Origin of the sequence: Streptomyces sp. NPDC001843, from assembly GCF_042891955.1 — a bacterium.
Taxonomy (GTDB): Bacteria; Actinomycetota; Actinomycetes; order Streptomycetales; family Streptomycetaceae; genus Streptomyces.
Genome location: NZ_JBIATQ010000026.1, coordinates 1 through 54,520 on the forward strand (window position 1 = coordinate 1; position 54,520 = coordinate 54,520).

The window sequence follows — 54,520 nt, forward strand, 5'->3', positions numbered from 1 at the left end:
AGCCGGTGGCCGTTCGCCTATGCGGGGACCATCCCGATGCCGGAGCAAACCCCCGGATCAGGGCGAACCCGTACACCACTTCCCTGGACGCAACCGGACAACGCGCGTCTTCGACCTCCTGGGCAGGAACGGTTGGCCGAGTAGGTGAGGGACTGGGGTATCAGCACTGCTGAACCTAGTCGCCGGACAAAAGCGTGAGGGCTCCCGACCACAGCACGCCCGGGTTGATGCACTCGGGGTGGAAACCCGTCATCCCCTCAAGGAACTCCATCGTTGTGGTGGAGTTCTTCAGTTGCCGGTCCGCAGCGTCGAGGTAGCGCCTCGTGCGGCCGATGTGGGCCGCGTCGTCCGGGCGGGCCGGGTCTTGGTGGCCGGCCACCACGAACTCCACTCCGAGCGCCTTCACTTGGCGGGGTGCCCTTCGCGCGTCGCGGCCACCACCCTCGGACTCCGCGAGCGAGAGGTGCACGCCGTTGTAGACGACGTTCCCCCTCGACGGGGACGAGCGCGTGCCCCTCCAGACTCAGTCTGCCGACCGGCGCACTTTTCGTGGAGCCCGGTCGCCCAACCCTCCGAGCCCACCACACAAACCGCTCGGCGAACGTGGTGACGAACCTGCCGGGAACGAACACCTCGATCACGGTCAGCGACTCGGGTGTTGCCCCATGCTCGACCCAATTGACGCATGGCCTACGAACAGGGCGCCCCCTGCCCACCACAACGAGTCCGCCGGAGACCGCCGGATGGCATACGGCCCGGCAAGCCGACTTCGCCAGAACCGGGGCATAGCGCTATACCCCGGGGCGATCCCCTAGAGCCGTTAAGCCCGTTTCCCACCGTTCTGCTCCCGGACGGTGTCGAACAGGGAGGTCAGAGTTGGACTTGCCGCGAGACTGCCCAGCAGGACGTGAAGCGACTGCCGTTCCGTGGCACCCAGGTCTGCGAGGATTTCGGCGTCGAGATCGACGAGCGTGCGGTTGAGGCGGGCCAGGACCTTGCGCCCTTCGGCGGTGATGTCCACGGCGTAGCGGCGACGATCCTGCGGATCTCGTGTCCGCTCCGCGTATCCGGCGCGCTCCAGGTCGTCGAGACTCGTCACCATCGTCGCGGGGTCGATGCGCAGGAACGAGCCAAGTGCCAGTTGCGGCATCGCACCGTTGTCCGCCAAAGCCTGCAGGACGCTGTAATGCCGCACCCGCAGGCCGGTCCCGCCGATGCCGTCCTCGGCGATCCTGAACGCCACCTGCCCGAGTTTGACCAGCAGGCAGATGGTGTGTTCGGCCACTGTCCCCGGAACCAGCGGAGCCTCGGACATCGTTTATCCCGCCCATGGTTAGTCGTACGTATGGTCCTGTCCATCGTACGAGAAGGTCCGAGGCACCAGGACCGCTGCAGGCCGGCGAGATTCCCCACCTTCCGTCGGCTTACGGCCGGTGCGTCCTGGGTGCTCAGCCGACGATGGCCCGACCGAAGATCTGCCGGGCTATGACCCACTTCTGGATCTCGTTGGTGCCCTCATAGATCTCGCCGATCTTGCTGTCCCGGTAGATCGCCTCGACGGGGCCGGGGCTGCCGTCGGCACCCAGTTCGCGCGCGAAGCCGAGGCCTCCGAAGGCCTGGACGGCGTCGCGCGCCATGTCCACCGACAGCTTGGTGGCGTAGTACTTCGCCATCGCGGCCTCGGGCTCCGGGGACGGGTTGCCCGCGTCCAGGCGCAGGGCGGCCTTGGTGTAGAGGGTGCGGGCGTTCTCGATCTCGGTGGCCCGTTCGGCGAGCAGGAACTGCCAGTGCTGGTTGGCGGCCACCGGCTTGCCGAAGGCGTGTCGCGTCGACAGGTGGGCCACGGTGTGGTCGAAGGCGGCCTGCGCCATGCCGACCCCGGCAGCCGCGATGCCGATCCGGCCGTAGGTCAGAGTGGACAGCGCATGGCGCAGTCCGTGTCCCTCGGCGCCACCGAGGAGATCGTCGTCGGTCAGGTGCACATCCGTGAAGCGGACGTCCGCGGTGAGCTGGCCGCGGTTGCCCATCTTGCGGTCGGGAAGGCCGACCTCCACTCCGGGAAGCGCCGTGTCGACGATGAACATGCTCAGCCGGGTGCCGGTGCGGGCGAGAACCACCACGACCCCGGCGACGGGCGAGTTGGAGATCCACCGCTTGTGGCCGTTCAGCACCCAGCCGGCCTCGGTGCGTATCGCCTCGGTCTGAACCGCCTGCGGGGACAGGTCACTTGAGGCATCCGGCTCGGTGGTGGCGAACGCGCCGACCACTGAGCCCTCCGCGACCTTTCGCAGCCATCGCTGCTGCTGCTCCTCGGTGCCCTGCCGCAGGGCGTTGCCCGCCAGGATGCAGTGCACATCGAAGACGGCCGCGACGCTGCTGGAGTAGTAGGCCAGTTCCTCGATGGCCGCGGCGGTGGCGCTCGCCGGGTGGGTCAGACCGTCGCCGCCGACCTCGCTGGGGAAGGGGATCCGGAAGACCCCCGCCGACGCAAGCCCGTCAAACACCTGCCGGGGGAAGCCGTCCGTGCGCTCGTCGCCGCCCGCGATCGCCACGGCGTGCGGAGCCACTTCGTGCTCTGCGATCCGGCGCACGGCAGCGCGAACGGACTGTGTCTCTTTGGGGGCCAGGAGCTCGTGGTAGAGCCGGTCGATCTGGCGTGCGGGAGTGGAAGTCATACGCGGAAGATACCATTAGCATCGCGTATGATTAGCTCGGCAATCTATTTTGGAGGTTCGACCATGACACAGACGCTGGCCGACAAGACCATCCTGATGTCGGGAGGCAGCCGCGGCATCGGACTCGCCATCGCCCTGCGCGCGGCCCGCGACGGTGCGAACGTGGTGATGCTCGCCAAGACCGCCGTGCCGCATCCGAAGCTCGAAGGCACGGTCCACACCGCCGTTGACGAGATCGAGCGCGCGGGCGGCAAGGGGCTGGCCGTCGTCGGTGACGTCCGCAACGAGGACGATGTGCGCACCGCTGTCGACGCGGCGGTCAGCGCCTTCGGTGGCATCGACATCGTGGTGAACAACGCCAGCGCGATCGACCTGTCGTCGTCGGAGCAGCTGGAGATGAAGCGGTACGACCTGATGCAGGACATCAACACGCGTGGCACGTTCCTGCTGAGCAAGGCCGCTGTCCCGCACCTGCGCAAGGCGGGCAACCCGCACATCCTCACGCTCTCCCCGCCGTTGAATCTCGCGCCGCACTGGGTGGGGAAGCACCTCGGTTACACGCTGTCGAAGTACGGCATGAGTCTGTGCACCATCGGGCTCGCCGAGGAGCTCGCCGCCGACGGCATCGCCGCCAACTCGTTGTGGCCGCGGACCCTGATCGACACAGCCGCCGTGCGCAACGTGGTCGGCGGCGCCGGACAAGCCCGTAGTCCGCGGATCATGGCTGACGCCGCGTACGCCATCCTCACGCGTGACGCGCGGAAGTGCACCGCCAACCTGTTCATCGACGACGAGGTCCTGTCGGACGAGGGCGTCACCGACCTGTCTGTCTACAGCCCTGCCGACTTCGAAGGTGATCTCGCGCTCGACATATTCGTCGATCCGGCCTGATCCCACACTGCTCAGTCGATGAACGCGAGAGCGTTCTCGATGCCCTTCTCAATGCCCTTCTCAATGCCCTTCTCGAGGACCTCATCGGCGAGCTTCGAGTCGAAGGCGGCGCGGGACAGCTGCAGCGACCTGGGCCTTCGCAGCGGTCGAACTAGTCGAGCAGGGCCCGGAGGGACATCCGAGGCCGCACTGGCCCCGGTGCTCGGGCGACAGATAGCCGAGAACGAGATCCTCGAGTCCCGGGCAGCCGGGCCGCAGAGTGCCGTACCGCGCCGCCTGCATGCGTAGCTCCTCTACGACGACGTTGGCGACGAGGTCGGCCCCTTGATGCCACAGGATCCTCTGACGCCACAGGATCCTCCGTTCATTCCGCAGGGCCATTGCCTTGCACGTCATCCCGAGCCTATGGTCTGTCGAATGTAATGCTATGACTCACATTTGATGGCGCCGTCAGAGTCAGAGATGAGGCATGCCGTGAGTGAGGTCTTCTTCCAGCCCGCAGTGGAGCAGTCACGCGCGCTGGCCGCGGGTGAGATCTCGAGCCGAGAACTCGTCGAGCTCTATCTTGAGCGGATCGCCACCCATAACACCGCGTTGAACGCGGTGGTGACCCTTGACCCCGAGCGGGCCCGTCGCGAGGCCGGGGAAGCGGACGCCGCGCGGGCGGCCGGGCGAGACCTCGGTCCTCTGCACGGTGTGCCGATCACGGTCAAGGACAGCTTCGAGACAGCCGGGATGCGCACCGTCTGCGGGCGAACAGACCTCAAGGACTACGTGCCCGACCAGGACGCCGAGGCGGTCAAGCGGCTGCGTTCGGCCGGTGCCGTGATCATGGGGAAGAGCAACATGCCTCCGGGTAACCAGGACGTCCAGGCCGACAACCCGGTGTTCGGTCCTTCATCGAACCCGTGGGACACGACCCGTACCTCGGGCGGATCCGCCGGGGGCGGCGCCGTCGCCACCGCCGCGGGCCTAACGGCGTTCGACTTCGGCTCGGAAATCGGCGGATCGACCAGGATCCCGTCCCACTTCAACGGCCTGTACGGGCACAAGTCGACCTGGCGGTCCATACCCCTCATCGGGCATGTGCCCTACGGCCCGGGCCCGGGACGATGGACCGAGGCCGACATGGGCTGCGGCGGCGCGCAGGTCCGCGACGCCCGTGACCTCGTCCCGATCTTGCGGGCAACGGTCGGGCCCGCCGACTACGACGGCGGTTTCAGCTACACACTCGCACCGCCGCGCGCGACCAAGCTCGCCGACTTCCGGGTCGCCGTCTGGAGTGAGGATCCCGCGTGTCCCGTCGACAGCGACGTCGCGGCAGCCGTGGACGATGCAGTCACTGTGCTGCGGGCGGCCGGCGCGAAGATCACGGTCCAGCCCGCCGGCCTCCCTGTCGACATCGCGACGAATCACGAGAAGGCCTTCCAGCCCCTGCTCTTCGGCGCGGGCGACCGCACCGGCCTCGCTCCTGCCTCCAGCGCCGCGGTGCTGGCCCGGTTCGTCCAGCACCCGCGGGGTGACGCCGGTCCCGCCCTGCTCGGAACCTTCCAGTCCCACTATCACTGGCTGCAGGCCCACATGGTGCGCAATGAGATCCGGCAACGATGGTTCGAGTTCTTCCAGGACTTCGACATCGTGCTCATGCCGGTCACCCCGACGGCCGCCCCCGCCCACCACAACAAGCTGATCGACTGGTTCGGGCGGCCATTCGAAGTCGAAGGTGTGCGACGCCCTTACTGGGACCAGGTCAAGTGGAGCGCCGTCGCCAACGTCTCCGGGGGGCCGGCGACGACCATCCCGGTGCGCCGAGGCAGGAGCGGACTGCCCATCGGTCTGCAGGCCATGGGCCCGAGCGGGGGCGATCTCACCACCATCGAGTTCGCCGCCCTGCTGGGCCGGGAAGTAGACGGCTTCGTGCCGCCTCCGGCCTTCGTCCAGACCCCCACCACTGGACCCTGACCACCCGCCCGAAGACCCCGAAGAACGACGATGCACGGCTTGAGCCGCAACGCGTCACGACTGCTGACGGATTCCGCGTCCCGCTACCCGGAACGCACCGCGATCGTCTTCGGCGACGACCGCATCACGTACGAGGCCCTCGACGCCGCGGCCAACCGGGGGGCGAACCTGCTCGTCTCGCGCGGGATCCAGCCCGGGGACAAGGTCGCGCTGTCCTGCCCCGATTCTCCGGCATCTACTTCGGCACCCTCAAGGCCGGCACCGCGGTCGTGCCGCTGAACGCGCTGTTGCAGGGCCGCGAGGTCGCCTACCACCTCACCGACTCCGACGCGAAGGGCGTACTTCGCCTTCGAGGGCACCCCGGAGCTGCCGATCGGAAAGGCCGCCTGGAAGGGATTCCGCGAGAGGGCGGACTGCACCGAGTTCTTCCTGATCGAGAGCGGCGGCGCGCCGTAGTCCGGGAACGAGACGCCGGAGTCCTACACCTCGGTCGTAGCCGAGCAGCCCGTGACGTTCCGGACGGTCGAACGCGACGAAGACGACACAGCGGTGGTCCCCTACACGTCCGGCACCACCGGCCACCCCAAGCGCAGAGCTGCGTCACCGCAACGTGTATGACAACGCGCTCGCCGGCATCGACCTGTTCGTTTTGAGGGGGCAGCGCCCTGTTACATGTTGATCATGTGGCCCGCGAGGCCGTGGACGGCTTCCTTGACCGCCTCGCCCAGGGTGGGGTGGGCGTGGACGTTGCGGGCGACCTCATGGACGGTGAGGTCCCACTGCTGGGCCAGGGTCAGCTCGGGAAGGAGTTCGGTGACGTCGGGGCCGATGAGGTGGCCGCCGAGGAGTTCGCCGTACTTGCCGTCGCTGATCAGCTTCACGAAGCCGCCCGCGTCGCCCAGGCCGTGGGCCTTGGCGTTCGCGGTGAACGGGAACTTGGCGACCTGGACGTCGTACCCCTTCTCCCTCGCCTGCGCCTCGGTGTAGCCGAAGCTGGCGATCTGCGGCTGGCAGAAGGTGGATCGCGGGATCATCACGTAGTCCAGCTCCATGGTCTCCGCGTCCGCGATCGTCTCGGCGGCGACCACGCCCATCGCCTCGGCGGCGTGCGCGAGCATCAGCTTCGCGGTGACGTCGCCGATGGCGTAGATGTGCGGTACGGAGGTGCGGCAGCGGCCGTCCACGTCGATCGCGCCGCGCTCGGTGACGCGGACGCCGGTGTTCTCCAGGCCGTATCCGGTGACGTTCGGGGCGAAGCCGATGGCCTGCAGGACCTTGTCGGCCTCCAGCACCTGCTGGGTGCCGTCCTTGCCGGTGACGGTGACTCGGACCTGCGGGCCGGACTCGTCAATCGACTCGACGCGGGTCGAGCTGAGCACGTCGATGCCCAACTTCCGGTACTGCTTGGCCAGTTCGGCGGAGACCTCGGCGTCCTCCAGCGGGGCGATACGGTCCAGGAACTCGACGACAGTGACCTTGACGCCGTAGTTGTGCAGCACATAGGCGAACTCGACGCCGATGGCCCCGGCGCCGGCGATCACGATCGACTGCGGCAGGTCCTCGGCGAGGATCTGCTCCTCGTACGTCACCACGCGCGCGCTGCGCTTGGTGCCGGGCAGCAGCTTGGGGGTCGCCCCGGTTGCGATGATGCAGTTCTCGAAGCCGATGGTGCGGGTGTTGCCGTCGTAGTCGGCCACCTGGAGTGTGTGCGGGTCGAGGAACGAGCCGCGTCCGCTGATTTCGGTGATCTTGTTCTTCTTCATCAGGTAGTGGACGCCCTTGACCCGGCCGTCCGCGACCTTCCGACTACGGCGGAATGCCTCCCCGTAGTCGAAGGAGACCTCACCATCGACCTTGATGCCAAAGGTCTCCGCCTCGCGCGTGAAGACATGCGCCAGTTCGGCGTTGCGCAGCAGGGCCTTGGTGGGGATGCAGCCCACGTTCAGGCATACGCCGCCCCAGTACCTCTCCTCGACGACCGCTACGCGCTTGCCCAGTTGGGCGGCCCTGACGGCGGCTACGTACCCGCCCGGGCCCGCGCCGAGTACGACGACGTCGAAGTGCTCACCCTGCTCGTCCATGGACCATTCCTTTCCACTGGGACGGTCGACTCCACGTCGGTGGCCGACTCGCTCCCGATCGCACAACCTGTTCGTCAACTCAGTCGCTGTGGTTCAACGCCCCGATGCCGTGATCCATGCCCGCGCAGCGATCACCGACGTGCCGAGGCCCCGTCGACTTCGTGTACTCCCGCCTCGGCGGCGCCGAGCCTGAGGGTGTCGAGCCCGAAGGCCGCGACCGGACCGTGCACACCGGGCTTCAGGACGGCATCCGGCGCCGCCGCATGGACTGCACCCCACGCCAGGAGGGAGCCCGTCATCTCGTAGGGATCGGGTCCGGTGAGGGCCGTCGTGGCCAGGGGACGACCGTGGCCGTCGCGGGCGACCGCGATCACCAGGGAACGGCCGTCGGTGTCCGGCTCACGATGTGCTCCCGGGAGCCTCCCGGACCACCGCGTCAGAGCAGCCCGCACCTTCGCCGACCTCAGCAAGGGCGCCTGGAGCATGGCGGCGATCTGTACCGGACGCGTCCACCGCCCGAGCCAGCCCATCCCCACCTCGACGCTCTCCAGCCGAGGGAAGACCTCGGGCAGGCCGAGATGCTCCGTGCCCGGGACGGTCATGGCCGGGCGTCGCACACCGGCGTAGCGGAAGGTGAGGACACGCTTGGCGGCCCGCTCGTCGACCAGTCGGGAAGAGGCTCCAGGACCTGGGGAGCGGTAGGCGAACCCGTCCTCGGCCACCGCGGCGACCAGCGTCTGGCGCGTGCCACCCGTGGTCAGGTCCCAGGAGTCGCGCAGGGTGCTCCGGTAATGCAGCTCACTCCCGCGCCCCGAACGGGTGATGAAGTAGCCGATCTCGACATGGCATGCGCGCTCGCCCGCCTGTTCCAGGGCCAGGGCGCCGGCGAGGTTGCCGGGCACGTAGTCGTAGCCGAACGCGGGCACGAGAGTCGCTCCCCGGGCGGCCGCGACGGAGTCCAGTTCAAGGAGGACCCGGCGGGCGAAGGGGCCCTCCCCCGTGGAGTCGAAGTAGCGCGCTCCCGCCCGCGCGGCGGCCGTGACCGTGGCCATGCCCAGTTGCATGAACGGCCCGACCGTGGAGACGACCACATCGCTGGGGCCCAGAAGGCGCGTGAGGCGGGCGGAAGAGGTGACGTCCACTTCCGCCACCGGCAGTTCCGCCTCGAAGCGGTCGGCCAGGGTCAGCATCTTCGTTCGGCTTCGCCCGACCAAGGTCGGCTTCTCACCTCGTGCGAGCAGTTCCCTGAGAACTCGCCGCCCGGTGTACCCCGTCGCACCCAGCAACAGGATTCTGCGCTTTTCCACGGCTACGTCTGCCTTCCGGAGGGCACTGTCACGACGACCACTGACCGACCACGAGTCATTCACTGACTTCAGGTCATTGAATATACGATGGTCAACATGAGAGGGCCAAACCGACGACAGCTGTATGCGGAGCAGACCCGGGCGGACCTGGTGGCGGCCGCGCGCAAACTCTTCGTCGACAACGGGTTCGCGGACACGTCGGTGGAGGCCATCACCGCGGCGGCGCAAGTGAGCAAGGGCACCTTCTACCACCACTTCCCGGACAAGAAGGCGATGTTCGCCGAGCTCTACACGCAGTTGCTCCAGCCGGTCGGAGCGCTCGCCGACGCGGCGTCCGAGGCGATCCGTGCGACACCGGGCAAGCCTGCCTTGACCGCCGTGTCGAACCTCACGCACGCCTTCTTGCGGCGGACCATCGACGATCCCCTGCATCGAGAGCTCATGGCCCAGGCGCCCTCGGTGCTGGTGGAGCAGTACCGGCACATCAACGACACGGTGGCCCAGCCGCCGATCGAGCGGCTCTTGACTGTCCTGGCCGAACGCGGTGACGTGGAATCGGATGTTCCGGTCGCCACCGTCGCCCGCCTGCTGTTGGCCGTCCTGTGCGAGGGTAACCAGATCATCGCCGCCGCGGCGGACCGGGAGGACGCCCTGGCCAGGACGTTCCACACGATCACCCTGCTAATGTCGGGCCTGGCGGCGGACGGCGTCAGCGCGCACGGTTGACGTCGACCAACGCCTGCAACAGCACTCCTCGACCGCACCCGGCCGTGCCGCTACCGTGCCGCCTCGTTCTCGATGTCACGGACCAGGTCGATGGCCCGGCCGATAGTGGTGAGCCGAGCGTCGAGGGTCTCTCCGGCCGGATAGAAACGTACGGTGTCCACACCGGCGTCGCGCCACACGCGCAGCCGTTGGCGCACCATGCCCTCGGTTCCGATCAGAGTGGTCGCCAGCACCATTTCGTCGGTGACCAGGCCGGCCGCGCCGTCCCGGTCACCGGCCTGCCAACGTGTGCGGACTTCGGCCGCCACTTCGGCCCAACCCTGGCGGCTGTAGGCGTTGTTGTAGTAGTTCGTGGTCGCGGAACCCATGCCGCCGAGGCTGAAGGCAAGTTCCTTCTTGCGTCCGGCCACCATCGCGCTCAGCGCGTCCTCGTCGTCCGCGAAGGCGACCTCGGCGCCTTGGCAGATGTCGAGGTCGGCACGGGCGCGACCGGCGGCGGCAAGGCCCTGGTCCAGGTGGTCGAAGTACGCCTCCTTGGCGCCCTCGGGCACGAAACTGGTGCCCAGCCACCCATCGGCGATCTCACCGGTCAGGTGCAGCATCTTCGGCGAGAGAGTGGCGAGGTAGACCGGAATGTCATGCTCGGCACGCATCGACAGACGCATGGGCTTCGCCTGCCCGCCCGGCAGCGGAATCCGGAACTCCTTTCCTGAGTAGGAGACTTTGCCGCCCGCGGCGGCCTCCCGCACGATCTCGACGGTCTCCCGCATCCGCACCAGCGGCCGGGCGAAGGACACGCCGTGCAGCCCCTCGATCACCTGCGGCCCGGAGGGGCCCAGGCCGAGAAGGAAGCGCCCCTCGGAGATCTGCGACAGTGTGATCGCGGCGCGGGCGATGGCCATCGGCGTGCGGGTGCCGAGTTGGATGATTCCGGATCCGAGGAGCATGCGCTCGGTCTTCGCCGCGAGGTAGCCCAACGGCGAGGGGGCCTCGGAGCCCCACGCCTCCGCCACCCAGCAGATGTCGAGACCGAGCTTCTCCGCCTCGGTGACATAGGCGACGATCTCCCGCCAGTCGCCCCCGGAAGCCTCGATCGTGGTGGAGGTACGCATCAGAGCCTCGCCTCGCCCGCGGGCCGGGCCCTCTCGGCCAGCTTCTTGATCTCTTCGAGGGTGATGGTCATGTTGGCCTCGAACTCCCGCATGCGCACGAAGACGATCTTCTGCTCCTTCTCCGGCATGCGATCGATGGCGAAGGAGAGGCCCGAACGGGCCGGCCCCATCTGCATCCATTCGCTCAGCAGAGTGCCACCGCCCTGCGGCTCCAACGTGAACCGCCAGATCGCCGTCGGGTTCTGCGGATTCTCGACGGCCCAGGCAAGCAGCCTCGGCGGCTCGCACTCGACGATGTGGGAGGTGGTGGCCCACTCCCCGAGTGCCTCGTGCTTGCTCCGGCCGATGAACCGGGCTCCCAGGGCAGGGGCGGTCCTGCCGTCCAGCCATTCGACGGACTGCAGTTCGGAGCTCATACGCGGCATCAACTCGATGTCGGACACGAGCGTCCACACCTGTTCGGGCGGAGCAGCGATCCAGGTGCGGACCTCCACCGTCGGCTTGTCCGCATAGCGCGCGCCTGTCCACTCCATGTTTCCTGCAGCCTCCATGCCGATCCGAGAACTCCCATGACCAGATGTGACCAGTAAAGTTGCGTAGATGGACTCACCTGTCAAGGGAAAGCGCAGCCCCAGCAGAGCCGCTGAGTCAGCCGGCGAAACGCTCCCGCACATCCGGCCGTTCGGCCAGGCGTGGCGGATAGCCGGGGCCCATCCGAGGACTGGTGTTCTCCGCGGTCATCTGCTCACCACAGGAAGAACACACCACCTCGGCGTGGGCTTCCTGTCCGCAGGCCTCGTGCCGCATGACTACCGGCGGGCCCTGTTCACCGGACAGCCAGCGGTCCCCCCACCGGTTCATCACCAGCAGCACACCGTAGAAGTCGCGCCCCTTCTCCGTGAGCACGTAGTCGTACCGAACCGGCTCCGTCTGGTACGGCCGTTTCTCCAGCAGCCCCTCGTCCACCAGCCGACGCAACCGGTCCGTCAATGTGTTGCGCGCGATCCCCAGTGACACCTGGAACGCGTCGAACCGCCGGATCCCGTAGAACGCCTCACGCAGCACCAACGGCGTCCACCAGTCCCCGAGCAGGTCCATGGTGCGCGCGATCGAACAGGGCCAGTGCGCAAAGGATGTCCGCCTCATGACCGTCAGCATAGGTTCGTCCAGTCGTAAGACCCAGCAGGTGGAGCGGTGACAATTCATCCGCGCGACATCTTGCGCTCAATAAATAACGAAGTTATGTTGCGGCCATGAAACGTGACTTGCTGGGCAGAAAACTGGTTGTCACCGGAGCGGCGCGCGGCATCGGCGAGAAGGTGGCCCGCCTGGCCATCGCCCGAGGCGCTCAGGTGGCCTTGATCGGACTGGAACCCGATCGGCTCCGTGACCTCGCCCGCGAGCTGGGCCCCGCCGCTTCCTGGCGTGAGGCCGATGTGCGCGACGGCACCGTCCTGCGGTCAGCGATCGACGAGGCCGCGGGGGTCATGGGCGGCATCGATCTGGTCGTCGCCAATGCCGGGGTCGTGGCGTACGGGACCGTGCGACAGACGGACGAGGCGTCGTTCGAGCGGGTCCTGGACATCAATCTGAACGGTGTCTTCCGGACCCTCAAGTACGTGACGCCCCATCTGGAGCGCAGCCGGGGACACGTACTGGTCGTGGCGTCCGCGCTGTCCTTCATGCCGCTGGCGGCGATGGCCTCCTACGGCGCCAGCAAGGCCGCGGCCGAGCTGCTCGCCCTGACCTACCGCCAGGAGGTGGCGCACCTCGGCGTCACGGTCGGCCTGGTGCACCCCTCCTGGATCGACACGGATCTCGTCCGGGGCGCCGAGGCGGACCTTCCCTCGTTCCAGGGCCTGCGCAACCGGCTTCCCTACCCGGGCAATGTCACCACGAGTGCCGACCGGGCGGCTGCCGCGATCGTCGACGGGCTCGTCCGCCGCCGCAGCCGCGTGTACGTCCCCCGCGCGGTCGTCGTGGCCAACTGGGCCAAGGCAGCACTGAATTCGCCACTGGCCTGGCCATGGGCGAGGCGCTTCGCGGCCCGTGCCGTTCCGTCCCTCGAACGTGAGGTCGCGGCGCTGGGGAGGCATGACCAGCTCACGCCGGGCACCGGTACCTCTGCCGCGGAGACCAAGTCGCCCTAGCCGCACATAAGCAGTCCCGCGCGGGACCGCGACCTGACCTGCCCTGCCGACTCTCACCGACCTTGAACGATCGAGTCGTAAAGGCGCGCGCCCGCCTCGTGCGAGGCTTCGGCCCGTTCCCGCTCGTCGCCCAGACCGACAGAGAAGTTCACGCCCATCGGCCGCATCACCTGCGCCACGGGGTCCTCGAACTCGCCGAAGTGCTCGGCCAGCTCAAGGGTGATGTACCCGTGGACCAGACTCCACAACTGGGCGGCTATGACTTCAGGTTTCTGCCGCTCGGCCCTGCCCGAGTCCACGAGCCGTTGACATGCCGCGGCGATATGGACGTGGGCATCCCTGAAGGCCGGCGAATGGCCGCTCAAGCGAAGGTCCGCGTCCGACAGCGGCCGGTACGTCGCACGAGTGGACAGGCCGAACATCAGGTCATACAGGTGAGGGTTCTCGTGGGCCACTCGGCGGCAGGTCAAAGCCATGGCGAAGAGATCCGCGATCGGATCATCCGTCACCGGCACCTGGGCGAACGCCCCGGCGAGCTCCCTGAAGCCGTGGTCGGCGACGGCGCGCATCAGCTCGGGGATCCCACCGAAGTGGCCGTAGACGACCATCGTCGACAGCCCGCTCGCGGACGCCACCGTACGCGCCTTGATGGCCGACGGCCCCTGTTCGGCCAGCAGACCGACAGCGGCTCGCACCAGCCGCTCCGGTGCGTCATCGAGCTTCGGCCGCCCTGCCATGCCTCTCGCGCCTCCACCATTGACACTCTTGAAATAACTTGGTTATGTAACTCGTCACGGCAATAGTACACATCTCGAGCGACGTGCCGTTTCGGACACGGGGCGCGCCTCCCCGGACGGGCTTTCACGCACTGTCCCAGATTCCTGGCGCCGGCAGCCCCTCCCTCACTCGCTTTGCACTCCCCCATGAACCCAGCACGGGAGCAGAATCCATGCCATACAAAGACAAGGGTCATCTGGAGATCGAGGACCGCGGAGCCGTCCTTGTCGTCCGGGTCGACGGCGGCCCGCACCAGTTGTTCGGCCTCGACATCGCCCGGCAGCTGGACAAGCTGGTGACCCGGGTCGACCGCGATCCGAGCGTCCGTGCCGTCGTCTTCACCGGGGCACATCCCGAGCGGTTCGTCAGCCATGCCGCGGTCCAGTGGCTGCAGGAAGAGGGCGCCGCGAGCCCTACGGTCGGCCGGCGCGGTGCCGCCGCCGTCGTACGCATGGCCAAGCACGTGGACCGGTCCCGTCTCCTCGGGCCCGTGATGCGCAGGACCCCGATGCGCGGAGCCCTCCAGCTGGAGCGCCTGCACACGACCTTCCTCCGGATGAACGCCAGCGGTGTCCTCTTCGTCGCCGCGCTCAACGGTTCGGCTCTCGGCCTCGGCGCCGAGTTCGCCTGGGCCTGCGATCTGCGGGTCATGGCCGACGGGGACTTCTTCATCGGCCAGCCCGAAATCCTCCTCGGCATCATCCCGGGCGGAGGCGGCACCCAGCGGCTGACCCGCCTGATCGGCACCCACCGGTCCCTGGCCGCGATCCTCGAAGGCAAGCCGTTCACGCCCGCGGAGGCGCTCGCCAACGGGGCGGTCGACAAGGTCGTACCCCAGGACAAGGTCGTCGCGCAGGCGGTCGAGCTCGCAGAGCACTTCGGCCGGCGGTCGAAGGGGTCGGTCGCGGCCGCCAAGAGGTCGGTATACCTCGGCGGCTCGATGCCCCTGGAGGACGGACTCCACGTCGAACGCGCCGAGTTCTTCACCCGAGTCATGTCGAAGGACGGCCAGGAACTGATGCTCGACTACATGAAGACGACGGACGTCACCGGCGAGCTCCCGCTCTACAACCCGGACACCTACGCCCAGGCGCTCGCCTCGGGCAGCGTGCCCGGGCACCGCTCGACGAAGACGACGCGGCGGTGAGCCGACGATGACCACTGCGCACCCCGTCACCCGCCACGACATCACCTTCCCCTCCGGCGACAGCACCTGTGCCGGATGGCTCTACCTCCCGACCGGCGTCACCTCCCCGCCCGTCGTCATCCTCGGGCACGGCCTCGGCGCCACCCGCGAGATGCGCCTGGACGCCTTCGCCGAGCGTTTCGCCCAGGCCGGCATCGCCGCCGTGGCCTTCACCTACCGGCACTTCGGCGACAGCGGCGGCCACCCGCGCCAGCTCCTGTCGATCAAGCGTCAGCTCGCCGACTGGGACTCCGCCATCGCCTACGTCAAGGCCCGCCCTGACATCGACCGCTCCCGCATCGCGGTGTGGGGCAGCTCCTTCGGCGGAGGCCACGCCATCACCGTCGCCTCTCGGCATCCCGAACTGCGCGCGGCCGTGTCCCAGTGCCCGTTCACCGATGGCCTCGCCTCCGCGCTCGCACTCGGCCCGGTCGCCTCGCTCAGGATGACCCCCGTGCTCGCCCGGGACATGGCGGCCAGACTGCGCGGCAAGGCACCCGCGATGGTTCCCATCGCCTCCGCCCCCGGTTCGCCGGCCCTCATGAACGCTCCGGACGCCCTGCCCGGATATCAGGCGCTGCAACCGCCGGGGACGACGTTCCGCAACGAGGTGGCGGCACGGGTCATTCCGACCATCGCCACCTACCGGCCCGGGCGTGCGGCGAAGAAGGTCGCCATGCCGATCCTCTTCTGCGTCAGCAACACCGACTCCGTCACGCCTCCCGCCCAGACCCTCAGGTACGCGCGCACCGCACCCCGGGGAGAGATCAAGAGGTACGACGCCGGCCACTTCGACTTCTACACCGGCGAGACCTTCGAGGCCCTGGTCCGCGACCAGATCGAGTTCCTCACCCGGCAGCTGCGCCCCGCGCCGGCATCGACTCCTTGACCGGATCGCACAACACCGAGACAGGTACGCCCGCCATGAACTTCGCTTCACTGCCCGACCGCCGCGCCGCTCACGACCCCGATGGGGCAGCGGTCTCGGACGGGCGCCAGTCACTCACCAACACCCAGTTGCTGGACCGCGTCCGTGCCGCAGCGCTTCAGCTCCAGGACCTCGGCATCGGTCCCGGCGATGTCGTGGCCCTCAAGCTGACGAACCGCATCGAGTTCGTGCTGCTGTTGTTCGCCGCCTGGCGGATCGGCGCCACCATCACGCCGGTCAACCCGAGCATGACCGACGTCGAGGTGGACCGACAGGTCAAGGACTCCGGTGCGCGTCTGCTGGTGGTCGAAGACCGCGAGGCGCCCGTCACGGACGGTACTGCCGTACTCGCCGTCGGCGCACTGCACAAGGAAGGGGCGAGTTCGGATCACGCACCGCATGTGGACCCGTCCGCGCTGGCTCTCCTCATATACACCAGCGGCACCACCGGGACGCCCAAGGGCGTGATGCTGGACCACGCCAACATCGACGCCATGACGGAGATGGGCCGCCTGTCCCTGGACATCGGGCCCGCCGACCGGTGCCTGCTGATCCTGCCGCTCTTCCACGTCAACGGCATCGTGGTCAGCATTCTCACGCCTCTTCTCGCGGGGGCGAGCGTCGTCATCGCGGGCGGCCGGTTCGACCCACACAGCTTCTTCGACCTCGTCGAGCAGGAGCGCCCCACCTTCTTCAGCGCCGTGCCGACGATCTACGGCATGCTCGCTGCACTCCCGGACGACGTGCGGCCCGACACATCGTCGCTGAGGTTCGGAGTCTGTGGCGCCGCACCTGCCTCCGCCGAGCTGCTGAACCGGTTCGAAGCCCGCTACGGGTTCCCTCTTGTCGAGGGGTACGGCCTGTCCGAAGGAACCTGCGGGTCCACCGTCAACCCCGTCGCGGGCCCGCGACGTGCCGGCACCGTGGGACTTCCCTTCCCCGGCCAGCAGATTCGGATCGTCGACGCCGAAGGTACCGAGGTGGGGCCGGGCACGGACGGTGAGGTCCTCGTGAAGGGCCCCAACGTCATGCGTGGCTACCTCGGCCGCCCCGAGGAAACGGCCAGAGTCATCGTCGACGGCTGGTTGCACACGGGCGATGTGGGTCACCTCGACGCCGAGGGCTACCTGACCCTGGTCGGGCGCTCGAAAGACATGATCATCCGTGGCGGGGAGAACATCTACCCCAAGGAAATCGAGGACGTCCTCACAGGCGACCCATCGGTGCTCGAAGCCGCCGTGATCGGCGTACCCGACGAGAAGTGGGGAGAGGTGGTCGTGGCCTACATACAGCCGCGACCAGGCCTGACCGTCGATCTGACGGCGCTGCGGGAGCTCTGTGCGCGCAACCTCACCGGCTTCAAGCGTCCGACCGAGTTCTTCGTGGTGGAGGCCATAGCGAAGAACGCGGTCGGGAAGATCGACAAGGCCTCCTTGCGCGCTGCCCACGTCGCGGTTTCCTGAGCTTCACCGCGCGCCGAACCTGGACGCCCAGGCAGCGCATATCCGACAGCGCGGCCGTGGGGGACGCTTCGGCGGGTGTCCCGGTCTCGGCCCGGATCTGACTGCGTGGCGGCCCAACCGGAAGCAACTGGGCCGCCCCTCGGTCCGGGAGGCGGCTCGGACGACTTGCCCCGGCCGGCCAGTGAGACTGTGGACCCGCAGGGGCGCCGCTCTCGTCGTGGTGGCTGGGTCACCGACTCGCCTCGTGGGCCAGGAACGACCGCAAATGGCCCAGCAGTGCATCCGGTTGCTCTTCCGGGATGAAGTGGCCGCACTCCGGGATTTCTGCTCCGGTGACGTCGTCCGCGTAGGCGCGCCAGATCTCCAGCGTCGGCAGGCGGGAGGGCAGCCCTGCGGAACCCCAGAGCGCCAGTACCGGCATGGTGAGGCGGCGGCCCTCAGCGGCGTCGATGTCGTCGAGGGCGACGTCCTGCTCCATGGCGCGGTAGTCGTCGAAACTCGCGCGCATGGCACCAGGGCGGGAGAAGGCTCGGACATATCTGTCGACCGCTTCGGGTGTCAGCCCGTGCCGGTTATAGGTCCACCGCTCGAAGAAGTACTCGAGATACCCGCGTACGTCGTGCCCCACGAGCCGCTCGGGAAGGTCGGGCTGCATCTGGAACAGCCAGTGCCAGTACCCGGAGGCGAGTGAGGCGTCCAGCCGGCGGAACATCTCCCGGGTCGGCACGATGTCGAGCACAGCCAGCCGTTCCACCTGATCGGGGCGGTCCAGCGCCCAGCGGTGCCCCACGCGGGCGCCCCGGTCGTGACCCACGACGGCGGTCGTCTCGAAGCCGAGTGCTTCGACGAGGCCCGCCATGTCGGCGGCCATCCGCCGCTTGTCGTATCCGGTCGAGGGCTTGTCGCTCAGGCCGTAGCCACGCAGGTCGGGTGCCACCACGGTGTGGTCGGCGGCAAGATCCGCCAGTACCGGCTGCCAGCAGTCGGAGGTCTGCGGCCAGCCGTGGAGCAGGACGAGCAGAGGACCGGATCCCGCTCGGAGGTAGTGCAGGCGGACCCCGTCCACCTGCGTCACGCCTGTGGTCACAGTGGGCTGTCCCATGGATGCGCCTCCCCGGCATGAACTAACCCTCTTAGAGGGTTAAAGCTAACGTGCAGAATGAAGGCGTGGCAACGGACGACACGTGGATCTGGGACGGCGGGCGGGTCTGTCTGGACTTCACCAACACCCTCCGCCACCGGTGGCGGCCCACGCCGGGGGAGACGCTCCGGAACTCGGGTGATCTCACCCTCTGGCTTCAGCGGGCCGGACTGCTCACACCGGGCATCCCGGATCCCGTGGAGGCCGCCGTCCTGGCATCGGGCCGACGGCTGCGCGAGGCGGTCGACCGGGCCGTACTCGCGGTCTCCGACGGCCGACTGCCCTCCTCCAGCGACGTCGTGCTGCTCAACGAATCGGCAGCACAGGTGCCCCGGCCGGCGCCGCAAATCACCATCAAGGGCGGCCACTTGGAGCCCGCCGGCACCACGACCATGGCACCTGATTCCGCGACCGCGCTGGCACTGATCGCGCAGGACGCCGTAGACCTGCTCCTGTCGACCGAGATCCGGCGCGTACGCGTGTGCGGCGCGGACACGTGCGCCCTACGCTTCCTGGACCGCTCGCCCGCCCACAACCGCCGCTGGTGCTCGATGTCCCGCTGCGGCAACCGCACCAAAGTCCGCCTCCACCAGGCCCGAGCCAGACGGAGTGAGCGCACCCCGGCGGACTGAGCCCACCCGGACTCCTGCCGCCACCGCGCTCAGCTCACTCCGCGGGCCTCAGACGAAATGCGGGGCCGGGGACACTCTCGATGTCCTCCGCCTGCACGGCGTGGCCGCGTTCGCAGCGGATCTGGGCATCGACGTGCGCACCGCATCCGCGGTGTCGCGTCAGCACGGCAGGGCCCTCCGGGTCGGCGCGGTAGCGGTCGCCCCACTGCAGGAGCCCCATCACAGCCGGGACCAGATCCACGCCCTTGGGTGTGATCACGTACTTCGGCCGACTCCGCGAACCCGGCTCCTTGTAGGTCTCGGTGGCCAGGATCCCTTCCTCGACAAGCATCCGGAGCCGGGCAGCGAGAAGGTTGCGGGGACAGCCGAGGACCCGTTCGAAGTCACTGAAGCGGGACGAGCCGTACCAGACCTCGCGCAGGATCAGGATCGTCCACTTCTCACCCACGACCTCAAGGGTCCGAGCGATCGAGCAGTTCGACATGTCCCGGTCGAGTCGGGTGTCCATGCCGGTGTCCTGAAGAGCTTCCGTCCTCGCATCCATGAGGGTGATTCTAACCCGACCTGAGTTTACTTTTCCATACTCAACAAGTAGCGTCATGACCACACGCAGACGACCGAGAAGATCACATGGAAAGGCGGCCAATATGAAGGCATTCGTCGTCGAAAAGTACGGCAAGGACGGCGTGCGCGCCGCCGAGGTACCCGAGCCCAGCGTCGGTGACCGCGATGTTCTGGTCAGGGTGAGCGCCGCGAGCATCAACCCGCTGGACAAGATGGTCCGCAACGGGGAGTTCAAACAGCTGTTGAAGTACAAGCCTCCGTTCGTGCTCGGTCATGACGTGGCCGGCGTCGTGACGCGGGTCGGTTCCGCCGTACGCGGCCTCGAAGTTGGCGACGAGGTCTACGCCCGTCCGCGCGACCTGCGGATCGGAGGCTTCGCGGAGTACATCGCGATCGACATGGACGACGTCGCGCCCAAGCCGGTCTCGCTCACCCCGCAGGAGGCGGCCGCGGTCCCGCTGGTGGCCCTGGCCGCCTGGCAGGTCCTCGTGGACCAGGCCCATGTGAAGCCGGGTCAGAAAGTGCTCGTCCACGCCGGTGCCGGCGGTCTCGGATCGACGGTCATCCAGCTCGCCAAACACCTCGGTGCCACCGTGGCGACGACCGCGAGCGCTCATTCCGAGAAGCTGGTCAGAAGCCTCGGTGCCGACATCGTCGTCGACTACAAGACGGAGGACTTCTCCAAGGTGCTGTCCGGCTACGACCTGGTGCTGGACGCCGTGGGCGGCGCGAACCTGGAGAAGTCGCTGACCGTGCTGAAGCCCGGCGGCCTGGCTGTGAGCGTCGTGGGCCCGCCGGACGCCGGGTTCGCCGGGCAGCTCGGCGCTCCCTCCTTCCTGGGGCTGGTCATGAACGTGCTCAGTCGCAAGATCCGCAAGCAGGCGAAGGCCCTGGGCGTTCGCTACCAGTTCTTCTTCATGCAGGCCAATGGCTCCCAGTTGCGCGAGCTCGGCGCCCTCTACGACAGCGGGAAGCTCCGCCCGGTCATCGACAGCACCTTCCCGTTCGATCAGACGCTCGAGGCGATGGCTTACGTCGAGCAGGGTCGCACCACGGCCGGCAAGGTCGTGGTCTCGATGACGCCCGACAGCAACTGAGATCAGGCCGGTCACACGGCATCCTCCTGGCATGATCACGCGGGGCCGACGACGCGACGGCAGGGGCGAGAGGCGCTCGCCGCGTCGGGCGGAACACCATCGACGGCTCGCGTGTCCCGACGCACGCAAGATGCGCCTACCTCAGCCAGCCGCTCCCGCAGCCGGGGTCCGGCCTGCCGGATTCTCGCGCACGGACCAGGCGTCAGCGACCGCGCCGAAGCCCTGCAGGCGTTACTCGTCGAGGAATTGAATGGCGTGCTTCAGGAACCGCTCGGGGTACTGGAACTGCGCTCCATGCCCGGCATCGGGGTAGATCAGCAGCTGAGCGTTGGGGATGTTCTGGGCGAGGTGCCAGGAGTTGATCGAGGCGATCATCACGTCGTTCTCGCCGTTGAGGACCAGCGTCGGCTGGGTGATCGCGTTCAGGTGGGCGTAGGGGTTCTCGCCCGGCAGCGGTTCCGCGTAGGCCATAGTCGCTTCGAACTGCGCCTGTGCGACCGCGGGCGAGCTCGGCGGGTCCTGGTCGGCCCGCTGGTGACGGCGCTCCCAGAAGGCCTTGCCCGCTTGCTTCGCGGCTTCCGAGCGGCCGAAGAACAGGAAGAGGAAGTCCTCCAGGGTGGGGACGGGGTTCAGGGCGTACTGAGGCACCTGGGGGTCACTTGTCGGGTCCCCGCCTCGGAGGCCGGTGCCGAGCAGGAGGAGCTTGCGCACCAGCTGGGGGTGGCGCAGCGTGACTTCCTGCGCCTGGAAACCGCCGAGCGAGAAGCCGAGCAGGTCGACCTGCTCCAGCCCCAGTGCCCGGATGACCGCGGCGATGTCGTCGGCCATGTCCTCGATCCGGTTACGCGGCGTGCCCGATGACGAGGCGACGCCGCGGCCGTTGAACAGGATGACCTCCCGGCCTTCGGCCAGGCCGTCGGTGAGCAGCGGGTCCCAGTTGTCCATCCCTCCGCGGAAGTGCTGGACCAGGAAGATCGGGACGCCCGAAGGCTTGCCCCAGCGCCGGTAGGCGAACCGGTCGCCGTCAACCTCGATGTACTGAGTCGGTGCGGTCACATGCGTGTCACTCATGGCTGAGCCTTTCTGGAGGGGTGAACAATAATATGACGATCGTAATCTAAAAAGTCAAGGTCTTAGATGTCGATCGACATCTATGTATGCTGGACCGTCGAGCGTCGACCGACGAAGGGACGGCTGGACATGCGGGTCACCAAGGCACAGGCAGAACAGAACCGTGCCCACATCGTCGCGACAGCCTCCAGGCTGTTCCGGGAGCGCGGCTATGACGGTGTCGGCGTGGCAGAGCTGATGGCAGCCGCCGGGTTCACCCACGGCGGGTTCTACAAGCACTTCCGCTCCAAGGCCGACCTGATGGCCGAAGCGTCCGCGAGCGGACTCTCGACGACCGTGGCACAGACAGAAGGCCTGGACCCCGCCGAGTTCGTCGAGCGCTACGTCTCACGGGAGCATCGCGACGGGCGCGGCGACGGCTGCACCATCGCGGCCCTCGGCGGCGACGCCGCACGTCAGTCGGCGGACCTCAAAACGGAGTTCGCGGCCGGGATCGAGAACCTGCTGACGGCCCTTCAGCCTCCAACCGATACGCCGGGGGATGCGGACCAGCGCGCGGCCCGCATGATGGTGATCGACATGCTCGCCCATTCGGTCGGCGCGATCATGTTGTCGCGGGCATGCCCGGACGGCTCTCCGTTGGCGGACGAAATCCTCGATGCCTGCCGCAAGGAGATTCTCGCGTCACTGTCACAGGGCAACAGCGACCAGCCGGCGGCAAGCAGTCCGGAAGCCTGAGGGCAGCCGACCGACGCAAGCCCAGCTCAGTACCTTGAACAGCACGAGGCCGGCCCCCAGTCGCCTCAGTGCGCACACCGGCAGAACCACCCCGCCGCCCTTTCGGGCGACCTTCTTCAACGCGCGATCCAGGCGCGGGGTGGGAGTGGGACCCGACGCCGTACAGGTGGGCAATCTCGGGAAGCCCAGCAGCACGCGGTGGCGGTAGCCCTCCGGCCGACCCGCCCCAGCCGTCCAGTCGTGCCGGTATGGGCGGCAATGGCCGGATGACCCTGCCATGCGGGGATGCGGGCCATGCCGCAGCCGAGGACTGCCCGGATGGTCACCTGGACCGAGTCCGGGCCGCACTTCAGCGAGGCAGAAGGACCTCGACCTGCCTGCGGATGTCCTGCATGATCTCCTCGACGCTCAGGGCGATGTTCACGCTCACCGCCATGCTGAGGAACATCACGGCGGACACGATGTGTGCCAGCGTCGCGGCGTCGCCCTCGGTGACCCGCTCGTCTCGGCGCAGCACGGCGGCGACGGCCTCCTCGGTCTGCGCGACGATGGCGAGTGCCGCGCCGTGCCGGGGCTCCTCGGGGTCACCGAAGACCATCTCTCGCAGGTAGGTGCGTCCGTTGTCGATCTGGACGCGGTTGCACTCGACGATCGGCCGGACGATCGCCAGCACCGCGTCCAGCACGCCTGGGACGGTCTCGGCGTCCGCCCGGCCCCGCTCAAGTGCTTCGACGTACTTGGCGTTCTGGACAAGGAGGAGGAGTTCGCCCTTGGTCTTGGCATAAAGGAACAGGGTCCCGGTGCCGATGTCGGCCTTGTCCGCGATCTGCTGGGTCGTGACCTCATCGACGCCGTGCTCGGCGAACAGATCACTGGCGGCAGCGACAATGCGGTCGAGTTTCTCCTGCTTGTTCCGCTCGCGCCGTCCGAGAGGCATGGCGGTGTCCTCCAGGGATAGATTCTGACTGTAATCAGTTATGATTGTACTCAATGTCATGTGGGCTCGAATGTGGCTCCGCTCATTCTCCCATCGCGGGGCGATGTGTCCTTGCCCCATCCGTGCGCAGCCACGTACTTCACATCCCCCTCGGAAAGAAGGAACCCATGCCCTCCCTCGATGGAGCAGTCGTCCTCGTCACCGGCGCCAATGGCGGTATCGGCACCCACTTCGTCCACGACGCCCTGGCGCGCGGCGCCGTCAAGGTCTACGCCACCGCCCGCTCCCCCCGCGCCTGGGACGACGACCGCATCGTCCCCCTGACCCTTGACGTGACCGACCGCACGTCGATCGACGCGGCCGTGGCCGCCGCGGCGGATGTCACCGTGCTCGTCAACAACGCGGGCGCCACCCCGCCGAGCGCGAGCCTGCTGGACGTCACCGAGGCAGACATCCGGGCGAACATGGAGACGAACTTCTTCGGACCGGTCTTCCTCGCCCGCGCCTTCGCACCGATCCTCGCCGCCAACAAGGGGTCAGTCCTCATCGACGTGCACTCCGTTGCCAGCTGGTATGCCTTCGGCGGCGCCTACAGCGCCTCCAAGGCCGCACTGTGGTCGGCCACCAACTCGCTGCGCATCGAGTTCGCACCCATGGGCGTCCACGTGACGGGGGTGCACATGGGCTACGTCGACACCGATATGGCCGCGCACGCCGACGGCCCCAAGATGCTGCCGACACAGCTGGTGACGACCGTCTACGACGCCGTCGAGGCCGGAGAATACGAGGTCCTGGCCGACGACTTGACCAAGGGGGTCAAGGCGGCTCTGAGCGGCCCGGTCGAGGCGCTTTACCCGGACCTGCACAGCACGGAAGCCTGAGCTTGTTGTTCGGTCCCGACGCGATCTCTTCACGTCGGGGACCCAGTGATCCATGGCGTGCGAACGGTCGGCCGACCAGTGTCCAGAAGCGGTCCACCGTCGCGGCCATCGAGCGGTGGAGGACATCGGCGGTCGATCCGGCAGCAGCCCGATCCGACCATCGTGCCGAAGACGTCGGAAATCAGGTGGGCCCCGCGGCAAATGAGGACGGACGCAGCATCCGCTGCATCCGTGCTCACTTTCTGATGGGTGTCAGCTTTGCTGGTTGGCGATGCCGATGTAGTGCCCGAGACGGTACTCGAAGTCGATGCCGGCCTGTTCGACGACGGCCTGCGTGCCTGCGGCCCGGGTGAGGAAACCGGGAAGCGTGAGGGAGTGGGCGAACTCGCCGTACGCGGCGACCAGGTCCCCGTCCGGGGGCAGGGTTGCCCGGTTGATCTGGGCTTTGGCCGAGGCGAGTGAGGCGCGGTCGAAGGAGGCGAGTCGGGCGGCGACGGTGCCGACGAAGGCGTCGAGTTCGCTGTCGGGGAGGGCGCGGGTGATCCAGCCCCAGCGTTCGGCGGTGTCGGCGTCGTAGTCGTCGCTGGTGAGGATGGCTTCCAGGGCGCGGTCGCGTCCGATGGCCCGGGGCAGGCGTTCGCTGCCACCACCGCCGGGCAGCAGTCCGCTGCCGACCTCGGGCTGTCCGAAGATCGCCTTCTCACGACTGGCGTAGCGCAGATCGAGAGCGAGGGCGAGCTCGTTCCCGCCGCCGCGGGTGCGTCCACGGATGACCGCGATCGTGATGTACGGCGCTTTGGAGAGTTCGAGGACCAGATTCGTCCAGGCCGGCACCGCGTCCGGGTCCTCGGGGGCGGGGAAGTCGGCGGCGGCGGCCAGGTCGAAGTGGTTGTAGAAGAAGTCGGGGGTGGCGCTGTCGAACAGCACGACCTGGATGTCCGGGTCAGTGGCCAGTTCGGTGACGATCTCGATGAGGCGCAGGACGGTCTCGCCGACGATGAGGTTGACGGGCGGGTTGGCGAAGGTGATCTTCGCGATCTGCGGTGAGGTGCGCTCGTAGTGGATGGTGCTCTGCTGCTCGCTCATGGCTGGCTCCGGATGCGTGGTGGGTATCAGACGGCGATTGGGGTGCGAGGAGGGCAAGGAAGCCGGAGCGGATGGATGTGCCGAGCAGATCCGGCGGTCCCGTTTCCCGTCTGCGCTGCTCACTCCTGGTAGTGCGGGAGGATCTCGCCGTTCTTGACGTAGGTGAGGGCGGCGGCGACGTCGTAGGCGTGGATCGCGGAGACCTGCGGTGCCAGCCGGTCGGACAGGTCCTCGATCGCGTTGCCGCTGAAGAAGGCGTCCCGTGCCGCGGTGTCGGTGAACCCGAGGCTGACCGAGGCGTGGAAGCGCTGGTCGTGGGGGTTGTCGTGGGCGACGTCCGGGGTGTCCCAGAGCTTTTTCGTCCAGGGCAGGAACGTCTGCGTGCGCAGTTCCTTCAGCACTCCGGTGCCGGCGAGCGCGGGGGCGAGCTCCTCGTTGACGAACTTCCGCAAGGCGCCGGCGCCGACCCCGTCCCTGCGGCGAAGGTAGATCAGCGCGCGGGCACCGACCGTCTCTCCGGGGCCCGCGACGTCGTACCACCGGGAGGAGTTCGGCGGGCCGGCGTAGAGCAGGGTGCGGCGGAACACGTTGATCTCGTCGGCGTAGGCCAGCTTCGTCTGCTCGCGCCCTTTCAGGGGTGCGAGCACCGATTGGAAGGTGACTTCCGCGACGCCGTCGATCTTCCGGTCTGCTGGGATCGCGGTCTGGACCCCGTCGATGGCCGGCCACAGGCCCGTGTTCTGCTCGGCGAGGTGGATCTGCCGGTACTCCTCCAGCCCCGGGGTGGCGGAGATGATCCCTGAGTGCGGGCCCTTCCAGTGGTCCATGCCGGTCTGGCGGGGCTGGTCGGTGCGCACCCACAGCAGGATCGAGGAGGTGAGAGGCTTCTTCACTTCCGGGGGCGCGGCGACCGGTGACGTGCTCATGATGTTGCCCTTTTTCCTGGTCAGGTGGTGGTCATCGAGCCAGGAACTCGACCGCGACGGGGGCGAACTCCTGGTGGTACTGGAAGATGCCGCCGTGCCCGGAGTCGGGGTAGATGATCAGCTCGCTGCCCTTGATGCGCCGGTGCAGGTCCTCCGACAGGACCGACGGCACCATGCGGTCGTTGTCGCCGTTGGCGATCAGGGTGGGCTGCGTGATCGACGACAGGTCGTCAGGGGCGGAGCGCCCCCACTTCTTGATGGCCTTCAGCTGCGTCTGGAACGCCTTGGTCTTGATGTCCGCGTCGCGGTCGACGGTGCGCTCCTTGAGCCGGTTGACGAACGCGCGTGCGGCGGGCTTGCCGGTGGCATTGCGGTTGAAGAACAGGAACTCCTTGGGGTCCGAACGGGTCAACGTGGCACGCAGGATGTCCCAGTAGGTGACTCTGGCGACCTTGTCCATGTCCTTGCCGCCCTTGGGCCCGGTGCCGGTGAGGACCAGCTTGCGGACGAGCTCGGGGTGCTTCACCACCAGGGCCTGGGCGACCATGCCGCCGAGGGAGAACGAGAAGACGTCGATCTTGTCGAACCCGAGGGCCCTGATGAAGGTGTAGGCGTCGTCGGCCATCGCCTCGACACTGTCCGGCACCTGGCCGGTGGACGCCCCGACACCGCGGTTGTCGAAGGCGATGACGTGACGTCCCTTCGCGATGGGGTCGATGATGCGGGGGTCCCAGTTGTCCAGGGTCGCGGCGAGGTGGACGAAGAAGACGACGGGGATGCCGCCCTTCGGTCCCAGCTCGCGGTAGGCGTAGGTGACGCCGCCTGCGCGGACGGTGCGGGCCGGGGCCTTCGCGTAGGAGGTGATGACGGGTTCGTTCGGGGCGTCTGTGCTGCTCATGACCGATTCTCCTTGCGTGTTCTGTGTCGCTGTGTGTTTCGTGTCGCCCGTCGCGGTTGCGGCGGGTCAGCTGTTGCCGATGACGGCCTTGCCGCGGATGCCGCCCTGGGACAGGGACTGCAGCGCGTGCGGGGTCTGGTCGAAGGGGAACACCTTTCCCACGACCGGGCGCACCGCGCCCTGGTCGATGAGGGTGGTGATCCGGCGGAGCTGGTCGCCGCTGGCGTGCATGAACAGGAACTCGTACGTCACGCCGAGCTTCTTCGCCTGCTTGCGGATCTTGCGGCTCAGGGCTGTGACCGCCAGGCGCAGCAGCGGATTTAGGCCGGCCTGGCGGGCGAACGCGGGGTCCGGGGGACCGGCGATCCCGATGGCCTTGCCGCCGGGCCTGAGCACCCGCAGGGACTTCTCGAGGGTCTCTCCACCGAGGCTGTCCAGCACCAGGTCGTAGCCGGTCAGGAGCTGCTCGAAGTCCTGGGTGCGGTAATCAATCACCGTGTCCGCGCCGAGCGCGCGCACGTAGGCCGCGTTGGAACCGCTGGCAGTGGTGGCGACACTCGCGCCGAGGTGCGCGGCGAGCTGGATCGCGATCGAACCGACCCCGCCGGCGCCGGCGTGGATGAGCACCTTCTGCCCGGGCCGCAGCTTCCCGCGCTCCACCAGCGCCTGCCATGCCGTGAGCGCCGCCAGCGGCAGCGAGCCGGCCTCTTCCATGCTGATCGAAGCGGGCTTGAGCGCCAGGTCGCCCTCCGCTACGGCGATGCGCTCGGCGAACGTGCCGATGCGGTCCTGGTGGGGCCGGGCGTAGACCTCGTCTCCGGGCTTGAAGCCGCGAACCGCCGTCCCGACGCGGACGACGGTGCCCGCGACGTCGTTGCCCAGGATCAGCGGCAGCTTGTAGGGCAGGATCTGCTTGAACTCACCGGCGCGGATCCTCTCATCCAGCGGGTTCAGCCCGGCGGCCTCCACGCGCACAAGCACGTCGTGCTCCCCCACGGTGGGTTCGGGGACCTCCGCCTCCTGCAGCGGCTCCTTGTACTTGGTGACGACGAACGCTCGCATGGGGCGCCACTCCTAATACTTGTCCTATTTATCCAGGTCTGAGACTGGATCGGCGAACCCGGCGCGACATCCGGGGGCCTCACGACCTCGCACCATCCGGTCGATCCGAGTACACTCAACTATGAGTCCACTCATAATTATTGTCAAGGGGGTCCCCATGGGAAGCGATCACATGCCGACCGGGCGCCGCGAGAGGGCCAAACAGGACAAGCGCGAGCGCATCATGACCGCCGCCCGCGAGCTGTTCGCCGAACACGGCGTGGACAGGGTCACGACGCAGCAGGTCGCCCGCCGGGCCGATGTCGCCATCGGGACGCTCTACCTGTACGCGTCCACGAAGGCCGAGCTGCTGATCATGGTGCAGAACGAGAAGTTCGCCGCCGCCGTCGATTCCGGCCTCGCCGCCGCCGACGCCGCCGTAGGACAGGGCGCGCTGGAGCGGGTCATCGCTCTCATCCGCCCCCTGGTGGAGTGCGTGCGGGAGCACATCGAGAACGGCCGCACCTATCTGCGCGAACTTGTCTTCGGCGACCCGGCCGAGCCATACCGGCAAGTGGGTCTGACCCTTGCCGGCCGCGTCGAGGACGGCATCACCGGCCTGCTCACGCGCAACGAGGACATCGGCGCCGCCGACGCGGCAACGCTGGCGCGGGTGATCACCGCGATCATCCACATCAGCACCACCGCCACCGTGTGCCCGCACCGCAGCGACGAGGCCGTGCTCGCCGACATCCGCGACCAGGTCCACGCCACCCTTGCGCAGCACATCCGCGCCGCATGACCGCTCGCTCCACGAGCCGACCATGTCCCCGGAACGGGGACACTTCGTGAGCACGCGCTACGGCGTGATCACCATCGGCGGCGGAAGCGCGGGCACGTCACCGCGATCCGCGCCGCGCAACTCGGCAAGAACAACCTGTCCGGCAGTGCGGCAGTGCGGCAGTGCGGACAGCCGCTAACCCTGCACTCCCGGTCAGGCCGGCGGCGTCTGTCCGCCCTGCGCCTCACGTTCCCAGATGGGACTGCGGTCCTTGTCGACCAAGGCCGCTCGGACGCCCTCCAGGAAGTCCGGCGTGCGGATGGTCGTGCGCGTGAGAGTGAGCTCGGCGGCAAGGCACTCGCGCAACGTCTGCTGTCTGCCCCGGGCCAGCAGGTTGTGAGTGATCTCCAAGCTCTGCGGCGAGGCGGACTCCAAGGCGATCAACGCGTCTGACGCCCAGGCGGTGTCGAGGTGACGCAGGCGTTTCTCGATCTCACCGAGAGTCGGCGCGCCGAACGCCCAGTCCATCTCCCCGCGTACCTCCGCCAGCCTGCTCGCCCCCACCGGCGAACGGTCGGCAAGGCGGTTCAGGACGACGTCCACCGGGGCGCCTGGGCTGTCCGCCAGGGCGTCTCCGACCGCACCGAGCCCGTCCGTGGGGACGAAGTGCGTGGCCAGCCCCGCGTACAGGGCGTCGGCAGCGTCGAGACGGTGCCCGGTCAGTCCCAGGTACATGCCTATCGCGCCGGGCAGCCGCGGCAGAAAGTAGCTGGCCCCGATGTCGGGGAAGAAACCGATCCCGGTCTCGGGCATCGCCAGCACCGCACGCTCGGTGACGACGCGGAAGGTGCCGTGGACCGACAGACCGAGACCACCGCCCATGCACATGCCGTCGATGAGCGACACGACCGGCACGGGATACTCAGCGATCCGGGCGTTGAGCCGGTACTCGGAGGCGAAGAACCGCTCACTGGCCTCGGCATCCCCAGCGAGGCTGTGCTCGCGGATCGTGCGGATGTCGCCGCCGGCGCAGAAGGCCTTCACACTGGTGCTGGCGATCACCACAGCGGACAGCGGTGTGTGTTCCCATGCGGCGAGCGCACCGTCAATGGCCGCGACCATGCCTGTCGTCAGGGCGTTGAGCGCCTTGGGTCGGTTCAGAAGGATCCGGCCGACGCCCCGGTGCACATCGGTGAGAACCTCGCCCTCAGCAATGTCAGTCATGCGTCTCATCTCGTACTCCGCGCGGACCTGGCTGTTGTGCCATCACCGTTCCTCCGTCGCCGAATGTCGCCCCTCATGGCTGAGCAGGCGCTCGTGTCCGGATCCCCCGCCAACAACCCCGTTGTGCCCACCGTGGACGAGATCCAGGACCTCTACCCGCAGATCTACGGCTGAAGGTCAAGATCCTCGCACAGGTCGCGGAGCGCCTCCACGAACCTCCCGGCCGCCAGGGCATCGCCGTCGCCGTCGGCGGCAACTCCGAACGCGCGGGCGCAGTCGGCGTACCGGCTCTCGGCGGCCGGTACGGAGAACGCCGTTACCGCGGGGAAGAGCATCGCGTTCGACAGACCATGAGCGACGTGGAAGTGCGCGCCGATCGGGCGGCTCATGCCGTGCCATGGTCGACTCGCCCCACGCCATCTACCCCGGCACGGACGAGAGCGTTCAGCGCGAGGCCGCCGGAGAGCGGATTTGCCTTGCGGCTCACGTACGCCTCGACGGCACGACTGAGCGCGTCGACGACGGCGACCGACAGGAACGCCGGTCCCGAACAGAGTCATCTTCTCGTCCGTGGCGCTGTCGTGATGCTGCGGTTCGTGTGCGGAGCCTTGTAGTCCCGCATCCGGCCGCCCTGTACGCCCCACAGGCAGGCCGGCGCCAAGCGAATCGGTCGTCGGATCCGGGACGGTCCCGGCAGACAGACACGGCTGCAGTCCGGCGTCCTCACGCATCACCATCAGGCGTTCCGCCGCACCCGCCCAGGCGACGGGGGGGCTGCTCCTCCCAGACAGTCGGACCTCAGACCGCTGATCCGCTACGGCAGAGATTCTGGAGCGTTGATCACCCTCGGCCGCCCGCACTGCGCCGCCGCGCCCGCAGCCAGAGGTGCCCCTACTCTTCTGGGTTTACTTTCTTATACTCAGTCAGTAGCGTCAGGACCAGCACATCAACCTGGCTGCACGCGGGACGTGGGCGTGGCAGCAACCTGCGAAGGAGCACCACCATGGGCGTAAGCCGAGAGGCACACGAGTTCGCGGAGTTCCTCGCGAGCGTGAGCGCGAAGTCGTCGACACCCGGTCTCGACCTGGCCGTCATCCGCGACATCGTGGACTCGAACCACAAGGCGTCGACCGAGCCGGAAGGCGTCACGTACGCCGAGGTGGACGCGGGCGGCGTTCCCGCCCTCTGGGCCATCCCCGAGGGCGCCGACCCCGACAAGGCACTGCTCCACTTCCACTTCGGCGGATCCGTCACCGCCTCCATGCACTCGGACCGCAAGGCCGCAGGCCACATCGCCAAGGCAGCCGGAGCCCGCTCCCTCGTCGTGGACTTCCGCCTGGCGCCCGAACACCCCTACCCGGCGCAGCTCGACGACGCCGAGACGGCGTACCGGTGGCTGCTCTCGCAGGGCTACGAGCCGCGGAACATCGGCAGCACGGGCCACTCGATCGGCGGCACGCTCGCGGTGATGCTCCCGCTGCGCCTGCTCGCGAAGGGCGAGGCGACGCCGGGCGCGATCGTCAGCGTCTCGCCGTGGACCGACCTCACCATCCAGAACCCGTCGGTGGACGAGAACGAGGACAACGACAAGATGCTCAGCAGGAGCACCCTCGAACTCTTCCGAGGAGCCTGGCTGCAGGATCCCGCCGTGGACTTCACCGACCCCGCGATCAGCATCGCAAACGCCGATCTGACCGGCCTGCCGCCCACGACCGTCCACTACGGCGAGTACGAGACCCTCGCCGACGACGGCGCCGAACTCGGCCGACGCCTCGCGGACTTCAAGGTCACCTCAGAGGTCCACCCGATGCCCGAAGGGCAGCACTCGTTCATCCTGGGCGCCGGGCGCGTACCCGAGGTGGACCAGGCGATCCAGCAGATGGGCCAGTGGCTGCGCAAGCACCTCGGCGCGTGAGCTGAAGGCACACTGGGCGGAGCGGCCCTTCGGCCGGACCGCCTCACCACCGCGATGCCGGTGACCGGTTCCCGCCGGTCGTCGGCATCCTGCCAGAGTCGGCCGACTTGCGGTGCCTGTGTCCGACACGGTTCCGCACCCAGCCACATCACCGTCCATTGATGCCACAAAGGAGTGCGCGATGGGAACATACGAAGATGTCTTCCGCGCCAGTACCGAGGACCCGGAGAGCTTCTGGCTGAAGGCGGCGGAGGGCGTCGACTGGGATGTCGCTCCGCGACGCGCTCTGGACTCCTCGGGCGCGCCCTTCTACCGCTGGTTTCCCGACGGACGGCTCAACGTCTGTTTCAACGCGCTCGACCGGCACATCGAAGCCGGCCGGGGCGAGCAACCCGCGCTCGTCCACGACTCCCCCGTGACGGGCACCCGGCGCACCTACACCTACGAACAGCTGAGGGACGAGGTGGCGGCCTTCGCCGGAGCACTCGCACAGCTCGGCGTGGGACACGGCGACCGCGTGGTCATCTACATGCCGATGGTCCCCGAGGCCGCCGTCGCGATGCTGGCCTGCGCACGCATCGGCGCGGTCCACTCCGTCGTCTTCGGCGGATTCGCCGCACGCGAACTCGCCCTTCGCATCGACGACGCCGCCCCCAAAGTGGTCGTCTCCGCCTCCTGCGGCATCGAGGGCAAGCGCGTCATCGCGTACAAGCCCCTGCTCGACCAGGCGATCGAACTCGCGGCCCACAAGCCGCAGAAGAGTGTCATCCTGCAACGCCCACAGGAGACGGCCGAGTTGGGGCCTCACGATCTCGACTGGGCCGACCTGGTGGCTACCGCGCCACCGGCCGACTGTGTTCCCGTCCCCGCAACCGACCCCCTCTACATCCTCTACACCTCCGGAACCACCGGAAAGCCCAAGGGAGTCGTGCGTGACTGCGGCGGCTACGCGGTCGCCCTCCACTGGTCGATGGGCGCCGTGTACGACGTGGGCCCGGGCGAGACCATGTTCACCGGCTCCGATGTCGGCTGGGTCGTCGGACACTCGTACATCGTCTACGCGCCCTTGCTGGTCGGCGCGACCACGGTGCTGTACGAGGGCAAGCCGGTCGGCACCCCGGACGCGGGCCAGTTCTGGCGGGTGGCCGCCGAGTACCGGGTCAAGACCATGTTCACGGCGCCCACCGCCTTCCGGGCGATCAGGAAGGAGGACCCGAAGGGGACGCTCACCGCCGGCTACGACCTCTCCCACCTGCGCTATCTCTTCCTGGCCGGTGAACGCCTCGACCCCGAGACCTATCACTGGGCGAGCGACCTGCTGGGCGTCCCGGTGATCGACCACTGGTGGCAGACCGAGACCGGCTGGCCCATCGTCGCCAACCCTGTGGGCATCGAAGCCGCTCCCCTCAAGCCCGGCTCCCCGACCCGCCCGCTGCCGGGCTGGGACGTCCGCGTCCTCGACGCTTCGGGCAAGCCGGTGCCCGCGGGCGTCGACGGCGCGATCGTCGTGAGGCTTCCCCTGCCGCCCGGCGCGCTCCCCACGCTCTGGAAAGACGACGACCGCTACGTCGCCTCCTACCTCTCCGCCTACGACGGCTACTACCTCACCGGCGACAGCGGCCACCTCGACGACGACGGCTACGTCTTCGTCATGGGCCGCACCGACGATGTCATCAACGTCGCCGGACACCGGCTGTCCACCGGCAGCATGGAAGAGGCCCTGGCCGCCCACCCCGACGTCGCCGAATGCGCCGTCATAGGCGTCGCCGACGAACTCAAGGGACAGATCCCGCGCGGCTTCGTCGTCCTGAAAGCCGGCAGCGACCGCGAACCGGGCGAGGTCGAGGCCGAACTCGTCCAGCTCGTACGCGAGCGCATCGGCGCCGTCGCCTCCCTCAAGGACGTCACGGTCGTGGCCGCCCTGCCCAAGACTCGCTCGGGAAAGATCCTCCGCAAGACGATGCGCGGCATCGCCGACGGCCACGACGAACCCATCCCCTCCACCGTGGACGACCCCGGTGTCATCGAGACCCTGCGCCCTGTTCTCCGCCGCGCCGGTCACACCCCGTGATCGGTCGCGTGGAAGGCCGCGCACCGTTCGGTCAGCGGCCACCAGGGACGGTACGAGATGCGGGAGATCGTCAACGCGCTCCTCTACCAGGGCCGCACCGGCTGCCAGTGGGACCTGCTTCCGCACGACCTGCCGCCGGGCGGCGCGGTGATGTACCAACTTCGCCAAGTGGCGCGACGACGGCACCGACCAGACCATCCACGACCTGCTGCGCTGGCAGGTGCGGGAGAAGGCGCGGCGAAAAGCGGACCGAGCCTGGTGGTGCTCGACACCCAGAGCATGCATGCGGCGGCCGGGGTGCCCGCGGAGTCGACGGGGTGTGATGCGGCAAAAAAGTACCGGGCCGCAAGCGCGGCCTGGCGCAGCACATGACCGGCGGGGAGCTGACCCTCGGGGCGGTGCTGGCCCGGCTGGAGGAGCGGGAACGGGAGATCGCCGCGCTGGCCGAGACGACGGGAGAGCAGATCGAGCAGCTGACCGCACGGCTGGACGAGCTCGGCAGGGCCGCTGAGGAGATCCGGATCACCCGCAAGACACTGCTGGAGCTGCCCGATCCGCAGCCACCCGCGCCGCCGGCGCCGAAGCTGCCCGACCATCCGGCCTACCGGCAGATCCTGGCAGTATTCACCGCGGCCGACGCTCCGCTGCGGGCGCGGCAGGTGTGCGAGGCGATGGACATGGAGATCGCGTCCAACACCTTCAACAACACCCGCCTGAAGCTCAAGCGGCTGACCAAGCGCGGAATCCTGGTCGAGACCGGGCAGGGTTCGTTCACCCAGCCGCGGCCGTAGCCGCCCGGCGGCTGCGGCCGGCCCGCCTGCCCCTCCCGAAAGGGGGAACAGGCATCAACTCACGTAACCCTCTCAGGACTGCAACTGGGCGAAGAGCGTCGCCAGGTCGATGAGGCCCCAGTGGTCGGTGAGCTTCCCGTCGGCCACCTTGAACATGCGGACCTCCAGCACCTTGATCGATCGGCCGGTGGCGGGAGTGCCGTTGAAGGACCCGGTGTTCGTGCCGGTGAGGATGAAGCTGATCGCGAACCAATCGTCCTCGGCGACGACACGGACCGGCGTGGCGGCGAAGTCGGGGACCGCGTCGAGGAACGACGCAAGCACCGCGCGGGCCTCCTCGAGGCCGGTGGTGGTGCCATCGGCGGCGTGGTTGCGGAAGTCCGGCGCGTACAGGGCGAACAGGGCGTCGAGGTCGCGCAGGTTGACGCGCCTGACGTACTCATCGGCAAGCCGGTGCAAGTCGGCGGCGGACGTTCGGGGCTCGGCGTTCGAGGAAGACATGTGCTTCTCCTATCGGGGCGACCGAGAGGCCGCAAGCAAGTTCCGAGGCGAGTGGGATCGTGTGGCGGCCTACCGGTCGAGCACCGGGGCACGCCGTCAGCCGTGAACGTCACGGCGGAGAACGGGGCGCAGCGTGTGCGGCAGAAAGCGCCGCGTCGGTGATGACGAACACTTGACGATCACCGGGAAGACCATGACTGCTCTCGCTGACCGTCTCCCGGCCCAGACCGCCGCGCCCGACCTGCCCGAGCACCCGAACTACCCCCGCATCCTCGCCGTCTTCAACGAGGTCACCGGCCCCCTCCGGGCCCGTGATGTCTGCGAAGCCCTCGACCACGAACCGCTGCCGAAGAACATCGATGGCACCCGCGCCAAGCTGAAACGCCTCGTCAGGCTCGACGTCCTCACCGAGGCCGACGCCGGCAGCTTCACCAGAAAGCAGTAGCCGACCAAGCCCCCGCGACCAGCAGCCCTGCCCCAACCTCACCTGCAAACGGACAACACCTCACGAACCGCCCTCTGCGAGCTGGAGGAACTGGTCTTCACCCCCCGAACTCGTGGTCAGCGAACTGGTGACGACCGCCATCCGCTACGGCAAGAGCCCTATCAAACTGCGGATGATCTTTCAGTCCGCCCTGACGAGCGAATCTCCGACGCCAGCAGCACCGCCCCGCACCTGCGCCGCGCCCAGGTCTCGACGACGGCGGCCGCGGCCTGCTCCTCGTCGCCCACCCCACCGAATACTGGAGCACACAGCACACCCGCTAGGACAAGGTCATCTGGGCGGAGCAGGCGATTCCAGCTTCCGTTGCGGAACTCCCACCGCTCTGGCGTGAGGTCCTTGCGCGAGCTGCACCGCGCGGCTTCGTGCCCCCTGCCGGGACCCACTTGCCACAACCCACCCGACCGCATAATATTACGATCGTAATTTGATAGGCCGCTGCCGACTGCGACTCGGCCGGCGGGCGCAGGGCGCGTGCGTCTTCGGACCCGGAAGCAGAAGAGCCCGGTACCCACGTCCACGCGGTGTCCGCCCCCGCCCTTTCGAAACCACCACCCATCACCTGAGGAATCACCCATGCTCAACGCCCTGTGGAACCCGACCGTCGTCGGAGAGATCGCCCTGCCGCACCGGCTGGCCATGGCCCCCCTGACCCGCAGCAGGGCCACCCCGGACGGCGTGCCGACCGAGCTGAACGCCGAGTACTACGCCCAGCGCGCCTCGCACGCGCTCATCATCACCGAGGGCACCCAGCCCTCCGCCGACGGCCAGGGCTACCCGGTGACCCCGGGCATCTACACCGAGGAACACATCGCCGGCTGGCGCAAGGTCACCGACGCCGTACACGAGGCCGACGGACGCATCGTCATCCAGCTGATGCACGCCGGGCGCATCTCCCACCCGGACAACACCCCCCACCACCGGCAGCCGGTGGCACCCTCCGCTATCAAGCCGGCCGGCCAGACGTTCACCCCGTCCGGGCTCCAGGAGATGCCGGAGCCGCGCGAACTGTCCACCGAGGAGGTCGCCGCGACGGTCGACGACTTCCGGCGCGCCGCCGCGGCCGCCATCGCGGCCGGCGCCGACGGCGTCGAGATCCACGGGGCCAACGGCTACCTGGTCAACCAGTTCCTCTTCCCCAGCGCCAACCAGCGCACGGATCAGTACGGGGGCTCCCTCGACAACCGCATCCGTTTCGCGGTGGAGGTCGCCACGGCTGTGGCCGACGAGATCGGCGCCGGCCGCACCGGCATCCGGATCTCTCCCGGCAACCCCTTCAAGCTCAACGACCTCGCGGAGAGCGACCCGCACGAGCTCTACCCGCACCTCCTGCGCGCCCTCGCCCCCCTCAACCTCGCCTACCTGCACATCGGTCACGGCGGCGACGAGGAACTCCTCTCCACCCTCCGCAAGTTGTGGCCGACCACGCTGATCCTCAACCGGGCCGGTGCCGACATCGCCGCCCGCGCCAAGGACGTCGAAGACGGTCTGGCCGACGTCGTCACCGTCGGCACCATGGCCCTCGCCAATCCCGACCTCGTCGAGCGCGTACGCGCCGGCGCCCCCCTGAACACCCCCGACCCCGCCACCTTCTACGGCGGCGGCGCGGCCGGCTACACCGACTACCCCACCCACGCCGCCTGACGAAGAGCAGCCCGGCGCCCGAGGGAACCACCACCTTCGCCGCCTCGACACAGCTGCGGCGCACGGAGGCCGGCGACCCGAGGAGTTACGGGCCGCGACCGACCTGCGCCGCAGCGGTTTCACCTCACACCCCGGCGCTCTGCGCCGCGATCGAGGGAGTGCGACGTCACGGCCCGGACCGATACCGGTCGCCGCCGAGGCTCACCCCTGCGAGGGTGGCACCGGGAAGAGCATGCAGCTGCTGGTGGCGTGGGCGAGCAGACGGTCCGTGCCGTCGACCAACTGCGCCTGGGCCAGGGCGGTTTGACGGCCCTTGCTGACCACCGTGCCGATGGCGCGTACCGTGCCCGTGTCCACGGTGATCCGTCGCAGGAACTTCACCGTGAGGTCGAGCGAGGTGTACGCAACGCCCTGCGGAAGGGTCGACTGGACTGCGCAACCAGCCGCCGAGTCGAGCAGGGTGGCGAAGATGCCGCCGTGCACGCTGCCGATCGGGTTGTAGTGCTCCTCACCCGGTGTCAGGGAGAAGACCGCCCTGCCGGGCTCCACCTCGCTCAGAGTGAAGTCGATGGAGTAATTGATGGGCGGCGCCGGCAGTCGCCCCGCCTGCAACTCACGCAGGAAGTCGATGCCGGCCATGCGTCCGGCGGCTTCCGCCAGGATCGCGGGATCTTCCCATTGATACGTACGCGTTCGTCCCACGGCCGGGCACCTTCCATCTGACTTTTGAAAACGAAGCTAGTTTCCCGCTCGCCTGACTGTCAATGACGAAGCCAGACCCTTACGCTGGCGGGATGGAGTGGCTTGAGGCGAGCACGGAGAACTGCCCCGTCCAGCGCACGCTCGACGTGGTCGGAGAGAAATGGACGTTGCTGATCTTGCGTGACGCCGTCAACGGAGTCCGCCGCTTCGACGACTTCCACCGCCACATCGGCCTGTCGGAAGCCGTCCTCAGCGACCGCCTCCGGAAGCTGATCGCGGCCGGCATCCTGAAGACCGTCCCATACCAGGAGCCGGGCAGCCGCTCCCGCAACGAGTACCGCCTGACCCGCAAGGGCTGGGATCTGTGGCCTGTCCTGATGGCGCTGAGCCAGTGGGGCGAGGCGTACGCCCTCGGCCCCGAGGGGCCCGTACTGGACATCCGTCACACCGACTGCGACGCCCCGGTCCGCGTCGTCGTCGAGTGTTCCGCGGAGCACTCCACCCTCAGCCCCGCGGAAGTCACCGCCCGACTCGGACCCGGTGCCCGCATCCGGTCGTGAGCACGCCGGTCATGGGGTCGCCGGTCATGATATTACGTGCGTCAGGCCATGGATTACCCTTGAGTGCGAAGCATGGCCTTACGGAGCGAACGGAGAAAGCTCGTGGTGCGCTACGCCAAGGAGCACAAGCAGGTGACGCGGCGACGCATCATCGAAAAGGCCGGCCACCGGTTCAAGCAGGACGGCATCGACGGCTCGGGTATCTCCACGCTGATGGCGGACGCGGGGCTCACCAACGGAGCCTTCTACGCCCACTTCGCGTCCAAGGACGACCTCGTCGCCCATGTCGTGGCCGAGGAACTGCACACGCAGGTCGCGAGGTACAGCACCCTGCGGCCCGGCCGCCCGGGACTCGAGGACCTCATCCGCGAGTACCTGTCTCCCGAGCACCGGGACCACCCCGGCCTCGGATGCCCCTCCGCCGCCCTTCTCGACGAGATCGGCCGCTGCGAGGACGGGACCAGGCAGGCCTACAGCGACGGCGCGCGGGCCATCCTGGAGGAGATCTCCGCCCGCCTGACACCCGAGGACCCGCGGTCCGCTCAGGCCAAGGCCATCGGGCTGTTCACCATGCTGGTGGGGACGATGCAGCTGTCCCGCGCCCTGTCCGACCGGAAGCGCGCCGATGAGGTCCTTGAGCTGGGGATCGAGAACGCTCTCGCGTTCATGGGGTGAGGCGGAAGGCGAGGTCGCGTCAGTGAACGGGTGCCTCGAGCCGCTCACCCAAAGGGCGCCACGCCCCTGAGGCACCACCCTCGGCCCAGACTACGACCGCACCGCTCGCCTTTTGCCGCTCGAGGAACTCGAGAACCGTCTCCACGAACTGCCCGTGGAACTGGAAGATGCCGCCATGGCCGGCGTCGGGGTAGAGGACCAACTCGCCGTTCGGCACTCGCGCGCCAGGTCGACCGAGTTCCGGGTCGGAACCATCCAAGGGGTGCGGGTGTGTCACATCGCGGGGCTGGAGTGCCCGTGCTCCACGCCCAGCAGGGCGAGGGCGTTGTGGATGCCCTGTTCGAGCAGTTCGTCGGCAAGCTGCCGGTCGGTGAGGGCTCGGGAGAGCTGGAGCGTCCCGGCCATCATGGCGTAGGCGCCGAGCGCCTTGGTGCGGACCGAGAGGGGATCGTCGGGTGCCAGGCGGGCGGCGATGCCGTCGATGACCATCAGTACGCCGTCGGTGTAAGCCTGCTTGGTCGGGTCTGTGCAGCGCCGGATTTCGTCGAGCAGGGCGGCGGAGGGGCAGCCGTCGTCGGAGCTGTCGCGATGCTGGGCGGACAGGTACCGGCGCACGATCTGCTCAAGTCCTGCGCGCCCGGGTGCCGCCTGCGCGACGATCCTCGCGTTCTGCGCCTGCAATTGGTCGGAGACCGCGGTGGCCACGAGGTCGTCTTTCGACGTGAAATGGGTGTAGAAGGCGCCGTTGGTCAGCCCCGCGTCCGTCATGAGGGTTGAGATGCCCGAGCCGTCGATGCCGTCCCGCTTGAACCGGCGACCGGCCGCCTCGATGATCCGCTGCCGGGTCGCCTGCTTGTGCTCTTTCCCGTAGCGCACCGTGCGCTCCTTTGCTCGTCGGAGAGGCTGCTTGCTCTTGGCGGGCACTCTTATCATTTTACATTTCGATCGTACTTCAATGGATTCGAGGCTCCGACGGCCGCCCGTTCGGCGGCGAGGTGCCGTGCCAGGTGGAACGGTATCCCCTCACTCGGGGGCGTTCATTTGCGCACCATGGAGTGCGGTCGACTGCGGGGGCCCGCTTGCCATCCATCGTCTTCATGCACAGTATTATGAGTGTAATCCAATGTCCCTCGGTTGGCGCCGCCTCAGCGCTCGGCGAGGCGGATGCCGGGTGTGATCAGAACGAGCCGGATGACATGGGTCGGTACCCACCACTGTGTGACCTGGTCGACAGTGTCGGTGCAGTGCATCGGGCGCCGGCGAAGAGAACTCCGTCCTTGAAACTCGCTACAGAAGGACCTGGACATGAACACACCGCGGAATTCACCGTCCTCCTCGCCCTCGTCGTCGTACCAGAACGCGCCGACCCGCTCCGTGTCCGTCCGCGGCGAGGACTTCGCCTACCGGGAACTCGGCCCTGAGGACGGCGTACCGCTGATCCTCCTGATTCACCTGGCCGGGGTCCTGGACAACTGGGACCCGCGCGTCGTCGACGGACTCGCCGCACGACGCCGGGTCATCGCCTTCGACAACCGCGGGGTGGGCGGATCGAGCGGCTCCACGCCGGACACGATCGAGGCGATGGCCCGCGACGCGGTGCTGTTCATCCGAGCCCTCGGGTTCGACCAGGTCGATCTGCTCGGCCTGTCGATGGGCGGCTTCATCGCACAGGTCATCGCGGAACAAGAACCTCACCTCATCCGCAAGGTCATCCTGGCGGGCACAGGCCCCGCCGGTGGCCCCGGCATCGACAAGGTCCCGGCGCTCACCCTCCAGGCCACGCTCAAGGGCGCCCTGACCCGCCAGGATCCCAAGCTCTCCCTCTTCTTCACCGAAACCGAGGGCGGTCGGCGGGCTGGACGGGCCTTGCTGGAACGGCTGAAGGAGCGCACGCAACACCGCGACAAGGACATCTCATTGCCGGCGTTCCGAGCCCAGCTGAAGGCCATCAGACAATGGGGCCGTCAGGCGCCGTCGGACCTGTCGGAGATTCGCCAACCGGTGCTCGTGGCAAACGGCGAGAACGACCGCATGGTGCCCAGCCACAACACACTCGACCTGGCCGCCCGCCTGCCCAGGAGTGAACTCGTGCCCCTCTACCCGGATGCCGGACACGGGGGGATCTTCCAGTACCACGATGAATTCGTGGCAAGGGCACTCGAGTTCCTTGGGTCCTGAGCCCGAGCCAAGCCGCGCTGCCCGCACCTTCACGCTCGCACAACGCCCTCGGAAACGTCAGCTCGGCCGTCACCGTTCGCCGGCCCTGGCCGTGGAAGGCGGCCCCCCTGCTCGGCCGTGCCTGAGTGCGGCCCTGTACGTCATCGGTCGGCCCGCGCGACGAAAGGGCGTCCAAGCAAACAGTCGCGCTGGGTTGGCGCACAGTATCCGCAGGGCTTCGGTGGGGTTGAGTTCCGCCGTGAGCCAGGTCGGGGTGCTGTAGGCACGGCCATTTGCACGACAAGGCACGGCCGCCTTCGCCCACACATACTGTCCGGCCAGCAGGCGGGAGAGCGCAGCGCATCCGGGGTAGGGCAGAGACAGGGCCGCCGGCAGCCCCCGATGATCGACAACCACCACGCCGGGCCAGCCGAGCAGCCAGGGTTCCAGCTCCTCCCACTGGCGTTGCTGTCCCTGGACTTCCAAGTGGAGTCCAGGGGCGGCGATTTCGTGCACCAGTCGCTGCCAGAGCCGATCTTCCAGCGGGGGCACCGGGCCGCTGATCAGGTTGAGGCGGATCCCGCACGCACCCGTCTCCACGAGCCGGTCGAGCTCCCCCGACGTCCGGGGTCTACGACGGCCACGCCGCAGAGAGGGCCCCGACGCCTTGCCGAGGGCCTGGAGCAGGTAGGAGTTGTCCGTGCCGAGGCATGTTCACGGGAAGCGCCCACGGCATCGCCGTCGTCGCTGTGCTCCCCGAGACCCTCGCACAGGAAACTCGATACCCCCGCACTCCCCGCGGCCGAAGCTACCGCCCCGCCGGTCGCCTCCGCTCACTGAACCACTCCGTCCGAGGCGGCTGGAATGAGGTCGATCCATGCAAGACCACCGAGATCGAGCCGACTGCGGGCACGTGTCACGGCAACGTAGGCGAGGCGGGCGTCCGTTTCACTCACGGGTTCCGAGATCGGGCGACCACGGTCGTCGTGTTGATCGCTGTCCGGGGGCGGGGGGAAGTCATCGGCGATCTTGACCGTGGGCCATTCCCGGCCTTTGGCCTTGTGGGCCGTGGAGACCGTGACGTCGGCCTTGTCCTCGTCGGTCAGTGCGTGGACCGCGGTGATGATGGCCTCGGGTCCGTGCTGGTCGACAAGTTCCTACGAAAGGCTGCAGATCACGGCCGGCCGGATCGTGATCCGCGTACTCCTGCAGCTCACCCCAGGAGGCGAAGAGAACGAGTTCTGGGTGGGCGGTGCGACGGCCGTCTTTGAGGTCCCGTGCAGCCAGCGCCAGCGCGATGAGCGTATGCCCTCCCCGCGTCAGCGCGACGCGGTGGCCGGCGGCCAGCAGTCGCATGACCTCGGTCATGGCCCCGATGTTGGTGCGGCACAGCACCGCGTCCGGAGAGGCGACGAGACCGACCTTCGTCGGGACCGCCTCGGTACCTGTCAGTCGGATGGGCGCGTCGGTGAACGCGAGCCACCGGTTGGCTTGTTCGGCAAGGAGGGGGCCGAAGCGGAAGGATCGAGTCAGGGTGAGGTGGGTGGCGTCGAAGCTTGTCATGATGTCCCGGGCTCCGCGCCAGCCGTAGATCGCCTGCGCGGAGTCGCCGACCATGACCAGCTGGGTGCGGGCGCGTTGAGCCGCGAAGACCTGTTCCAGGACAGGGTTGGTGTCCTGTGCTTCGTCGAGGAAGAGGAAGTCGGCGTCGATCTTTGGTTCGGTGAGGGCCCACATCTTCAGGTAGTGGTCATGCTCGAAACGGACCACGCCCTGCTCGGGATTCTGCAGGTCTCCCCACGCCTTGTCCGCGAACGACGTCACGACCTCGGCGAGGCGGGCGTGTTCGTCCGGCGCACTCAGGCCGCGCAGCGCGGGTACGTGGTGAGAAGCCAGCGTGCGATCAGCCGAGTGGCAGAAGCGGGTCACCGTGCGCAGGACGCTGTGTGACAACGTCCTGTGGCTGATCTCGTGATCTCCGATTCGGACCGGAGAGGTGATGCCGAGGGCCTGCCCGATCTTCCACGCAGGTTGGCGGGGGCTGTTGAGTGTGCGAGCGAAGCGGTGGCCAAGGGCTGCGTAGGCCGTGGCGTGGGCGGTCTTGCACATCACGGATCGCGGGAAGCGTGCGGAGGCGTCGTGTGCGATGTCTTTGTTGAAGGCGAGGTAGCGCCCTCGGCGTTTGGTACTCGCGGCGAGCAGGCTCAGCGTGCTGGTCTTTCCTGTGCCGGCGCCGGCCTGCAGCACGAGGTGATGGCCATCTCGGAATGCTTCGACAGCATGAGCCTGTTCGTCTGTGGGCGTGTGCAACAAGGGCTCCACGGAGGAGAAGGGCTAAGGGTTCGGGTGCGCGTGAGACTGGCTCCGTCCAGCGCGGCCAGCGGCGTACGCGTCAGATACGGCCGGATCACGACGACGGAGCAGGATGTCGGCTGTGCAAGCCAGTACGTCCTCGGAGGAGTGGAGGGCGAGCAGGCCTTCGAGTTGCGCCGTCAGTTGCAGGGAGCGTTCTCTCTCGTTCCGATCGAGGGCTGCGGTCACGCTCCGGGCGACGAAGTCTCCGGGCCGCTGTCCTCTGGCGGTCGCGGCCTGGCGGATCGCCGCTCGCGCGGTACGGCTGAACTCGAGATTAAGAAGGACCTGCCCGTGCTGGTCGGGGTAGTGGGTGGTCAGGGCATCGATGGGCAGAAGGTGGTGCAGCCGTCGCCGTAGTGACCGCAGCGCGCGGCCTGGCGTCCTGGCCGGCTGAACGGCCATCAACCGGGTGCGGTCGGCGTTCGCTGCGAGCGACACCGTACGACGAGCTCGGTGGAGCTCGCCATTGGTGGCTGGCCTGGTCAGCAGGATTTCAATGCCATCGTGCGAGGTCACGACCCAGCCGTTCCATACTCGTGGTGCGTCGGGCGCGGACGACGGACGTGGTTCGGCAGGCGGTTGTGGATGTGCGCGCGGTGGAGCATGGGGTCGAAGGGCTCCCAGTCGGCCAACGCGAGGTCCGCTGCTGACTGGGTTGCGGTGTGGGTGGAACAGCGCTGCACGCGCCAGCGCAGCTGCTCGGCGTAAGGCAGGGCGGTGAGGTCATATACAGCCATGAGCTCACAGGGCAAGGCCAGTTGCCCCCGTGTGGCCGTAGCGGGTACCAGCCTCCAGACGCCCACGGGGCCGTCCGCAGTGAGCAGCCTCTGCGAGCAGCGGTCGCGACGCCGCGTCTGCGCCACGCACTGGATTTCGTCCACAGGTTGCGCAGCGAGGTAGCGGACATACAGGAACTGCACTACGGGTCTGGCGGGTCGGCAGCCGTCCGGTTGAGCCATTGGCCGGCTCGAAGGGGGCATTGGAGTGAACACGCCGGTGTCAATCAGGCGGCGTGTGTGCAGGGCCAGATCCCGGCGCAGCCCGTCCAGCGCGGAGGCTTCGGGCGCAGCGTCGCGAGCGGGACAGACTGGGGCGTGAGCCAGGCGGCACCAGGCTCTGCCATCGCCAGCCGGATGGGCGACACCAGAGCTTACGTGCCAACGGTAGGCGGTGGGCACCTCGGCCGCGGGCACTTCCCGGGGGTGCAGGCGGACGGGCCGCGCAAAGCTGCGGTGGTACCACTCGACCGGGTTGCCGCACTCTCGGCAGCGATCACGCTGAGCGCAGCGGAGGAGCCGACTGGGGCTGTCGTGCTCGATACGCAGTGAGCGTCGGGGGTAGGCGACAGCGGGGCTGCCGTCCCAGTGCCGCGGTGTGGATGAAGAACGCATGCGTGCGAAGGTGCCAGGCAACACGCCGCATCCACAGCGCCGAGGCTGGAGGGTCCCTCGAACAGCCCCATTCCATGAAACGCACGTTCGAGTTGTCGATCAGAGATTCGTGTCGCTTCGCCGGTCCGGGTGATTGGCGCGAGCCCTCCCAGTCAACGGTCAGCGCCGGTCGGCCCCGGGGGCTCGTGCCCCTCACACACGGCTCCGAAGAGCTCGTCGAGCGGAGTGCTCAAGGCATGGGCGAGGGCGTGCCAGGTCTTGAGAGTGCCGATGGTGCGTCCCTGCTCGATCTCGATGAGGGTCCTTCTGGCCAGGCCGCTTCGATCAGCGAGCTCGTCATAGGTCCAGCCGCGCGCCGCCCGCAGCCGCGCAAGCTCCAGACGCAGCGCCTCGAAATCCGGGTCGGGCGGGAGGATCGTCACCCGACAATCCGACGGTGCAGACCACTGCCCTGCCAGTGCAGACCTCTGCCCTATTTCTGTAGGTGACGCCATCAAGTGAAGGGCAGAGGTCTGCACTACCGTGTGCGGGCCACCCCACCCTCCGCGGGTACAGCGCAGACATGACGGGAGGAACACGCCCCCCATGAGGCTTTGCACGACGCGACCCGGCGTCCGGCGCGCCTGGACCGTGGAACTGCGCCCGCAGCCCGGCGGACCGATCCTCGTATGCCAGCAGTGCTCCCGCAGCGACCGACTGCTCAGTGGCACGTCCGCTCGGTCGGAGCTCCTGGCCCACCTGGCACGACACGCTCGCCGCGATCTCCTCCCTGCTCACCTTCGTACCTGCCAGTGCCACGAGCGCGGCTGCAGCTGGCACCCGCGCCATCGAGGCTGTGGTGGGCCCATCCGGCTCGTGCTCGCACGCGAGCGAGGCGGACGGCTGTGGCGCCTCGCGGACGCGTGCACGGCCTGCGCCGCCGCCACGTCACAAGCGGCCGTCGTTCCCGACACGTTCATCAACGCTGCGACGGCGCCGCCGGCGCATGCGGACATCCGTCGAAAGCACCGAAGCCCCAGAGGCCCGGACAGGCAGACCCGGGTGCGGGAGATGCTCAACTACCTCGCCTCCGCGCTGCCGACTGAGACCGGACCTGCCGCCCGACTGATCGCCCTGCAATGCGCCTTGCGCATGAACGACTCGGCTCAAGTCCGCTTGCCGCTCGGGGTACTGCGCAGCCTTCGATTGGAACCTGCCACGGATTCCTGGCGGGATCTCCACCAGGCACGATGGCTATGCGCAACCCTGCCCACGTCGCGCTCCAGCGCACGCGCTGTAGTCATCCAGCTCCTCGACGTCGGGCTCTTCGCCCAATGCCCGGCCCGTCCCGACCGGCTCGCTGCCGCAGACTGGGCGCTGCGAGCCGCTTGCGGCATCCGCATGGACTGCGCCCCGTTTTCCCAGCTCATTGCCATGTGTATCAAGGCCCATACCGCTCCCGAGAGCACCCATGGAACAGCTGAAGTGGATCAGCTGGCACGCGAGTGCGGGCTGGCCGCAACGGATTTCACGGATGCACTTGACCAATTGACGGCCGCAGGACACATCAGCTCCTGGAGCGTGCAGCCGGCGTCGGGAGATCTGTACTGGACACTGACAGAGCCCGGCGAGCGTGGATGCGAAGGAACGACTCGTCGGTGACTGGCAGACGTCGACGGTCCGTCACACGCAACGTCGATATCGCAAACATCCGCGCCGAGGCGCCGGGGGCATCGCTCTCGCTCTCAGCGCCGACGCGGGATCCTGATCGACTAACGTCGAATTCCCGCCGCTCGCTTCTGACGTGTCCGCTGAGCGATTTTCCGAGCGCCTGAAGCATTCATACGCCAGGCCGCGAATTGCAGGCCGACGTCGAACTGCTCCGCCACCTGTTCGTCGGCCCCGCCCGACAGAGCCGCGCCGATCGCCGCCGTCATGGGAATGAGCAACTCCCCAGAGAGAGCTGCGGCCTGCTTCTCCTTCAGCGCCATCTCAGGGCCTAGTTTTTTTCTAGGCCGGTTCGGCTCCGTGGCACCCGCAGAGGCCTCGGTTGCCACCCGGACCACCTCGGCGCGGAAGTCCGCGTCCCAGATGAAGCCCGTCGTGCCTCCGGCATAGCCGACCCGTCGGATCACCAACCCCCCGCCCCTTCAACCTGTTCGCGTTCATGAGGAGAGAGCACGGATGCTGACTGCACTTGGCCTCGCCGACGGCCACTACCTGTCGGTCGAGGAGGTCGACCCCCGCAAACCGGGCCCGCACGACATCGTCGTACGAGTCGGCGCCAGCGGGGTCTGCCACACCGACGTCGCCGTCCTGGGCGGCCACCTGCCGATGCCACTGCCCCTCGTCCTCGGCCACGAGGGCGCCGGAGACCGGCTCCGAGGTGACCTCCGTCGCCGTCGGCGACCGGGTCATCGGCACCGTGGGCGCTGTGTGCGGCACCTGCTGGTACTGCGTCCGCGACATGACCCACCTCTGCGACAACAGCATGGCCATGACCTCGGCGCCGCGCGTCAAAAGGACCCACGGCACGGAGGTTCCAGCCTTTGTCGGCCTCGGCACCTTCGCCGAGGCGATGACCGTGCACGATGCAAGCGTGGTCCCCGTGACCACGGACCTGCCGGACGAACAGCTCGCGCTGATCGGATGCGCCATCACCAACGGCCTGGGGGCGGTGTTCAACACGGCTCAGGTGAAGCCCGCTTCGAGCATCGTGGTCATCGGCTCCGGCGGTGTCGGTCAGGCGGTGATCCAAGGCGCGCGGATCGCCGGTGCCGCCCGCATCATCGCTGTCGATCCCCTGGAGAACAAGCGGTCGGCCGCGCTCGGTTCCGGCGCGACGGACGCGATCGACCCCACGAGCGCCGACCTGGTCGACGAAGTCCGGCGTCTCACCGGCGGACGCGGCGCCCACCACACCTTCGAAGTGGTGGGCAACCCCACGACCATCACCCAGGCGTGGGACGCCGCCCGCCGCGGCGGGACGGTCGCCCTCGTCGGAATGTCGGCCGCCGACGCGATGATCACCATGCCCGCGCTTTCCCTGGCCTCGGACGACAAACCGCTGTGCGGCAGCCTCTACGGCGGTACGCAGGCCCGGCGGGACATTCCGCTGATCGTGGAGTTGGCGGAGACACGCCGCCTCGATCTCGCGTCGATGGTCACGCGCCGCGTACCACTGCACGAGGTGAACGACGCCATTCGAGCGTTGGAGGCGGGGTGAGCAGATCCGCACCGTCGTCGTATGACCCTCTGAAGTCAATCCAACCGCCATGGAGGCCAGCGCCGCACGCGGAGCTGGCCTCCGGGTTTCTTCCTCTCACCCACAAAGAGGAACACCTGTGCCCTACGACGCGTCGCTGTCCCCCACCTACTGCTTGTCGGAGCTGGAGCAATGGGCGTCATAACCGGATACCACCTGCAGTTAGCCGCGCCGAAGTGATGTTCCAGGTACGGCCGGCACACGTGGAGAAGCTGTCGCTGCCCCAGACGCTCTCCTCCTAGGACAGCGCGACCGTGAATCACTCCGCTGGCTACCGGGTGATTTCAGATGTCTCGGAAGTCGCCGACCAGACCTACGAGTACGGCATCGTCACCCTTGACGGCGCCTCCTCGTACTCCGTTGAGGGCACCACACTGCTGAACCACCTTGGCGACGCCGTCCGTGAAAGATCCGACACCGTTGTCATCGGAGGCATCGCGGTGCCGGGAGATCGGCCGACAGGTCGACCCCGTTGGGCATCGGCACCCGTAGCTCCGCTGGACCACGACATCCCGGGTCAGAGTGGGGGACAGCTTCAGTCGGCGCTCGACGAGATGGCCGATCAGGTTCACCACTGACGCTTCGTCCGTCAGCGCGGTCCTTTCCGGACGCCGGATCGAGCGGCATGAAGAGGAGCGCACGCCCGACATCCTCGAGATCACGTCGGCGGCCAGGCAGTCCATGTTGTCGGTACGTCCTGACAAACCTCTTGACACCGCCGACAGGGCATTCGATAGTACGGGCATCTAGAACGTACTAGTAGCACGTTCTAGAGGCTGCCGAGCCGCACACACCCGATGGCTGCCGCAGACGACACGTTCCGCCGCACACGGCGTTCTCATCAACCGCTCGCCCGCGTCACTCGTCCGGGCGCGGCCCTCCCGAGGCCGGAACCCCATTCCCACCCTGATCAGCACAGCGAGGTGCAAGGGACATGCACAGACACCACAGAGCCGCCGCACTGGCCGCCACCGTTCTCACCGGCGCTCTTCTCGCCACCGGCTGCTCCAGCAGCTCAGGCGGCAAGAAGTCCGAGGAGACCGCGAACGGCGCGTCGGCGGGCAAGGCCACCACTCCCCGCATGACCGTCGCGCTGGTCACCCACCAGGCCCCCGGCGACACCTTCTGGGACACCGTCCGCAAGGGCGCCGAGGCCGCCGCGGCCAAGGACAACATCAAGCTCATCTACTCCGCCGACCCCAACGCGGGCAACCAGGCCAACCTGGTGCAGAACGCGATCGACCAGAAGGTCGACGGCATTGCCGTCACGCTGGCCAAGCCGGACGCCATGAAGTCCGTCCTGGCCAAGGCGGAGCAGGCCGGCATACCCGTGACCGGCCTCAACGCCGGCCTGAGCCAGTGGAAGAGTCTGGGCCTCCTGGAGTACTTCGGCCAGGACGAGACCGTGGCGGGCGAGGCGTTCGGCAAGAAGCTCAATGACATCGGCGCCAAGCACGCCGTCTGCGTCGTCCAGGAACAGGGCAACATCGCCCTGACCCAGCGCTGCGACGGCGTGAAGAAGACCTTCTCCGGCAAGACCGACGTCCTCTACGTCAACGGAACCGACATGCCGTCGGTGAAGTCGACGATCACCGCCAAGCTCTCGGCAGACAAGTCCATCGACGAGGTGGTCACGCTTGCCGCGCCGATCGCGCTGACCGCCACGCAGTCGGTCTCGGACGCCGGCAGCAAGGCGAAGGTCGCCACCTTCGACCTCAACAAGGACCTCATCAAGGCCATCCAGGAGAACTCCATCCAGTTCGCCGTCGACCAACAGCCCTACCTCCAGGGCTACCTGGCCGTCGACGCGCTGTGGCTCTACAAGAACAACGGCAACTACAGCGGCGGCGGTGAACAGCCCGTGCTGACCGGCCCTGCCTTCGTCGACAAGTCCAACGTCGACAAGGTCGCCGCCTTCGCCTCAAAGGGAACCCGGTGACGAGCATGACCCAGCATGCCGAGCCGGCGGTGACCTCACCGCCGGCCCCCGGCCCCAAGGACACCGACGGGCGCAGCGCCGAACGGTCCATGATCGTAAGGCTGTTGGCCCGCCCCGACGTGGGCGTCTTCCTCGGTGCCGTGGCCGTCTACGTGTTCTTCCTGATCGCGGCGCCGCCGGTGCGCGACGCCAGCTCGATGGCGAACATCCTCTACCAGTCCTCCACCCTGGGCATCGTGACCGTCCCGGTGGCACTGCTGATGATCGGCGGCGAGTTCGACCTGTCGGCCGGCGTCGGGGTGATCACCTCGGCGCTGACCGCGAGCATGACCGCCTACCAGCTGAGCATGAACGTCTGGGTCGGCGTCATCGCCGCCCTGATCGTGTCGCTGGCGATCGGCTTCTTCAACGGCTGGATGGTCGTCAAGACCGGACTGCCGAGCTTCCTGGTCACCCTGGGCAGCTTTCTGATCCTGCAAGGGGTCAACCTCGCGGTGACCAAGCTGGTCACCGGCAACGTCGCCACCGACGACATCAGCACCATGGACGGCTTCGACCAGGCCAAGAAGGTCTTCGCCTCCAGCTTCGACATCGGCGGCGTCCAGGTGAAGATCACCGTCTTCTGGTGGCTGTTGTTCGCGGCGATCGCCACCTGGGTGCTGCTGCGCACCAAGTACGGCAACTGGATCTTCGCGGTCGGCGGCAACAAGGAGTCGGCCCGCGCGGTCGGCGTTCCGGTCGCCTTCACGAAGATCTCGCTGTTCATGCTGGTCGGCGTCGGCGCCTGGTTCGTCGGCATGCACCAACTGTTCTCGTTCAACACCGTGCAGTCCGGCGAGGGCGTCGGCATCGAGCTGATCTACATCTCCGGCGCGGTGATCGGCGGCTGCCTGCTGACCGGCGGCTCCGGCTCGGCGATCGGCCCGGTCTTCGGCGCGTTCATGTTCGGCATGGTGCAGCAGGGCATCGTCTACGCCGGCTGGAATCCCGACTGGTTCAAGGCCTTCCTCGGCGTCATGCTCCTTGGCGCCGTCCTGATCAATCTGTGGGTCCAGCGCACAGCGACCCGGAGGTGACCCGAATGACAACCAACGAAACCGGCACCCACGGCGCTGTCCTCGCGGACAGGGCCCCCGAGAAGGACTCCCCGGTCGTCGAACTGCGCAACGCGGGCAAGGCGTACGGCAACATACGTGCCCTGCACGGGGTGAGCCTGACGGTGCATCCCGGCCAGGTGACCTGTGTGCTCGGCGACAACGGCGCCGGCAAGTCCACTCTCATCAAGATCATCTCCGGACTGCACCAGCACACCGAGGGCGAGTTCCTCGTCGACGGCGAACCGGTGCGCTTCTCCACCCCGCGCGAGGCGTTGGACAAGGGCATCGCGACCGTCTACCAGGACCTCGCCGTGGTCCCGCTGATGCCGGTGTGGCGCAACTTCTTCCTGGGCTCCGAGATGACCAAGGGCCCCTGGCCGTTGCGCCGCCTGGACATCGAGAGGATGAAGAAGACCGCCGACCACGAACTGCGCGAGATGGGCATCGTCCTGGACGACCTCGAACAGCCCATCGGCACCCTCTCCGGCGGTCAGCGCCAGTGCGTGGCCATCGCCCGCGCCGTCTACTTCGGCGCCCGCGTCCTGATCCTGGACGAACCCACCGCCGCCCTGGGCGTCAAGCAGTCCGGTGTCGTCCTCAAGTACGTGGCCGCCGCCCGCGATCGCGGACTCGGGGTCATCTTCATCACCCACAACCCGCACCACGCCTACATGGTCGGCGACCACTTCAGCGTGCTGCGCCTGGGCACGATGGAACTCTCCGCCGAGCGCAGCCAGATCACGCTCGAGGAGCTGACCAACCACATGGCGGGCGGCGCCGAACTCGCCGCGCTCAAGCACGAGTTGTCCCAGGTCCGCGGCGTCGACGTCGAGGAACTCCCCGAAGAGGCCGACCTCACCGCACCCGTGGCAGTCACCAAGGAAGCCGCCTCCTGACAACCGTGGCGGCCAGCCCGGCCCACACGTCTCCGCCACCGACGGGCACAACCGGCTCAGACGCCAAGTCCACCTCTCCACCCCCGGAGTCTCCGGAGCGAAGGGAAATCAGTGTCATGCCGTTCGAAGTGCTGACCATTGGCCGCGTGGGAGTGGATGTCTATCCACTTCAGACCGGCGTGGGGCTGGCGGAGGTCACCTCGTTCGGCAAGTATCTCGGGGGTAGCCCGACCAATGTGGCGGTGGCCGCGTCCCGGTACGGGCACTCCTCGGCTGTGATCACAAAGACGGGCAGGGACCCGTTCGGGGACTTCGTCCGACAGGCACTGGAGAGCTACGGCGTCGACAGCCGGTTCGTCGGTACGTCGGACATCGCACCGACGCCGGTGACCTTCTGCGAGATCTTCCCACCGGATGACTTCCCGCTGTACTTCTACCGGCTCCCGAAGGCCCCCGACCTGGACATCACCGCTGGTGAGCTGGACCTGGGGGCAGTACGGGACGCGGCGGTCCTCTGGGTGACAGGTACCGGGCTCAGCGAGGAACCGAGCCGCTCGGCCACGTTGGCCGCCCTCGCTCACCGGGGCAAGGCGGGGACGACGGTCTTCGACCTGGACTGGCGGCCGATGTTCTGGGCCGACCCGAACCAGGCGCGCGGGTTCTACGCGCAGGCCCTGCGGCACACGACGGTTGCTGTGGGCAACCTTGACGAGTGCGAGGTGGCCACCGGTGAGCGTGAGCCGTATGCGGCGGCGAAGGCGCTACTGGCCGCCGGAGTGGAGCTGGCCATAGTCAAGCAGGGCCCCAAGGGGGTCCTGGCCATGGACCGGGACGGTGCTACCGCCGAGATCCCGCCGGTTCCGGTGGAGGTCGTCAACGGGCTCGGCGCCGGAGACGCCTTCGGCGGCGCGCTGTGCCACGGCCTGCTGTCGGGCTGGGACACCCGTCGCACCGTGATCTTCGCCAACGCCGCCGGCGCCATTGTCGCGAGCCGACTTTCCTGCTCCGACGCGATGCCGACCGAGGCCGAGGTCGACGCCAAGCTCGGCGAGGCGGCCGGAACATCCACCAACGACTCTCAGCAAGAGGTGTGACGACGTGCTGTCCGAGAATGTGAGCCGAATCGTGAACGCCCGGGTGGGCGACCCCGGCGCCGTCGCGGCCGCCGCTGCGCGCCGGGTGAAGGCTCCCTCCCTGCTCGGCGAGCACGGCAAGGCGATGATCATCGCCGCCGACCACCCTGCCCGCGGCGCCAACGGCGTCGGCGGGGACCCGAATGCGATGGCGGACCGGTTCGAACTGCTGGAGCGCCTGTGCATCGCGCTGGAACGGCCCGGCGTGACCGGTGTCCTGGGAACCGCGGACATCCTCGAGGACCTGCTGCTGCTCGGCGTGCTGGACGGTAAAAGCGTCTTCGGCTCCATGAACCGGGCGGGCCTGGCCGGGTCGGTGTTCGAGATCGATGACCGGTTCACCGGCTACGACGCCGCCACGATCGCCGCGATGGGCTTCGACGGCGGCAAGATGCTCACCCGCATCGCGCTGGGCGACCCCGCCACACCGGCCGCCCTGGAGAACAGTGCCCGAGCGATCGACGAGCTCAATGACCGTCAGCTCATCGCGATGGTCGAGCCGTTCCTGTCCGCCTGGCAGGACGGGAAGATCCGCAACGATCTGTCCACCGATGCCGTCGTCAAGTCCGTCACCATCGCCTCGGGGCTCGGCCGGCGTACCGCCTACACCTGGCTCAAGCTTCCGGTGGTGGAGGACATGGGACGGGTGCTGGCCTCTTCCACCCTCCCGGC

The 54,520-nt window shown here is 68.0% G+C and carries 57 protein-coding genes and 6 pseudogenes (1 of these 63 cut by a window edge); 34 read left to right on the forward strand and 29 right to left on the reverse strand.

The genetic code is table 11. From position 1 onward, the window contains the following. Positions 1-175: 175 nt before the first annotated feature. The 3 genes from ACFYZQ_RS38345 to ACFYZQ_RS38355 all read right to left on the reverse strand — a co-directional run bounded on the left by ACFYZQ_RS38345 (position 176) and on the right by ACFYZQ_RS38355 (position 2,675). Positions 176-406: a hypothetical protein gene (locus ACFYZQ_RS38345; protein WP_389158541.1), complete on the reverse strand. Its 231-nt coding sequence runs from the start codon at positions 404-406 to the stop codon at positions 176-178. Between the two features lie 414 nt (positions 407-820). Further along, the gene (locus tag ACFYZQ_RS38350) at positions 821-1,285 is read right to left on the reverse strand and encodes a MarR family winged helix-turn-helix transcriptional regulator (RefSeq protein ID WP_389158544.1); all 465 of its coding nucleotides are present in this window, start codon (positions 1,283-1,285) and stop codon (positions 821-823) included. A 163-nt stretch (positions 1,286-1,448) separates the two neighbouring features. After that, positions 1,449-2,675 (reverse strand): acyl-CoA dehydrogenase family protein, encoded by a 1,227-nt coding sequence (locus ACFYZQ_RS38355; RefSeq protein WP_389158547.1) that lies wholly within the window; start codon positions 2,673-2,675, stop codon positions 1,449-1,451. A gap of 63 nt (positions 2,676-2,738) precedes the next feature. Here ACFYZQ_RS38355 and ACFYZQ_RS38360 point away from each other — a divergent pair, with 63 nt between their 5' ends. The 4 genes from ACFYZQ_RS38360 (at position 2,739) to ACFYZQ_RS38375 (ending at position 6,146) form a co-directional block, all read left to right on the forward strand. After that, positions 2,739-3,566, forward strand: coding sequence for an SDR family oxidoreductase (locus ACFYZQ_RS38360; protein ID WP_389158550.1), 828 nt, complete (start codon positions 2,739-2,741; stop codon positions 3,564-3,566). 474 nt (positions 3,567-4,040) lie between these two features. Continuing rightward, on the forward strand, positions 4,041-5,528 hold the full coding sequence (locus ACFYZQ_RS38365; protein WP_389158553.1) for an amidase: 1,488 nt from the start codon (positions 4,041-4,043) through the stop codon (positions 5,526-5,528). Between the two features lie 39 nt (positions 5,529-5,567). After that, entirely contained in the window at positions 5,568-5,807 is a 240-nt protein-coding gene (locus ACFYZQ_RS38370) for an AMP-binding protein (RefSeq protein ID WP_389158556.1), read from the forward strand. A 228-nt stretch (positions 5,808-6,035) separates the two neighbouring features. Beyond that, entirely contained in the window at positions 6,036-6,146 is a 111-nt protein-coding gene (locus ACFYZQ_RS38375) for an AMP-binding protein (protein WP_324613857.1), read from the forward strand. Positions 6,147-6,196: 50 nt separating this feature from the next. On the opposite strand, the gene lpdA is transcribed toward ACFYZQ_RS38375, so the two are convergent. Together lpdA and ACFYZQ_RS38385 are read right to left on the reverse strand one after the other, a co-directional pair. Further along, complete coding sequence (gene lpdA, locus ACFYZQ_RS38380) at positions 6,197-7,609, reverse strand: dihydrolipoyl dehydrogenase (protein WP_389158559.1); 1,413 nt, start codon at positions 7,607-7,609, stop codon at positions 6,197-6,199. 131 nt (positions 7,610-7,740) lie between these two features. Next, a complete protein-coding gene (locus tag ACFYZQ_RS38385) occupies positions 7,741-8,979 on the reverse strand; it encodes a saccharopine dehydrogenase NADP-binding domain-containing protein (RefSeq protein ID WP_234357681.1) in 1,239 nt (412 codons plus the stop codon). Positions 8,980-9,012: 33 nt separating this feature from the next. On the opposite strand from ACFYZQ_RS38385, the gene ACFYZQ_RS38390 reads away from it, so the two are divergent. Next, positions 9,013-9,642, forward strand: coding sequence for a TetR/AcrR family transcriptional regulator (locus ACFYZQ_RS38390; RefSeq protein ID WP_389158563.1), 630 nt, complete (start codon positions 9,013-9,015; stop codon positions 9,640-9,642). 50 nt (positions 9,643-9,692) lie between these two features. Here the strand turns inward: ACFYZQ_RS38390 and ACFYZQ_RS38395 are convergent, their stop codons facing one another. The 3 genes from ACFYZQ_RS38395 to ACFYZQ_RS38405 form a co-directional block, all read right to left on the reverse strand. Further along, a complete protein-coding gene (locus tag ACFYZQ_RS38395; protein WP_389158566.1) occupies positions 9,693-10,754 on the reverse strand; it encodes an LLM class flavin-dependent oxidoreductase in 1,062 nt (353 codons plus the stop codon). Then, entirely contained in the window at positions 10,754-11,287 is a 534-nt protein-coding gene (locus ACFYZQ_RS38400) for an SRPBCC family protein (protein ID WP_055705465.1), read from the reverse strand. The genes ACFYZQ_RS38395 and ACFYZQ_RS38400 overlap by 1 nt, the downstream gene beginning before the upstream one ends. Before the next feature lie 115 nt (positions 11,288-11,402). Further along, positions 11,403-11,900, reverse strand: coding sequence for a winged helix-turn-helix transcriptional regulator (locus ACFYZQ_RS38405; protein WP_387137785.1), 498 nt, complete (start codon positions 11,898-11,900; stop codon positions 11,403-11,405). A 107-nt stretch (positions 11,901-12,007) separates the two neighbouring features. Between ACFYZQ_RS38405 and ACFYZQ_RS38410 the strand changes: the two genes are divergently transcribed. Continuing rightward, entirely contained in the window at positions 12,008-12,904 is an 897-nt protein-coding gene (locus ACFYZQ_RS38410; RefSeq protein ID WP_387861805.1) for an SDR family oxidoreductase, read from the forward strand. 53 nt (positions 12,905-12,957) lie between these two features. Here ACFYZQ_RS38410 and ACFYZQ_RS38415 read toward each other — a convergent pair whose 3' ends face one another. Continuing rightward, the gene (locus ACFYZQ_RS38415) at positions 12,958-13,641 is read right to left on the reverse strand and encodes a TetR/AcrR family transcriptional regulator (protein WP_055705468.1); all 684 of its coding nucleotides are present in this window, start codon (positions 13,639-13,641) and stop codon (positions 12,958-12,960) included. 212 nt (positions 13,642-13,853) lie between these two features. Here ACFYZQ_RS38415 and ACFYZQ_RS38420 point away from each other — a divergent pair, with 212 nt between their 5' ends. From ACFYZQ_RS38420 to ACFYZQ_RS38430, 3 genes are read left to right on the forward strand one after another with little or no spacing between them, the layout of a single operon-like run. After that, a complete protein-coding gene (locus ACFYZQ_RS38420; protein WP_389158570.1) occupies positions 13,854-14,828 on the forward strand; it encodes an enoyl-CoA hydratase/isomerase family protein in 975 nt (324 codons plus the stop codon). Positions 14,829-14,835: 7 nt separating this feature from the next. Continuing rightward, complete coding sequence (locus ACFYZQ_RS38425) at positions 14,836-15,756, forward strand: alpha/beta hydrolase (protein ID WP_306503784.1); 921 nt, start codon at positions 14,836-14,838, stop codon at positions 15,754-15,756. 35 nt (positions 15,757-15,791) lie between these two features. Then, positions 15,792-17,258, forward strand: a complete 1,467-nt coding sequence (locus ACFYZQ_RS38430) for a class I adenylate-forming enzyme family protein (protein ID WP_232032671.1) — start codon at positions 15,792-15,794, stop codon at positions 17,256-17,258. Between the two features lie 229 nt (positions 17,259-17,487). On the opposite strand, the gene ACFYZQ_RS38435 is transcribed toward ACFYZQ_RS38430, so the two are convergent. Further along, positions 17,488-18,360, reverse strand: coding sequence for an alpha/beta fold hydrolase (locus ACFYZQ_RS38435; RefSeq protein WP_232032672.1), 873 nt, complete (start codon positions 18,358-18,360; stop codon positions 17,488-17,490). 65 nt (positions 18,361-18,425) lie between these two features. Between ACFYZQ_RS38435 and ACFYZQ_RS38440 the strand changes: the two genes are divergently transcribed. Further along, the gene (locus ACFYZQ_RS38440) at positions 18,426-19,031 is read left to right on the forward strand and encodes a CGNR zinc finger domain-containing protein (protein ID WP_389158575.1); all 606 of its coding nucleotides are present in this window, start codon (positions 18,426-18,428) and stop codon (positions 19,029-19,031) included. Positions 19,032-19,065: 34 nt separating this feature from the next. Here ACFYZQ_RS38440 and ACFYZQ_RS38445 read toward each other — a convergent pair whose 3' ends face one another. Beyond that, complete coding sequence (locus tag ACFYZQ_RS38445) at positions 19,066-19,539, reverse strand: helix-turn-helix domain-containing protein (RefSeq protein ID WP_031143657.1); 474 nt, start codon at positions 19,537-19,539, stop codon at positions 19,066-19,068. 139 nt (positions 19,540-19,678) lie between these two features. On the opposite strand from ACFYZQ_RS38445, the gene ACFYZQ_RS38450 reads away from it, so the two are divergent. After that, complete coding sequence (locus tag ACFYZQ_RS38450; protein ID WP_389158578.1) at positions 19,679-20,692, forward strand: NADP-dependent oxidoreductase; 1,014 nt, start codon at positions 19,679-19,681, stop codon at positions 20,690-20,692. A 231-nt stretch (positions 20,693-20,923) separates the two neighbouring features. Here the strand turns inward: ACFYZQ_RS38450 and ACFYZQ_RS38455 are convergent, their stop codons facing one another. Next, positions 20,924-21,763 (reverse strand): alpha/beta fold hydrolase, encoded by an 840-nt coding sequence (locus ACFYZQ_RS38455; protein ID WP_389158581.1) that lies wholly within the window; start codon positions 21,761-21,763, stop codon positions 20,924-20,926. A 66-nt stretch (positions 21,764-21,829) separates the two neighbouring features. On the opposite strand from ACFYZQ_RS38455, the gene ACFYZQ_RS38460 reads away from it, so the two are divergent. Next, on the forward strand, positions 21,830-22,501 hold the full coding sequence (locus ACFYZQ_RS38460; RefSeq protein WP_389158584.1) for a TetR/AcrR family transcriptional regulator: 672 nt from the start codon (positions 21,830-21,832) through the stop codon (positions 22,499-22,501). 349 nt (positions 22,502-22,850) lie between these two features. On the opposite strand, the gene ACFYZQ_RS38465 is transcribed toward ACFYZQ_RS38460, so the two are convergent. After that, positions 22,851-23,438, reverse strand: a complete 588-nt coding sequence (locus tag ACFYZQ_RS38465) for a TetR/AcrR family transcriptional regulator (protein ID WP_389158587.1) — start codon at positions 23,436-23,438, stop codon at positions 22,851-22,853. 167 nt (positions 23,439-23,605) lie between these two features. Here ACFYZQ_RS38465 and ACFYZQ_RS38470 point away from each other — a divergent pair, with 167 nt between their 5' ends. Then, a complete protein-coding gene (locus tag ACFYZQ_RS38470; RefSeq protein ID WP_055705478.1) occupies positions 23,606-24,319 on the forward strand; it encodes an SDR family oxidoreductase in 714 nt (237 codons plus the stop codon). Positions 24,320-24,571: 252 nt separating this feature from the next. Here ACFYZQ_RS38470 and ACFYZQ_RS38475 read toward each other — a convergent pair whose 3' ends face one another. The 4 genes from ACFYZQ_RS38475 to ACFYZQ_RS38490 all read right to left on the reverse strand — a co-directional run bounded on the left by ACFYZQ_RS38475 (position 24,572) and on the right by ACFYZQ_RS38490 (position 28,291). Then, complete coding sequence (locus ACFYZQ_RS38475; protein ID WP_055705479.1) at positions 24,572-25,405, reverse strand: enoyl-CoA hydratase/isomerase family protein; 834 nt, start codon at positions 25,403-25,405, stop codon at positions 24,572-24,574. Between the two features lie 119 nt (positions 25,406-25,524). Next, entirely contained in the window at positions 25,525-26,331 is an 807-nt protein-coding gene (locus ACFYZQ_RS38480) for a strictosidine synthase (protein ID WP_351476505.1), read from the reverse strand. Positions 26,332-26,362: 31 nt separating this feature from the next. Next, the gene (locus tag ACFYZQ_RS38485; protein WP_383459312.1) at positions 26,363-27,229 is read right to left on the reverse strand and encodes an alpha/beta fold hydrolase; all 867 of its coding nucleotides are present in this window, start codon (positions 27,227-27,229) and stop codon (positions 26,363-26,365) included. Positions 27,230-27,295: 66 nt separating this feature from the next. After that, positions 27,296-28,291: an NADP-dependent oxidoreductase gene (locus tag ACFYZQ_RS38490; protein WP_389158590.1), complete on the reverse strand. Its 996-nt coding sequence runs from the start codon at positions 28,289-28,291 to the stop codon at positions 27,296-27,298. 157 nt (positions 28,292-28,448) lie between these two features. On the opposite strand from ACFYZQ_RS38490, the gene ACFYZQ_RS38495 reads away from it, so the two are divergent. Continuing rightward, positions 28,449-29,072 carry a TetR/AcrR family transcriptional regulator gene (locus ACFYZQ_RS38495; RefSeq protein WP_351476496.1) on the forward strand — a complete coding sequence of 208 codons (624 nt, stop codon included), beginning with the start codon at positions 28,449-28,451 and terminating at the stop codon, positions 29,070-29,072. A 192-nt stretch (positions 29,073-29,264) separates the two neighbouring features. Here the strand turns inward: ACFYZQ_RS38495 and ACFYZQ_RS38500 are convergent, their stop codons facing one another. The 3 genes from ACFYZQ_RS38500 to ACFYZQ_RS38510 form a co-directional block, all read right to left on the reverse strand. Next, positions 29,265-30,275 (reverse strand): enoyl-CoA hydratase/isomerase family protein, encoded by a 1,011-nt coding sequence (locus ACFYZQ_RS38500; protein ID WP_389158593.1) that lies wholly within the window; start codon positions 30,273-30,275, stop codon positions 29,265-29,267. A gap of 164 nt (positions 30,276-30,439) precedes the next feature. Continuing rightward, entirely contained in the window at positions 30,440-30,664 is a 225-nt protein-coding gene (locus ACFYZQ_RS38505; RefSeq protein ID WP_055705485.1) for an iron-containing alcohol dehydrogenase, read from the reverse strand. After that, complete coding sequence (locus ACFYZQ_RS38510) at positions 30,661-30,810, reverse strand: hypothetical protein (protein ID WP_362244096.1); 150 nt, start codon at positions 30,808-30,810, stop codon at positions 30,661-30,663. Before ACFYZQ_RS38510 ends, ACFYZQ_RS38505 begins: the two co-directional genes overlap by 4 nt. Positions 30,811-31,278: 468 nt before the next feature. Between ACFYZQ_RS38510 and ACFYZQ_RS38515 the strand changes: the two genes are divergently transcribed. The 4 genes and pseudogenes from ACFYZQ_RS38515 (at position 31,279) to ACFYZQ_RS38530 (ending at position 35,052) form a co-directional block, all read left to right on the forward strand. Then, a complete protein-coding gene (locus ACFYZQ_RS38515) occupies positions 31,279-32,190 on the forward strand; it encodes an alpha/beta hydrolase (RefSeq protein ID WP_389158596.1) in 912 nt (303 codons plus the stop codon). A gap of 181 nt (positions 32,191-32,371) precedes the next feature. Next, on the forward strand, positions 32,372-34,261 hold the full coding sequence (locus tag ACFYZQ_RS38520; protein ID WP_389158599.1) for a propionyl-CoA synthetase: 1,890 nt from the start codon (positions 32,372-32,374) through the stop codon (positions 34,259-34,261). Positions 34,262-34,297: 36 nt separating this feature from the next. Then, positions 34,298-34,633: pseudogene (locus tag ACFYZQ_RS38525) on the forward strand (transposase); the annotation flags it as partial. Then, positions 34,630-35,052, forward strand: a complete 423-nt coding sequence (locus ACFYZQ_RS38530; protein ID WP_389158602.1) for a hypothetical protein — start codon at positions 34,630-34,632, stop codon at positions 35,050-35,052. The pseudogene ACFYZQ_RS38525 and the gene ACFYZQ_RS38530, both read left to right, overlap by 4 nt. Before the next feature lie 72 nt (positions 35,053-35,124). Here ACFYZQ_RS38530 and ACFYZQ_RS38535 read toward each other — a convergent pair whose 3' ends face one another. Then, the gene (locus ACFYZQ_RS38535; protein ID WP_159106840.1) at positions 35,125-35,553 is read right to left on the reverse strand and encodes an ester cyclase; all 429 of its coding nucleotides are present in this window, start codon (positions 35,551-35,553) and stop codon (positions 35,125-35,127) included. Between the two features lie 193 nt (positions 35,554-35,746). Here ACFYZQ_RS38535 and ACFYZQ_RS38540 point away from each other — a divergent pair, with 193 nt between their 5' ends. From ACFYZQ_RS38540 to ACFYZQ_RS38550, 3 genes and pseudogenes are all read left to right on the forward strand, one after another. After that, positions 35,747-35,998 (forward strand): hypothetical protein, encoded by a 252-nt coding sequence (locus tag ACFYZQ_RS38540; protein ID WP_389158604.1) that lies wholly within the window; start codon positions 35,747-35,749, stop codon positions 35,996-35,998. A gap of 106 nt (positions 35,999-36,104) precedes the next feature. After that, positions 36,105-36,321: pseudogene (locus ACFYZQ_RS38545) on the forward strand (phosphatase); the annotation flags it as partial. A 310-nt stretch (positions 36,322-36,631) separates the two neighbouring features. Further along, positions 36,632-37,699, forward strand: a complete 1,068-nt coding sequence (locus tag ACFYZQ_RS38550) for an alkene reductase (RefSeq protein ID WP_389158607.1) — start codon at positions 36,632-36,634, stop codon at positions 37,697-37,699. A gap of 201 nt (positions 37,700-37,900) precedes the next feature. Here ACFYZQ_RS38550 and ACFYZQ_RS38555 read toward each other — a convergent pair whose 3' ends face one another. After that, entirely contained in the window at positions 37,901-38,401 is a 501-nt protein-coding gene (locus ACFYZQ_RS38555) for a PaaI family thioesterase (RefSeq protein WP_212671028.1), read from the reverse strand. A gap of 92 nt (positions 38,402-38,493) precedes the next feature. Here ACFYZQ_RS38555 and ACFYZQ_RS38560 point away from each other — a divergent pair, with 92 nt between their 5' ends. Continuing rightward, positions 38,494-38,961, forward strand: coding sequence for a helix-turn-helix domain-containing protein (locus ACFYZQ_RS38560; RefSeq protein ID WP_109005512.1), 468 nt, complete (start codon positions 38,494-38,496; stop codon positions 38,959-38,961). A gap of 102 nt (positions 38,962-39,063) precedes the next feature. Then, complete coding sequence (locus ACFYZQ_RS38565) at positions 39,064-39,636, forward strand: TetR/AcrR family transcriptional regulator (RefSeq protein ID WP_389158686.1); 573 nt, start codon at positions 39,064-39,066, stop codon at positions 39,634-39,636. Positions 39,637-39,909: 273 nt separating this feature from the next. On the opposite strand, the gene ACFYZQ_RS38570 is transcribed toward ACFYZQ_RS38565, so the two are convergent. Beyond that, positions 39,910-40,512: a TetR/AcrR family transcriptional regulator gene (locus ACFYZQ_RS38570; protein ID WP_217236372.1), complete on the reverse strand. Its 603-nt coding sequence runs from the start codon at positions 40,510-40,512 to the stop codon at positions 39,910-39,912. A 429-nt stretch (positions 40,513-40,941) separates the two neighbouring features. On the opposite strand from ACFYZQ_RS38570, the gene ACFYZQ_RS38575 reads away from it, so the two are divergent. Further along, positions 40,942-41,814 (forward strand): alpha/beta fold hydrolase, encoded by an 873-nt coding sequence (locus ACFYZQ_RS38575; protein WP_383459335.1) that lies wholly within the window; start codon positions 40,942-40,944, stop codon positions 41,812-41,814. A 69-nt stretch (positions 41,815-41,883) separates the two neighbouring features. On the opposite strand, the pseudogene ACFYZQ_RS38580 reads toward ACFYZQ_RS38575, so the two are convergent. Both ACFYZQ_RS38580 and ACFYZQ_RS38585 read right to left on the reverse strand, forming a co-directional pair. Beyond that, positions 41,884-42,492, reverse strand: a pseudogene (locus tag ACFYZQ_RS38580) (amidohydrolase family protein); the annotation flags it as partial. Positions 42,493-42,626: 134 nt separating this feature from the next. After that, a pseudogene (locus ACFYZQ_RS38585) lies at positions 42,627-44,103 on the reverse strand (UvrD-helicase domain-containing protein). Between ACFYZQ_RS38585 and ACFYZQ_RS38590 the strand changes: the two are divergent. Next, entirely contained in the window at positions 44,047-44,505 is a 459-nt protein-coding gene (locus tag ACFYZQ_RS38590; RefSeq protein ID WP_387862224.1) for a hypothetical protein, read from the forward strand. The pseudogene ACFYZQ_RS38585 and the gene ACFYZQ_RS38590 sit on opposite strands and share 57 nt — an antisense overlap. A 155-nt stretch (positions 44,506-44,660) precedes the next feature. Here ACFYZQ_RS38590 and ACFYZQ_RS38595 read toward each other — a convergent pair whose 3' ends face one another. From ACFYZQ_RS38595 to ACFYZQ_RS38605, 3 genes and pseudogenes are all read right to left on the reverse strand, one after another. Further along, positions 44,661-44,885 (reverse strand): hypothetical protein, encoded by a 225-nt coding sequence (locus ACFYZQ_RS38595; RefSeq protein ID WP_389158692.1) that lies wholly within the window; start codon positions 44,883-44,885, stop codon positions 44,661-44,663. 273 nt (positions 44,886-45,158) lie between these two features. Beyond that, positions 45,159-45,539, reverse strand: a pseudogene (locus tag ACFYZQ_RS38600) (DUF6083 domain-containing protein); the annotation flags it as partial. Between the two features lie 152 nt (positions 45,540-45,691). Continuing rightward, a complete protein-coding gene (locus ACFYZQ_RS38605; RefSeq protein ID WP_067259018.1) occupies positions 45,692-45,961 on the reverse strand; it encodes a helix-turn-helix transcriptional regulator in 270 nt (89 codons plus the stop codon). Between the two features lie 628 nt (positions 45,962-46,589). On the opposite strand from ACFYZQ_RS38605, the gene ACFYZQ_RS38610 reads away from it, so the two are divergent. After that, positions 46,590-47,180: a hypothetical protein gene (locus ACFYZQ_RS38610; RefSeq protein ID WP_389158610.1), complete on the forward strand. Its 591-nt coding sequence runs from the start codon at positions 46,590-46,592 to the stop codon at positions 47,178-47,180. 110 nt (positions 47,181-47,290) lie between these two features. Here the strand turns inward: ACFYZQ_RS38610 and ACFYZQ_RS38615 are convergent, their stop codons facing one another. After that, positions 47,291-47,656: a hypothetical protein gene (locus ACFYZQ_RS38615; RefSeq protein ID WP_389158612.1), complete on the reverse strand. Its 366-nt coding sequence runs from the start codon at positions 47,654-47,656 to the stop codon at positions 47,291-47,293. 46 nt (positions 47,657-47,702) lie between these two features. Between ACFYZQ_RS38615 and ACFYZQ_RS38620 the strand changes: the two are divergent. From ACFYZQ_RS38620 to ACFYZQ_RS38655, 8 genes and pseudogenes are all read left to right on the forward strand, one after another. Continuing rightward, a pseudogene (locus ACFYZQ_RS38620) lies at positions 47,703-48,069 on the forward strand (alcohol dehydrogenase catalytic domain-containing protein); the annotation flags it as partial. Between the two features lie 27 nt (positions 48,070-48,096). Continuing rightward, the gene (locus ACFYZQ_RS38625) at positions 48,097-48,744 is read left to right on the forward strand and encodes a zinc-binding dehydrogenase (protein ID WP_389158689.1); all 648 of its coding nucleotides are present in this window, start codon (positions 48,097-48,099) and stop codon (positions 48,742-48,744) included. A 293-nt stretch (positions 48,745-49,037) separates the two neighbouring features. After that, complete coding sequence (locus ACFYZQ_RS38630) at positions 49,038-49,361, forward strand: hypothetical protein (RefSeq protein WP_388916727.1); 324 nt, start codon at positions 49,038-49,040, stop codon at positions 49,359-49,361. Positions 49,362-49,717: 356 nt separating this feature from the next. Next, complete coding sequence (locus ACFYZQ_RS38635; RefSeq protein ID WP_389158615.1) at positions 49,718-50,722, forward strand: substrate-binding domain-containing protein; 1,005 nt, start codon at positions 49,718-49,720, stop codon at positions 50,720-50,722. Positions 50,723-50,727: 5 nt separating this feature from the next. After that, positions 50,728-51,798, forward strand: a complete 1,071-nt coding sequence (locus ACFYZQ_RS38640; protein ID WP_389158618.1) for an ABC transporter permease — start codon at positions 50,728-50,730, stop codon at positions 51,796-51,798. 5 nt (positions 51,799-51,803) lie between these two features. Next, positions 51,804-52,715: an ATP-binding cassette domain-containing protein gene (locus ACFYZQ_RS38645; protein ID WP_109005518.1), complete on the forward strand. Its 912-nt coding sequence runs from the start codon at positions 51,804-51,806 to the stop codon at positions 52,713-52,715. A gap of 116 nt (positions 52,716-52,831) precedes the next feature. Then, positions 52,832-53,809 (forward strand): 5-dehydro-2-deoxygluconokinase, encoded by a 978-nt coding sequence (iolC, locus tag ACFYZQ_RS38650; protein WP_359438488.1) that lies wholly within the window; start codon positions 52,832-52,834, stop codon positions 53,807-53,809. Positions 53,810-53,813: 4 nt separating this feature from the next. Next, positions 53,814-54,520: the 5' portion of an aldolase gene (locus tag ACFYZQ_RS38655; RefSeq protein WP_109005519.1), read on the forward strand. It continues 166 nt past the right edge of the window; only the first 707 of its 873 coding nucleotides appear in the window; its start codon is at positions 53,814-53,816; its stop codon lies beyond the right edge, outside the window.

Coding starts and splice junctions, on each gene's coding strand:
- ACFYZQ_RS38355 (WP_389158547.1), bottom strand. CDS start 2,675: ATGACTTCCACTCCCGCACGCCAGATCGACCGGCTCTACCACGAGCTC.
- ACFYZQ_RS38360 (WP_389158550.1), top strand. CDS start 2,739: ATGACACAGACGCTGGCCGACAAGACCATCCTGATGTCGGGAGGCAGC.
- lpdA (WP_389158559.1), bottom strand. CDS start 7,609: ATGGACGAGCAGGGTGAGCACTTCGACGTCGTCGTACTCGGCGCGGGC.
- ACFYZQ_RS38390 (WP_389158563.1), top strand. CDS start 9,013: ATGAGAGGGCCAAACCGACGACAGCTGTATGCGGAGCAGACCCGGGCG.
- ACFYZQ_RS38395 (WP_389158566.1), bottom strand. CDS start 10,754: ATGCGTACCTCCACCACGATCGAGGCTTCCGGGGGCGACTGGCGGGAG.
- ACFYZQ_RS38400 (WP_055705465.1), bottom strand. CDS start 11,287: ATGGAGTGGACAGGCGCGCGCTATGCGGACAAGCCGACGGTGGAGGTC.
- ACFYZQ_RS38405 (WP_387137785.1), bottom strand. CDS start 11,900: ATGAGGCGGACATCCTTTGCGCACTGGCCCTGTTCGATCGCGCGCACC.
- ACFYZQ_RS38410 (WP_387861805.1), top strand. CDS start 12,008: ATGAAACGTGACTTGCTGGGCAGAAAACTGGTTGTCACCGGAGCGGCG.
- ACFYZQ_RS38415 (WP_055705468.1), bottom strand. CDS start 13,641: ATGGCAGGGCGGCCGAAGCTCGATGACGCACCGGAGCGGCTGGTGCGA.
- ACFYZQ_RS38420 (WP_389158570.1), top strand. CDS start 13,854: ATGCCATACAAAGACAAGGGTCATCTGGAGATCGAGGACCGCGGAGCC.
- ACFYZQ_RS38425 (WP_306503784.1), top strand. CDS start 14,836: ATGACCACTGCGCACCCCGTCACCCGCCACGACATCACCTTCCCCTCC.
- ACFYZQ_RS38430 (WP_232032671.1), top strand. CDS start 15,792: ATGAACTTCGCTTCACTGCCCGACCGCCGCGCCGCTCACGACCCCGAT.
- ACFYZQ_RS38435 (WP_232032672.1), bottom strand. CDS start 18,360: ATGGGACAGCCCACTGTGACCACAGGCGTGACGCAGGTGGACGGGGTC.
- ACFYZQ_RS38445 (WP_031143657.1), bottom strand. CDS start 19,539: ATGGACACCCGACTCGACCGGGACATGTCGAACTGCTCGATCGCTCGG.
- ACFYZQ_RS38450 (WP_389158578.1), top strand. CDS start 19,679: ATGAAGGCATTCGTCGTCGAAAAGTACGGCAAGGACGGCGTGCGCGCC.
- ACFYZQ_RS38455 (WP_389158581.1), bottom strand. CDS start 21,763: ATGAGTGACACGCATGTGACCGCACCGACTCAGTACATCGAGGTTGAC.
- ACFYZQ_RS38460 (WP_389158584.1), top strand. CDS start 21,830: ATGTCGATCGACATCTATGTATGCTGGACCGTCGAGCGTCGACCGACG.
- ACFYZQ_RS38465 (WP_389158587.1), bottom strand. CDS start 23,438: ATGCCTCTCGGACGGCGCGAGCGGAACAAGCAGGAGAAACTCGACCGC.
- ACFYZQ_RS38470 (WP_055705478.1), top strand. CDS start 23,606: ATGCCCTCCCTCGATGGAGCAGTCGTCCTCGTCACCGGCGCCAATGGC.
- ACFYZQ_RS38475 (WP_055705479.1), bottom strand. CDS start 25,405: ATGAGCGAGCAGCAGAGCACCATCCACTACGAGCGCACCTCACCGCAG.
- ACFYZQ_RS38480 (WP_351476505.1), bottom strand. CDS start 26,331: ATGAGCACGTCACCGGTCGCCGCGCCCCCGGAAGTGAAGAAGCCTCTC.
- ACFYZQ_RS38485 (WP_383459312.1), bottom strand. CDS start 27,229: ATGAGCAGCACAGACGCCCCGAACGAACCCGTCATCACCTCCTACGCG.
- ACFYZQ_RS38490 (WP_389158590.1), bottom strand. CDS start 28,291: ATGCGAGCGTTCGTCGTCACCAAGTACAAGGAGCCGCTGCAGGAGGCG.
- ACFYZQ_RS38495 (WP_351476496.1), top strand. CDS start 28,449: ATGGGAAGCGATCACATGCCGACCGGGCGCCGCGAGAGGGCCAAACAG.
- ACFYZQ_RS38500 (WP_389158593.1), bottom strand. CDS start 30,275: ATGACTGACATTGCTGAGGGCGAGGTTCTCACCGATGTGCACCGGGGC.
- ACFYZQ_RS38505 (WP_055705485.1), bottom strand. CDS start 30,664: ATGAGCCGCCCGATCGGCGCGCACTTCCACGTCGCTCATGGTCTGTCG.
- ACFYZQ_RS38515 (WP_389158596.1), top strand. CDS start 31,279: ATGGGCGTAAGCCGAGAGGCACACGAGTTCGCGGAGTTCCTCGCGAGC.
- ACFYZQ_RS38520 (WP_389158599.1), top strand. CDS start 32,372: ATGGGAACATACGAAGATGTCTTCCGCGCCAGTACCGAGGACCCGGAG.
- ACFYZQ_RS38530 (WP_389158602.1), top strand. CDS start 34,630: ATGACCGGCGGGGAGCTGACCCTCGGGGCGGTGCTGGCCCGGCTGGAG.
- ACFYZQ_RS38535 (WP_159106840.1), bottom strand. CDS start 35,553: ATGTCTTCCTCGAACGCCGAGCCCCGAACGTCCGCCGCCGACTTGCAC.
- ACFYZQ_RS38540 (WP_389158604.1), top strand. CDS start 35,747: ATGACTGCTCTCGCTGACCGTCTCCCGGCCCAGACCGCCGCGCCCGAC.
- ACFYZQ_RS38550 (WP_389158607.1), top strand. CDS start 36,632: ATGCTCAACGCCCTGTGGAACCCGACCGTCGTCGGAGAGATCGCCCTG.
- ACFYZQ_RS38560 (WP_109005512.1), top strand. CDS start 38,494: ATGGAGTGGCTTGAGGCGAGCACGGAGAACTGCCCCGTCCAGCGCACG.
- ACFYZQ_RS38575 (WP_383459335.1), top strand. CDS start 40,942: ATGAACACACCGCGGAATTCACCGTCCTCCTCGCCCTCGTCGTCGTAC.
- ACFYZQ_RS38590 (WP_387862224.1), top strand. CDS start 44,047: ATGGCCATCTCGGAATGCTTCGACAGCATGAGCCTGTTCGTCTGTGGG.
- ACFYZQ_RS38595 (WP_389158692.1), bottom strand. CDS start 44,885: ATGGCTGTATATGACCTCACCGCCCTGCCTTACGCCGAGCAGCTGCGC.
- ACFYZQ_RS38610 (WP_389158610.1), top strand. CDS start 46,590: ATGCTCAACTACCTCGCCTCCGCGCTGCCGACTGAGACCGGACCTGCC.
- ACFYZQ_RS38625 (WP_389158689.1), top strand. CDS start 48,097: ATGACCGTGCACGATGCAAGCGTGGTCCCCGTGACCACGGACCTGCCG.
- ACFYZQ_RS38635 (WP_389158615.1), top strand. CDS start 49,718: ATGCACAGACACCACAGAGCCGCCGCACTGGCCGCCACCGTTCTCACC.
- ACFYZQ_RS38640 (WP_389158618.1), top strand. CDS start 50,728: ATGACCCAGCATGCCGAGCCGGCGGTGACCTCACCGCCGGCCCCCGGC.
- ACFYZQ_RS38645 (WP_109005518.1), top strand. CDS start 51,804: ATGACAACCAACGAAACCGGCACCCACGGCGCTGTCCTCGCGGACAGG.
- iolC (WP_359438488.1), top strand. CDS start 52,832: ATGCCGTTCGAAGTGCTGACCATTGGCCGCGTGGGAGTGGATGTCTAT.